Source organism: Leifsonia poae (assembly GCF_050632865.1).
Taxonomy (GTDB): Bacteria; Actinomycetota; Actinomycetes; order Actinomycetales; family Microbacteriaceae; genus Leifsonia; species Leifsonia poae_B.
Genome location: NZ_JBODSA010000002.1, coordinates 335857 through 391009, shown reverse-complemented (window position 1 = coordinate 391009; position 55153 = coordinate 335857). Strand labels below are relative to the sequence as shown.

The 55153-nt window shown below is 70.3% G+C and carries 54 protein-coding genes, 1 tRNA gene, 5 pseudogenes and 1 riboswitch (1 of these 61 cut by a window edge); of the genes and pseudogenes, 29 read left to right on the top strand and 31 right to left on the bottom strand.

Annotated elements, in window-relative coordinates; all coding sequences use genetic code 11:
- The 5 genes in view from ACRAWB_RS09165 to ACRAWB_RS09145 are tightly spaced (at most 35 nt apart) and all read right to left on the bottom strand, a layout consistent with a single transcriptional unit that may run on beyond the window.
- Window positions 1-644 carry the 5' portion of a DeoR/GlpR family DNA-binding transcription regulator gene (locus ACRAWB_RS09165; RefSeq protein ID WP_431353052.1) on the bottom strand. The gene continues 142 nt to the left of window position 1, outside the view, so the window shows 644 of its 786 coding nt (coding positions 1-644); its start codon is at window positions 642-644; the stop codon falls past the left edge of the window.
- Window positions 641-1516, bottom strand: a complete 876-nt coding sequence (locus ACRAWB_RS09160; RefSeq protein ID WP_431353051.1) for a class II fructose-bisphosphate aldolase — start codon at window positions 1514-1516, stop codon at window positions 641-643. Before ACRAWB_RS09160 ends, ACRAWB_RS09165 begins: the two co-directional genes overlap by 4 nt.
- Window positions 1517-1551: 35 nt before the next feature.
- Window positions 1552-2496, bottom strand: a complete 945-nt coding sequence (locus tag ACRAWB_RS09155) for a 1-phosphofructokinase family hexose kinase (RefSeq protein WP_431353171.1) — start codon at window positions 2494-2496, stop codon at window positions 1552-1554.
- Window positions 2459-3448 (bottom strand): ROK family protein, encoded by a 990-nt coding sequence (locus ACRAWB_RS09150; RefSeq protein WP_431353050.1) that lies wholly within the window; start codon window positions 3446-3448, stop codon window positions 2459-2461. Before ACRAWB_RS09150 ends, ACRAWB_RS09155 begins: the two co-directional genes overlap by 38 nt.
- Complete coding sequence (locus tag ACRAWB_RS09145) at window positions 3445-4326, bottom strand: SIS domain-containing protein (protein WP_431353049.1); 882 nt, start codon at window positions 4324-4326, stop codon at window positions 3445-3447. Before ACRAWB_RS09145 ends, ACRAWB_RS09150 begins: the two co-directional genes overlap by 4 nt.
- A gap of 336 nt (window positions 4327-4662) precedes the next feature.
- Between ACRAWB_RS09145 and ACRAWB_RS09140 the strand changes: the two genes are divergently transcribed.
- The 5 genes from ACRAWB_RS09140 (at window position 4663) to ACRAWB_RS09120 (ending at window position 9111) form a co-directional block, all read left to right on the top strand.
- Window positions 4663-5322 carry an extracellular solute-binding protein gene (locus ACRAWB_RS09140; RefSeq protein ID WP_431353048.1) on the top strand — a complete coding sequence of 220 codons (660 nt, stop codon included), beginning with the start codon at window positions 4663-4665 and terminating at the stop codon, window positions 5320-5322.
- Window positions 5235-5903 (top strand): extracellular solute-binding protein, encoded by a 669-nt coding sequence (locus ACRAWB_RS09135; protein WP_431353047.1) that lies wholly within the window; start codon window positions 5235-5237, stop codon window positions 5901-5903. Before ACRAWB_RS09140 ends, ACRAWB_RS09135 begins: the two co-directional genes overlap by 88 nt.
- A gap of 125 nt (window positions 5904-6028) precedes the next feature.
- Window positions 6029-6880 carry a carbohydrate ABC transporter permease gene (locus ACRAWB_RS09130; RefSeq protein ID WP_431353046.1) on the top strand — a complete coding sequence of 284 codons (852 nt, stop codon included), beginning with the start codon at window positions 6029-6031 and terminating at the stop codon, window positions 6878-6880.
- The gene (locus tag ACRAWB_RS09125; protein ID WP_431353045.1) at window positions 6877-7779 is read left to right on the top strand and encodes a carbohydrate ABC transporter permease; all 903 of its coding nucleotides are present in this window, start codon (window positions 6877-6879) and stop codon (window positions 7777-7779) included. The genes ACRAWB_RS09130 and ACRAWB_RS09125 overlap by 4 nt, the downstream gene beginning before the upstream one ends.
- An 87-nt stretch (window positions 7780-7866) precedes the next feature.
- The gene (locus ACRAWB_RS09120) at window positions 7867-9111 is read left to right on the top strand and encodes a hypothetical protein (protein ID WP_431353044.1); all 1245 of its coding nucleotides are present in this window, start codon (window positions 7867-7869) and stop codon (window positions 9109-9111) included.
- A 1-nt stretch (window position 9112) separates the two neighbouring features.
- On the opposite strand, the gene ACRAWB_RS09115 is transcribed toward ACRAWB_RS09120, so the two are convergent.
- Complete coding sequence (locus ACRAWB_RS09115; protein WP_431353043.1) at window positions 9113-10705, bottom strand: family 20 glycosylhydrolase; 1593 nt, start codon at window positions 10703-10705, stop codon at window positions 9113-9115.
- 132 nt (window positions 10706-10837) lie between these two features.
- A riboswitch (ZMP/ZTP riboswitch) is annotated at window positions 10838-10936 on the top strand.
- 33 nt (window positions 10937-10969) lie between these two features.
- Here ACRAWB_RS09115 and glyA point away from each other — a divergent pair.
- The 3 genes and pseudogenes from glyA to ACRAWB_RS09100 form a co-directional block, all read left to right on the top strand.
- Window positions 10970-12295, top strand: a complete 1326-nt coding sequence (gene glyA / locus ACRAWB_RS09110) for a serine hydroxymethyltransferase (protein WP_431353042.1) — start codon at window positions 10970-10972, stop codon at window positions 12293-12295.
- Between the two features lie 97 nt (window positions 12296-12392).
- Window positions 12393-13273, top strand: a pseudogene (locus ACRAWB_RS09105) (bifunctional methylenetetrahydrofolate dehydrogenase/methenyltetrahydrofolate cyclohydrolase).
- Window positions 13270-13743 (top strand): annotated as a pseudogene (locus tag ACRAWB_RS09100) (YbaK/EbsC family protein); the annotation flags it as partial. The pseudogenes ACRAWB_RS09105 and ACRAWB_RS09100, both read left to right, overlap by 4 nt.
- Window positions 13744-13847: 104 nt before the next feature.
- Here ACRAWB_RS09100 and ACRAWB_RS09095 read toward each other — a convergent pair.
- From ACRAWB_RS09095 to galT, 3 genes are read right to left on the bottom strand one after another with little or no spacing between them, the layout of a single operon-like run.
- Entirely contained in the window at window positions 13848-14651 is an 804-nt protein-coding gene (locus ACRAWB_RS09095; protein WP_431353170.1) for an MBL fold metallo-hydrolase, read from the bottom strand.
- A gap of 60 nt (window positions 14652-14711) precedes the next feature.
- Window positions 14712-15872, bottom strand: coding sequence for a galactokinase (gene galK / locus ACRAWB_RS09090; protein ID WP_431353041.1), 1161 nt, complete (start codon window positions 15870-15872; stop codon window positions 14712-14714).
- Complete coding sequence (gene galT / locus ACRAWB_RS09085; RefSeq protein WP_431353040.1) at window positions 15869-17077, bottom strand: galactose-1-phosphate uridylyltransferase; 1209 nt, start codon at window positions 17075-17077, stop codon at window positions 15869-15871. The genes galK and galT overlap by 4 nt, the downstream gene beginning before the upstream one ends.
- Window positions 17078-17158: 81 nt before the next feature.
- Between galT and ACRAWB_RS09080 the strand changes: the two genes are divergently transcribed.
- Window positions 17159-17944 (top strand): DeoR/GlpR family DNA-binding transcription regulator, encoded by a 786-nt coding sequence (locus ACRAWB_RS09080; protein WP_431353039.1) that lies wholly within the window; start codon window positions 17159-17161, stop codon window positions 17942-17944.
- 16 nt (window positions 17945-17960) lie between these two features.
- Window positions 17961-18895: pseudogene (locus ACRAWB_RS09075) on the top strand (aldose 1-epimerase family protein).
- On the opposite strand, the gene ACRAWB_RS09070 reads toward ACRAWB_RS09075, so the two are convergent.
- Window positions 18874-19578 carry an SDR family oxidoreductase gene (locus ACRAWB_RS09070; RefSeq protein WP_431353038.1) on the bottom strand — a complete coding sequence of 235 codons (705 nt, stop codon included), beginning with the start codon at window positions 19576-19578 and terminating at the stop codon, window positions 18874-18876. The pseudogene ACRAWB_RS09075 and the gene ACRAWB_RS09070 sit on opposite strands and share 22 nt — an antisense overlap.
- 102 nt (window positions 19579-19680) lie before the next feature.
- Here ACRAWB_RS09070 and ACRAWB_RS09065 point away from each other — a divergent pair, with 102 nt between their 5' ends.
- Window positions 19681-20250 carry a TetR/AcrR family transcriptional regulator gene (locus ACRAWB_RS09065; protein ID WP_431353037.1) on the top strand — a complete coding sequence of 190 codons (570 nt, stop codon included), beginning with the start codon at window positions 19681-19683 and terminating at the stop codon, window positions 20248-20250.
- Window positions 20251-20256: 6 nt separating this feature from the next.
- On the opposite strand, the gene ACRAWB_RS09060 is transcribed toward ACRAWB_RS09065, so the two are convergent.
- Complete coding sequence (locus ACRAWB_RS09060; protein ID WP_431353036.1) at window positions 20257-21351, bottom strand: calcium:proton antiporter; 1095 nt, start codon at window positions 21349-21351, stop codon at window positions 20257-20259.
- A 109-nt stretch (window positions 21352-21460) separates the two neighbouring features.
- Here ACRAWB_RS09060 and ACRAWB_RS09055 point away from each other — a divergent pair, with 109 nt between their 5' ends.
- On the top strand, window positions 21461-22078 hold the full coding sequence (locus tag ACRAWB_RS09055; protein WP_431353035.1) for a DUF4232 domain-containing protein: 618 nt from the start codon (window positions 21461-21463) through the stop codon (window positions 22076-22078).
- A gap of 9 nt (window positions 22079-22087) precedes the next feature.
- Here the strand turns inward: ACRAWB_RS09055 and ACRAWB_RS09050 are convergent, their stop codons facing one another.
- The gene (locus ACRAWB_RS09050; RefSeq protein WP_431353034.1) at window positions 22088-22675 is read right to left on the bottom strand and encodes a transporter; all 588 of its coding nucleotides are present in this window, start codon (window positions 22673-22675) and stop codon (window positions 22088-22090) included.
- A gap of 87 nt (window positions 22676-22762) precedes the next feature.
- On the opposite strand from ACRAWB_RS09050, the gene ACRAWB_RS09045 reads away from it, so the two are divergent.
- Window positions 22763-24040 carry a chloride channel protein gene (locus ACRAWB_RS09045; RefSeq protein ID WP_431353033.1) on the top strand — a complete coding sequence of 426 codons (1278 nt, stop codon included), beginning with the start codon at window positions 22763-22765 and terminating at the stop codon, window positions 24038-24040.
- Between the two features lie 13 nt (window positions 24041-24053).
- Here the strand turns inward: ACRAWB_RS09045 and ACRAWB_RS09040 are convergent, their stop codons facing one another.
- The 3 genes from ACRAWB_RS09040 to ACRAWB_RS09030 form a co-directional block, all read right to left on the bottom strand.
- The gene (locus tag ACRAWB_RS09040) at window positions 24054-24320 is read right to left on the bottom strand and encodes a Txe/YoeB family addiction module toxin (protein ID WP_431353032.1); all 267 of its coding nucleotides are present in this window, start codon (window positions 24318-24320) and stop codon (window positions 24054-24056) included.
- A complete protein-coding gene (locus ACRAWB_RS09035; RefSeq protein ID WP_363805251.1) occupies window positions 24313-24561 on the bottom strand; it encodes a type II toxin-antitoxin system Phd/YefM family antitoxin in 249 nt (82 codons plus the stop codon). Before ACRAWB_RS09035 ends, ACRAWB_RS09040 begins: the two co-directional genes overlap by 8 nt.
- 60 nt (window positions 24562-24621) lie before the next feature.
- Window positions 24622-24694: transfer RNA gene (locus tag ACRAWB_RS09030), tRNA-Lys, on the bottom strand.
- 55 nt (window positions 24695-24749) lie between these two features.
- On the opposite strand from ACRAWB_RS09030, the gene ACRAWB_RS09025 reads away from it, so the two are divergent.
- The 3 genes from ACRAWB_RS09025 to ACRAWB_RS09015 all read left to right on the top strand — a co-directional run bounded on the left by ACRAWB_RS09025 (window position 24750) and on the right by ACRAWB_RS09015 (window position 26906).
- Window positions 24750-25379 carry a DNA-directed RNA polymerase subunit beta gene (locus ACRAWB_RS09025; protein ID WP_431353031.1) on the top strand — a complete coding sequence of 210 codons (630 nt, stop codon included), beginning with the start codon at window positions 24750-24752 and terminating at the stop codon, window positions 25377-25379.
- Window positions 25380-25584: 205 nt separating this feature from the next.
- Window positions 25585-26145 carry an ECF RNA polymerase sigma factor SigK gene (gene sigK, locus ACRAWB_RS09020; RefSeq protein ID WP_431353030.1) on the top strand — a complete coding sequence of 187 codons (561 nt, stop codon included), beginning with the start codon at window positions 25585-25587 and terminating at the stop codon, window positions 26143-26145.
- Window positions 26142-26906, top strand: a complete 765-nt coding sequence (locus ACRAWB_RS09015) for an anti-sigma factor domain-containing protein (protein ID WP_431353029.1) — start codon at window positions 26142-26144, stop codon at window positions 26904-26906. The genes sigK and ACRAWB_RS09015 overlap by 4 nt, the downstream gene beginning before the upstream one ends.
- Before the next feature lie 78 nt (window positions 26907-26984).
- Here the strand turns inward: ACRAWB_RS09015 and pstB are convergent, their stop codons facing one another.
- From pstB to ACRAWB_RS08970, 9 genes are all read right to left on the bottom strand, one after another.
- Window positions 26985-27764, bottom strand: a complete 780-nt coding sequence (gene pstB, locus ACRAWB_RS09010) for a phosphate ABC transporter ATP-binding protein PstB (protein ID WP_431353028.1) — start codon at window positions 27762-27764, stop codon at window positions 26985-26987.
- A 29-nt stretch (window positions 27765-27793) separates the two neighbouring features.
- On the bottom strand, window positions 27794-28885 hold the full coding sequence (gene pstA / locus ACRAWB_RS09005; RefSeq protein WP_431353027.1) for a phosphate ABC transporter permease PstA: 1092 nt from the start codon (window positions 28883-28885) through the stop codon (window positions 27794-27796).
- Complete coding sequence (pstC, locus tag ACRAWB_RS09000; RefSeq protein ID WP_363805245.1) at window positions 28885-29832, bottom strand: phosphate ABC transporter permease subunit PstC; 948 nt, start codon at window positions 29830-29832, stop codon at window positions 28885-28887. Before pstC ends, pstA begins: the two co-directional genes overlap by 1 nt.
- A gap of 102 nt (window positions 29833-29934) precedes the next feature.
- Entirely contained in the window at window positions 29935-31029 is a 1095-nt protein-coding gene (gene pstS, locus ACRAWB_RS08995; protein WP_431353026.1) for a phosphate ABC transporter substrate-binding protein PstS, read from the bottom strand.
- A 153-nt stretch (window positions 31030-31182) separates the two neighbouring features.
- Window positions 31183-32049 carry a L,D-transpeptidase gene (locus tag ACRAWB_RS08990; RefSeq protein ID WP_431353025.1) on the bottom strand — a complete coding sequence of 289 codons (867 nt, stop codon included), beginning with the start codon at window positions 32047-32049 and terminating at the stop codon, window positions 31183-31185.
- 82 nt (window positions 32050-32131) lie between these two features.
- Window positions 32132-32962, bottom strand: a complete 831-nt coding sequence (locus tag ACRAWB_RS08985) for a hypothetical protein (protein ID WP_431353024.1) — start codon at window positions 32960-32962, stop codon at window positions 32132-32134.
- Between the two features lie 92 nt (window positions 32963-33054).
- On the bottom strand, window positions 33055-33999 hold the full coding sequence (locus ACRAWB_RS08980) for an NUDIX hydrolase (protein ID WP_431353023.1): 945 nt from the start codon (window positions 33997-33999) through the stop codon (window positions 33055-33057).
- Window positions 33996-36206 carry an RNA degradosome polyphosphate kinase gene (locus tag ACRAWB_RS08975; protein WP_431353022.1) on the bottom strand — a complete coding sequence of 737 codons (2211 nt, stop codon included), beginning with the start codon at window positions 36204-36206 and terminating at the stop codon, window positions 33996-33998. Before ACRAWB_RS08975 ends, ACRAWB_RS08980 begins: the two co-directional genes overlap by 4 nt.
- 88 nt (window positions 36207-36294) lie before the next feature.
- On the bottom strand, window positions 36295-37050 hold the full coding sequence (locus ACRAWB_RS08970; RefSeq protein ID WP_431353021.1) for a response regulator transcription factor: 756 nt from the start codon (window positions 37048-37050) through the stop codon (window positions 36295-36297).
- A gap of 97 nt (window positions 37051-37147) precedes the next feature.
- Here ACRAWB_RS08970 and ACRAWB_RS08965 point away from each other — a divergent pair, with 97 nt between their 5' ends.
- The 3 genes from ACRAWB_RS08965 (at window position 37148) to ACRAWB_RS08955 (ending at window position 39348) form a co-directional block, all read left to right on the top strand.
- Complete coding sequence (locus ACRAWB_RS08965; RefSeq protein WP_431353020.1) at window positions 37148-37489, top strand: hypothetical protein; 342 nt, start codon at window positions 37148-37150, stop codon at window positions 37487-37489.
- Between the two features lie 137 nt (window positions 37490-37626).
- Window positions 37627-38223 carry an FABP family protein gene (locus ACRAWB_RS08960; RefSeq protein ID WP_431353019.1) on the top strand — a complete coding sequence of 199 codons (597 nt, stop codon included), beginning with the start codon at window positions 37627-37629 and terminating at the stop codon, window positions 38221-38223.
- Window positions 38224-38232: 9 nt separating this feature from the next.
- Window positions 38233-39348: a YgfZ/GcvT domain-containing protein gene (locus ACRAWB_RS08955; protein ID WP_431353018.1), complete on the top strand. Its 1116-nt coding sequence runs from the start codon at window positions 38233-38235 to the stop codon at window positions 39346-39348.
- A gap of 10 nt (window positions 39349-39358) precedes the next feature.
- Here ACRAWB_RS08955 and ACRAWB_RS08950 read toward each other — a convergent pair whose 3' ends face one another.
- Window positions 39359-40177, bottom strand: a complete 819-nt coding sequence (locus ACRAWB_RS08950) for a class I SAM-dependent methyltransferase (protein WP_431353017.1) — start codon at window positions 40175-40177, stop codon at window positions 39359-39361.
- 54 nt (window positions 40178-40231) lie between these two features.
- Between ACRAWB_RS08950 and ACRAWB_RS08945 the strand changes: the two genes are divergently transcribed.
- Both ACRAWB_RS08945 and ACRAWB_RS08940 read left to right on the top strand, forming a co-directional pair.
- Window positions 40232-40981, top strand: coding sequence for a phosphoglyceromutase (locus ACRAWB_RS08945; RefSeq protein WP_431353016.1), 750 nt, complete (start codon window positions 40232-40234; stop codon window positions 40979-40981).
- Window positions 40982-41040: 59 nt separating this feature from the next.
- Window positions 41041-41469 carry a 2'-5' RNA ligase family protein gene (locus ACRAWB_RS08940; protein ID WP_431353015.1) on the top strand — a complete coding sequence of 143 codons (429 nt, stop codon included), beginning with the start codon at window positions 41041-41043 and terminating at the stop codon, window positions 41467-41469.
- Window positions 41470-41546: 77 nt separating this feature from the next.
- On the opposite strand, the gene phoU is transcribed toward ACRAWB_RS08940, so the two are convergent.
- Window positions 41547-42203 carry a phosphate signaling complex protein PhoU gene (gene phoU / locus ACRAWB_RS08935; RefSeq protein WP_064109662.1) on the bottom strand — a complete coding sequence of 219 codons (657 nt, stop codon included), beginning with the start codon at window positions 42201-42203 and terminating at the stop codon, window positions 41547-41549.
- Between the two features lie 192 nt (window positions 42204-42395).
- Here phoU and ACRAWB_RS08930 point away from each other — a divergent pair, with 192 nt between their 5' ends.
- Both ACRAWB_RS08930 and ACRAWB_RS08925 read left to right on the top strand, forming a co-directional pair.
- The gene (locus tag ACRAWB_RS08930; protein ID WP_431353014.1) at window positions 42396-43547 is read left to right on the top strand and encodes a sensor histidine kinase; all 1152 of its coding nucleotides are present in this window, start codon (window positions 42396-42398) and stop codon (window positions 43545-43547) included.
- A complete protein-coding gene (locus ACRAWB_RS08925; protein ID WP_431353013.1) occupies window positions 43544-44227 on the top strand; it encodes a response regulator in 684 nt (227 codons plus the stop codon). Before ACRAWB_RS08930 ends, ACRAWB_RS08925 begins: the two co-directional genes overlap by 4 nt.
- A gap of 69 nt (window positions 44228-44296) precedes the next feature.
- Here the strand turns inward: ACRAWB_RS08925 and ACRAWB_RS08920 are convergent, their stop codons facing one another.
- Window positions 44297-44800, bottom strand: coding sequence for a hypothetical protein (locus tag ACRAWB_RS08920; protein WP_431353012.1), 504 nt, complete (start codon window positions 44798-44800; stop codon window positions 44297-44299).
- A gap of 140 nt (window positions 44801-44940) precedes the next feature.
- Here ACRAWB_RS08920 and ACRAWB_RS08915 point away from each other — a divergent pair, with 140 nt between their 5' ends.
- From ACRAWB_RS08915 to rlmB, 5 genes and pseudogenes are all read left to right on the top strand, one after another.
- Window positions 44941-45423, top strand: coding sequence for a CarD family transcriptional regulator (locus ACRAWB_RS08915; protein WP_021763858.1), 483 nt, complete (start codon window positions 44941-44943; stop codon window positions 45421-45423).
- Between the two features lie 100 nt (window positions 45424-45523).
- Window positions 45524-46672 carry a 2-C-methyl-D-erythritol 4-phosphate cytidylyltransferase gene (gene ispD, locus ACRAWB_RS08910; protein WP_431353169.1) on the top strand — a complete coding sequence of 383 codons (1149 nt, stop codon included), beginning with the start codon at window positions 45524-45526 and terminating at the stop codon, window positions 46670-46672.
- Between the two features lie 65 nt (window positions 46673-46737).
- Complete coding sequence (locus tag ACRAWB_RS08905) at window positions 46738-47118, top strand: nuclear transport factor 2 family protein (protein WP_431353011.1); 381 nt, start codon at window positions 46738-46740, stop codon at window positions 47116-47118.
- Window positions 47119-47143: 25 nt separating this feature from the next.
- Window positions 47144-48576 (top strand): annotated as a pseudogene (cysS, locus tag ACRAWB_RS08900) (cysteine--tRNA ligase).
- Window positions 48573-49598: a 23S rRNA (guanosine(2251)-2'-O)-methyltransferase RlmB gene (rlmB, locus tag ACRAWB_RS08895; RefSeq protein ID WP_431353010.1), complete on the top strand. Its 1026-nt coding sequence runs from the start codon at window positions 48573-48575 to the stop codon at window positions 49596-49598. The pseudogene cysS and the gene rlmB overlap by 4 nt, the downstream one beginning before the upstream one ends.
- Before the next feature lie 19 nt (window positions 49599-49617).
- Here the strand turns inward: rlmB and ACRAWB_RS08890 are convergent, their stop codons facing one another.
- The 4 genes and pseudogenes from ACRAWB_RS08890 to ACRAWB_RS08875 form a co-directional block, all read right to left on the bottom strand.
- The gene (locus ACRAWB_RS08890; protein WP_431353009.1) at window positions 49618-50016 is read right to left on the bottom strand and encodes a DUF4190 domain-containing protein; all 399 of its coding nucleotides are present in this window, start codon (window positions 50014-50016) and stop codon (window positions 49618-49620) included.
- An 85-nt stretch (window positions 50017-50101) separates the two neighbouring features.
- Entirely contained in the window at window positions 50102-51436 is a 1335-nt protein-coding gene (locus ACRAWB_RS08885) for a hypothetical protein (protein ID WP_431353008.1), read from the bottom strand.
- 34 nt (window positions 51437-51470) lie between these two features.
- Window positions 51471-52771 (bottom strand): annotated as a pseudogene (locus tag ACRAWB_RS08880) (DUF4032 domain-containing protein).
- Between the two features lie 80 nt (window positions 52772-52851).
- Window positions 52852-53946: an ABC transporter ATP-binding protein gene (locus ACRAWB_RS08875; RefSeq protein ID WP_431353007.1), complete on the bottom strand. Its 1095-nt coding sequence runs from the start codon at window positions 53944-53946 to the stop codon at window positions 52852-52854.
- A 266-nt stretch (window positions 53947-54212) separates the two neighbouring features.
- Between ACRAWB_RS08875 and ACRAWB_RS08870 the strand changes: the two genes are divergently transcribed.
- Window positions 54213-55130, top strand: a complete 918-nt coding sequence (locus tag ACRAWB_RS08870) for a DsbA family protein (RefSeq protein WP_431353006.1) — start codon at window positions 54213-54215, stop codon at window positions 55128-55130.
- The last annotated feature ends 23 nt before the right edge of the window (window positions 55131-55153 follow it).

Genomic DNA, 55153 nt, shown 5'->3' with positions numbered 1-55153 from the left:
GCCACCACCACGGCGCGGGTGGCCCGCCGCGCCATCAGGGAGTTGACGCTCGCCTCGCCCTCGTCGTGGACGGTCGCGCCGACCACCGGGTCGATGCCGTTCACGCCGATGAACGCGATGTCCATCGTGATCTTCTCGAGCACCACGTCGCTGTACGGGCCGACGAGCTCGTACGACCGTGCGTGCACGACGCCGCCGGTCACGACGGTCTTGATCTGCGGGCGCATGACGAGCTGCGCGGCGATGTTGATGGCGTTCGTCACCACGGTGAGGCTGGGATGCGGCGACGGCTCCATGAGGTCGGGCCGCGAGCCGAGCACGGTCGCGACGGCGGTGCTCGTCGTCCCGCCGCACAGCCCCACGACGGCCCCGCGCGGCACGAGCGCGCTGGCTGCCTGCGCGATCCGCAGCTTCTCGGGAGCGTGCTGCTCCCGCTTGTAGCGGATCGGCAGGTCGTACGCGACGGACTGCCCGATCGCGCCGCCGCGGGTGCGGGTCAGCAGCTGCTGCGAGGCGAGCGCGTCCAGGTCGCGGCGCGCGGTGGCGGCCGAGACGTCCAGCTTCGCGACGATGTCGTCGACCTCGACCTGACCGGCCTCGGCCAGCAGGTCGAGCACGGCGTTGAGCCGTTCCGCTCTGTTCATCGGTGTCCCGTCTCCACTCGGCCCGCGGCGTCGCGGCTCGCGACGTCGAACACGGTCATCAGGCGCGCCGCCTCCGCCGTCACCGCGGTGCGTCCCTCCCGGATGTACTTCCGCGGATCCACGGCCTCCGGATGCGCATCCAGGTAGCCGCGGATGGCGTCCGTGTAGAACCGGTTCAGGTGGGTGGAGACGTTGACCTTGGTGATCCCGGCGCGGATCGCCTGCTCGATGGTCTCATCCGCGACCCCGCTGGACCCGTGCAGGACCAGCGGAACGGGCACGGCGTGTCGCAAGCGTGCGATCAGGTCCAGGTCGAGCGCGGCGGTGCGCTCGGTCATGGCGTGCGAGCTGCCGACGGCCACGGCGAGGGCGTCGACGCCCGTCTCCGCCACGAAGCGGCGTGCCTCGTCGGGGTCGGTGCGGACCCCGGGGGCGTGTGCGCCATCCTTGCCGCCGATCTCGCCGAGCTCCGCCTCCACGAGCACGTCGTTGGCGTGGGCGTGCTCGACCACTCGGATGGTCGCGGCCACATTGCGGTCGTAGTCGAGGGTGGATCCGTCGAACATGACCGAGCCGAACCCGGCCTCCACCGCGCGCCGGGCCAGCTCCTCGTCCTCGGCATGGTCGAGGTGGACGGCGACGTGCGCGGTCGACTCGGCGGCGAGTGCGAGGGTGGCCGCAGCGATCGGCTCCAGCGCCCCGTGGTACGCGACGGCGTTCTGCGAGAGCTGCAGGATGACGGGCAGGCCGGTCTGCTCGGCGGCGTCCACCAGCGCTTCGGCCGTCTCCAGCTGGATGACGTTGAAGGCGGCGAGGCCGGTGCGGCGGCCGACGGCGGCGTGCAGCAGGTCGGCGGTGGGGACGAGGGGCATGGCGGCTCCGGCGGTGGGGCGGTCGGTGGATGGAGTCAGCCGGTCACGAGGCGCGCCTCGAGCTCCGGATAGGACGGGTGGAGCTCGCCGGCGAGCGGCGCGAGGACGGCGGCGGCCGACCACGCGACGGCGCGGCGGAGCAGGAGGGCGGGGTCGGAGACGCCCGCCGCGAGCAGGCTGGCGACTGCTGCGACGGCGGCGTCCCCAGCCCCGGTCGGGTTGCCCACCAGCGGCTGGGCCGTTCGCAGGTGCAGCGGTTCGGCCGAGTCGGTGACGGCGAGCATCCCCTCGGCCCCCAGCGAGACCAGCACGAGCCCGGCCCCGGCGTCGATCAGGGCGCGGGCGCCGGCGACGGGATCGTCGTTGCCGGTCGTCTCCGCGAGCTCGCGCCGATTGGGCTTCACGACGCTCGCGCCGGCTTCGGCCGCCAGCACGAGCGCGGTCCCGACGGCGTCGATCACGCTCGGGATGCCGCGCTCCGCCGCGATGGCGACCAGGCCGGCGTAGAGGTCGTCCGGCGCGTCCGGAGGGAGGCTGCCCGAGCCGACGACGCAGGTGGCCGGGACCGCCAGCCGTGCGGCCGCATCCCGCAGTGCCGTCCACTCGGCCTCCGTCAGCGACCCACCCGTCTCGTTGATCACGGTGGTCTCGCCCGCCGACTCGTCGACGATCGCGATGCTGCTGCGCGTCGGGGACGCCACCGCGACCAGCTCGTTCGGGAGCCGCGACGCCTCCAGGTCGTCCGCCAGCCGGAGGCCCGACGGCCCGCCGGCGGTGGTCAGCACGACGGCCGCGCCGCCGGTCTGGGCGACGACCCGGGCGACGTTGAGCCCTTTGCCTCCCGCGCGGACGGCCGGGGAGCGGCGCGGTGCGTCTCGCCCGGGTCCAGTGCGGAGACGCGGTAGGTGAGGTCGAGGGCCGGGTTCGGCGTGACGGTGAGGATCACGGCGCGGGCTCCGCGACGGGCCGCGCCCCGACAGCGAGCAGGTCGCGCGCCCGCAGGGCCGCGCCGATGAGTCCGGCGTTCTCGCCGATACTCGCGGGCAGCAGCACCGGGCGGCGGTGGAAGGTGAGGATCGCGTCCAGCTTCTCCGTGAGCGGCACGAACAGCGCGTCACCGGCCTGCGCCAGCCCGCCCCCGATGACGATCGCCTCCGGCGCGAGCAGCGCGACCGTGTGCGACAGGTCGAGCGCGAGCGCATCCAGCGCCGAGTCCCACACCTGGCGCGCGACGGCGTCGCCGGCCTCCGCGCGCTCCAGTACCTCGCGGGCGCCCGGCACCGCTGCGCCGGTGAGGGCGTTGTACCGCCGCGCGATCGCAGCTGCGGAGGCCACGGCCTCCAGGCAGCCCGTCCCGCCGCACGCGCACAGCGGCCCGTCGGCGACCCGGGAGTGGCCCATCTCGCCCGCCATGCCGCCGCCGGTGTGGAGGCGCCCATCGAGGAAGATCGCGCCGGCGATGCCGGTCCCGATCGCCATCACGACGACGTCCCGGTAGGGGGCCGCCGCTCCGAGTCGATGCTCCGCCTCGCCCGCGCCGCGCACGTCGTGGCTGAACGAGACCGGCAGGCCCAGCGCCTCCCCGGCCCGCGCACGGAAGGGGAAGTCCCGCCAGCCCAGGTTCTCGGCGAACACGCCCACCCCGGCGTCGTCGTCCACATGACCCGGCACGAGCAGGCCGGCGGCCTGGGGGACGACGGAGGGATGCTCGGCCGCGAACCGGGCGGCGAGCTCTGCGGCAGCCGCGACGACGGCCTCGCCGGTCGCGGTCCCGGCGTGCGGTGTCGGGATGCGGACGACCGACAGCAGCCTGCCGTCGCCGTCGACGAGCGCGGCCTTCATGTCGGTCCCGCCGACGTCGAACGCCAGCACCGGCGCGCCGCTCCCGAGCGGGGCGGCGGCCGGTGCCTGCGGGTCGAGAGCGGTAGTCACGAGGGGAGGATGACCGATCGGGTGAGGTTGCGCGGGCTGTCGGGGTCGAGGTCGAAGCGGCGGGCGCGGGCCAGGGCGACGCGCTGCGCACGGACGAGGTCGGCCATGCCGTCGATCGGCTGGTCTTCGAAGCGGGCGCCGGTGACGGCGAGGTCGCCGGAGAGTCCGACCGGGGCCTCACCCAGCATCCACGTCACGCGGCCGGGAGCCGCGATCGAGATCGGGCCGTGGCGGTACTCCTTCGCCGGGTACGACTCGGTCCACGACTGGGAGGCCTCGCGCATCTTGAGCGCCGCCTCGTGCGCAAGCCCGACCGTCCATCCGGCGCCAAGGAACGCGTACTGCTCGGCGTCGACCAGCTCGTCGTCCAACTCCTCGTCGATCGCAGCCGCGGCCTGGTCGATCGCGGGCGCGAGGTCGTGGCCGAGGGAGGCGCGGACCAGCGCGAGCGCGGTCGTCGCGAAGCGGGTCTGCACGACGGACTGCTCATCGGCGAAGGGGAGGCGGATGGCCGTGTCGACCAGGTCGACCAGGGGCGTCTCGGGGTCGCCGACGATGCCGACCGTGCGGGCGCGGACGCCGGCGGCGCGCACGGCGTCCAGCAGCTCCAGGACCTCGGTCGTCGTCCCGGAGCGGGTGATCGCGACGATCGCGTCGTAGTCCCGCGTGAGCACCGGCGCCTCGGACGCCGCGAACGCGTCGGTCACTCCGTGACCCGCGGCCTCGCGGAGGGAGGCGTACGCCTGCGCCATGAACCACGACGTCCCGCAGCCGACCACGGCGATGCGCTCGCCGGCCGCCGGCAGCAGCGCCTGCTCCTCGCGGAGCCCGGCGGCGGTCGCCCAGGTCTCGGGCTGCGAGCGCAGCTCGGCCTCCATGTGGGCCCCTCCGGGGATGCGTGCGTCACTGATCGCTCCTGTTCTGTCGATTGGGACTAATGATCGCTGATGATCGATCGCTCTGTCTAGTAATCATGTTCAATCGTTTCTCGGATCGAATGCGGGGATTCCGCGGGTCGGTGTAAACGCCATGTAACGATCTCCCGCTTGGTTCTTGACGCGAGCGTCCGTACGCGCCATGCTTTCGAGCATCCATTGAGTGCAAGTGCTTGTTTCAAGCAAAAACAAATCACTATGCATCACCAGCTACGCATCGTCGCGCAGGCACCATCGCAGTGACGGTTCGTGTAATTCCCTTCGAGAAGTGAGGAAGCAATGAAGAAGTCACTGCGGTGGGGAGCGGCGGTCGCGACAGCGGCGGTCGCCACCATGACGCTCGCCTCCTGCGGCTTCAGCGGCGGGTCCGGAGGCTCGTCCGGCGGCGCGCAGACGCTCGACCTGATGGTGGCGAGCTATTCGGACAACACCAAGGCCGAATGGCAGCAGATCATCAAGGACTTCGAGGCCAAGAACTCCGACATCAAGGTCAACCTCGACGTCGAGTCCTGGACCGACATCAACAACGTCATCAAGACGCGCATCCAGGCCCAGAAGCAGCCCGACATCCTGAACATCGACGCGTTCGCGGGCTTCGCGGCCGACGACCTGCTCTACCCGGCCAAGGACATCGTCTCGTCGTCCACGCTGAACGACTTCCAGGACGCCTTCAAGAAGAACGCGAGCATCGACGGCACCCAGTACGGCCTGCCGTTCATCGCCTCCGCCCGTGCCCTCTTCTACAACAAGGACGACTTCTCCAAGGCCGGCATCTCGGCCCCGCCGAAGACCTGGGCCGAGTTCGAGGAGGACGCGGGCAAGCTCAAGGCCGCCGGCGTCACCCCTACGGCATGCCGCTCGGCAGCGAGGAGGCGCAGGCCGAGACCGCGCTCTGGTTCTACGGAGCCGGCGGCGGCTACGGCGACGCCAAGAAGCTGACCATCGACAGCCCCGAGAACGTCGAGGGCGCCACCGAGATGCAGAAGATCATCAACCAGGGCTACACGGAGCCGAACCCCGGTTCGACCAACCGCACGCCGCTGCTGAACGTCTTCATCCAGGGTCAGCTCGGCATGCAGGTCGGCCTCCCGCCGACAGTCGGCCAGATCAAGGACAAGAACCCGTCGCTGCAGTACGGCATCGCGCCGATCCCGACCAAGGACGGCTCGCCGTTCACGCTCGGCGTCGCGGACCACCTGATGGCGTTCAAGAACAAGACCGACAAGACCGCGTCGATCAAGAAGTTCCTCGACTACTTCTACTCGAAGGACGTCTACTCGACCTGGGTCAAGGCGGAGGGCTTCCTGCCCACCACCAAGTCCGGCGCGGACGTGATGGGCTCGGACGAGACCATCAAGCCGTTCCTCGACCTGCTGCCGAACGCCAAGTTCTACCCGTCCACCAACCCGAACTGGTCGGCCGCGCAGGGCGCGATCCAGGCCCAGATCGGCCAGCTCGGTCAGGGCGCCAAGCCCGAGGACCTGCTGAAGTCGATCCAGGCGAAGGCCGACGGCCAGTAAGCCGGAGACCGGCATCCAGGTATGACCAGCACTGCTGAAGCAACCCGCGCGGGGGCGGCCACCGGCCGTCCCCGCCGCGGGGCGTCCCCAAGCCCCGGACCGGCGCGTCCGACCTGTGGCACGCCGTGCCGTGGACGCTGCCCGCCCTCATCCTGATCTTCGGCGTGGTCCTGTTCCCCGCCGGCTACATGATCTACAACTCCACCCGGAAGATCTCGCTCGCCGGCGTGGACCACGGATCGGTCGGCTTCCAGAACTACGCGACCGTGCTCTCCCGCCCGGAGCTCCCGGGCATCCTGCTCAACACCCTGGTCTGGGTCGTCTCGGTCGTCGTGATCACCGTCGTGATCTCGCTCGCCCTCGCCCAGTTCCTCGACAAGAACTTCCCCGGCCGGCGCTGGGTGCGGATGGCGATCATCGTCCCGTGGGCGGCGAGCGTGGTGATGACCACGACCGTGTTCGTCTACGGCCTCGACCCCTTCTACGGGATCATCAACAAGTTCCTGGTCGACATCCACCTGCTCGCGGAGCCGTTCGGCTTCACGAAGGAGCCGGTGCCCGCGTTCATCTCGTCGATCGGCATCGCGGTGTTCGTCTCGCTGCCGTTCACGACGTACACGATCCTGGCCGGGCTGGCCGGCATCCCCGGCGACATGCTCGAGGCGGCGAAAGTGGACGGCGCCAGCGCGTTCCGCTCCTACTTCAGCGTCACCCTGCCGAACCTGCGCAACGCGATCGCCCTGGCCACGCTGATCAACATCATCAACGTGTTCAACTCGCTGCCCATCCTGAAGCTGATGACCGGGTCCATCCCCGGCTACAAGGCGGACACGACCACCACCTACGTGTTCAAGCTGCTGCAGAACGAGCAGCGGATCGACCTGTCGAGCGCGCTCAGCGTGATCAACTTCCTGATCGTGCTCGTCGTCGTCGGCCTGTACCTGTGGATCGTGAAGCCGATGAAGGAGGTCTCGTGACCGCCCCCGCACCCGTCGCGCTCGCCGGAGCCGGAGCCCCGGCCGCTCGCCGGCGCCGTCCGCGCGGCGCGAGCTCGCCGTGGCGCACCGTCGTCAAGGTGATCGCCGGCATCGTCATCGCCCTGGTCTTCATCGCGCCGTACCTGATCATGCTGGTCGGCTCGTTCAAGAGCAGGAACAACATCCTCGCCGTCCCGCCGACCTACCTGCCCGAGCAATGGCATCCCGAGAACTACATCACGATGTGGTCGACGCCCGAGACGCCGCTGCCGTACAACCTGATCTCGACCATCGTGATCGCCGTGTTCGCGACGGCGCTCGTGCTGCTCGTCTGCGTCCCGGCGGCGTACTACACGGCGCGGTTCCGGTTCCCGGGGCGAGGGATCTTCCTGTTTCTCGTGATCGTGACCCAGATGCTGCAGCCGACGGTGCTCGCCACGGGCCTCTTCAAGGAGATGGTGGCGCTCGGGATCAACGACACCTGGCTCGCGATGATCCTGGTGAACGCCGCGTTCAACCTGGCGTTCGCCATCTGGATCATGCACAGCTTCTTCTCCGGCGTCCCGAAGGAGGTCGACGAGGCCGCCCAGCTCGACGGCGCCGGCAAGTGGACGGTGCTCTTCCGGGTGCAGCTGCCCCTGGTCTGGCCCGGGATCGTGACGGCGATCATCTACACGTTCGTGGCGTCCTGGAACGAGTTCGCGGCGAGCCTGGTGATCCTGTCGACGGACGCGAACCAGCCGCTGTCCGTGGCGCTCACCAAGTTCGTCGGGCAGTACGACGCGGCCTGGCAGTACGTGTTCGCGGTGTCGGTCGTGGCGGTCATCCCCGTGGTGATCCTGTTCATGCTGATCGAGAAGCGGCTCGTGGGCGGGTTGACGGCGGGCAGCGTGAAGTAGGGCCCCAAGTCAACCGGTCCCCGCGCACATCCCGCGCGGGTACCATCCAAGAGGCGAAATCAGCGGGGCGGCCTCACGGATGGGACGATGACAGCGGAAACCACGAGCACCCGGCGACCGGTTCTCACGGCCGCACCGCTCGCCGTACCCCGGCGGCTGCGGTTCGCCGGCCGCGAGGTGCCCTGGTGGGCGGCGGTCCTCGTGATGTACGCCGTCTCACGGCTGCTGACGACGGCGCTCATGCTGGCGCTGTTCATCGCCGCGAACGTGGGGCACTGGGAGTACGCCAGCCCGCGGATGGATCCCACGTTCTTCACGTTCTCCGGCGCCTGGGACGGCGCCTACTACAGCCAGATCGTGGAGCAGGGCTATCCGACGTCGCTGCCGCTCGACGCCGACGGCTCGGTGCAGCAGAACCCCTGGGCGTTCCTGCCGCTGTACCCGATCATCGTGCGGGCGCTGACCTTCGTGACCGGGATGGACTTCTACCCGGCCGGGGTGGCGGTCGCCATGGTGTTCGGCGCGGCGGCGAGCATCGTGCTGTTCCGCCTGGTCGCGGCGCGCGCGGGCGTGTCCAGCGCGTTCTGGGCCACCGCGTTCTTCTGCTTCGGGCCGCTCTCGTTCGTGCTGCAGATCGCGTACGCCGAGAGCCTGTTCTTCTTCCTGATGTTCGGGGCGCTGCTGATGATGATCCAGCGGCGCTACTGGCTCATGCTGCCGTTCGGGGTGGCTGCGGCGTTCACGCGCCCCGGCGCGCTCGCGTTGCCCCTGGCGCTCGCCATCGTGCTGCTGATCCGGATGCTGCAGGTGCGGCGCGGCGGCGAGCCGTTCCGTCCGCGCGAACGGCTGAGCATGATCGTGGCGGGCGCCGCGATGGCTGTCGCGGGGATGGCGTGGCCGATCATCGCCGCGGCGGTGACGGGGACGGGCGACGCCTACGTCGCGACCGAGCTGTCGTGGTGGACCGGCTTCATCGGCAAAGTGGCGTTCATCCCGCTGACGCCGTGGTTCCTGCTCAGCTGGCGGTACCTCAGCATCCTGGGCGCCCTGATCGTGATCGGGATCGTGGCGGGCTTCGTCTGGATCGTGACCCGGCCGTCGGTGCGCGCGCTCGGGACGGACGTGGTCGCGTACGCCGTCAGCTACGGGCTCTACCTGTTCGCGGTGTTCCTGCCGCAGCAGAGCACGTTCCGGCTGCTGCTGCCGCTGTCGCCGCTCGCGGGGGCGCGGGGGCTGACGCGCAACCGCCGGGCGCGGAGGGCGACGCTGATCGCGTGCATCGCGCTCCAGCCGGTGGCGCTGGCGCTGCTGTGGTTCATCGGGTACCCGTGATCTATCGGGCAGCCTCCGTTACCTCGGTCGCAGGCTCCCTCGGCGCTGGGGTCGCGGCACCGCTCCGCGCTGCCCCTGAGCTCCACCGCGCGGGCCACGCCACTTCCGGCACGCGCCGATAGTTCGTCCCCGCCGCATCCCAGTGCTCGGCGAGGGACGCGAGCCGGTCGGAGAAGTCCGCCAGGTCGCGCGCCGCGACCACGGGCTCGGTGTCGGCCGGCGCGGTCGACCAGCCGACCTCGGCCACCGCGGCGAGCCGCGGGAAGACCATCTGCTCCACCTCTTCGATCGTCGCGACCGTCTCGGTCCAGAGCGGCGCCTCCACGCCCAGGATGTGTGCATCCCCGAGGCCGGGGACGATGCGCGCCGGGTCCCAGAAGAAGGAGTCGCGGAGCGTGGTGGGGGAGCCTGTCCAGTCCTGCCCGATCGGGTCGCCCTCGGCGTACACGATGTCGAGGTAGGCGACGTCGGACGGCGACATGATCACCGATCCGCCGTCGCGGACGAAGGAGAGCGCCAGTTCGGCGGCGCGGCCGCGCGGGGCGGTGAAGTCCCAGTACTGCCCGATCGTGCCGGCGGGGAGGCCGCCGGCCTTGCCGACCTCGTGCCAGCCGACGGGCGTCTTGCCGTTCTCCGCGACGACGCGGAACGCATCCTGCACGAACGCGGCGAAGTCGGCGTCGGTCGTGCTCAGGCACTCGTCGCCGCCCAGGTGGAGGTAGGGGCCGGGGGTGAGCGCCGCGACCTCGCGGATCACGTCGCGAACGAACCGCTGCGTGACCGGGTCGCCGGTGCGCAGCGTGCTGAAGCCGACCTCCGAACCGGTGTAGAGCGCCGGCGCGACCCCGCCGGGGTTGAGCTCGGGATAGGACGCGAGCGCCGCGTTCGTGTGACCGGGCATGTCGATCTCGGGGACGACGGTGATGTGCCGCTCGGCCGCGTACGACACGAGGTCGCGGAACTGGGCCTGCGTGTAGAAGCCGCCACGGCTGCCGTCGCTGCCGGTCGAGCCGCCGATGCGGGTCAGCTCGGGCCACGACTCGATCTGGATGCGCCAGCCCTGGTCGTCGGTCAGGTGCAGGTGCAGATGGTTCAGCTTGAGCAGGACGATCGCGTCGATGAAGCGCTTCACCTCGGCCGGCGTGAAGAAGTGGCGCGCCACATCCAGCATCGCGCCGCGGTACGCGTACCGGGGGTTGTCGTGGATGCGGACGGCATCGATGGACAATGGCTCCCCGTCGCAGGCGGCGGGCAGCAGCTGGCGCAGAGTCTGCACGCCCCAGAAGGCGCCTGCGGTCGTCGCAGCCCCGATCCGGACGGCCTCGGCCGAGACCTCGAGCGTGTAGCCCTCGGCGCTGTCCGACCCGTCCTCATGTGGTCCCTCGCCGGGTGCGATGACGATCGCGATGTCGCCGTAGGCGGGCGGTTCCGCCACGATCGCGGGCTCGCGGCCGCAGTCCGACGCCAGTTCTGCGGACAGCAGACGGGCCACTCCGTCGGCGCCGATTCCCGCGACGCTGATGCGCGCGGCGTCGGTCAGCACGAACGGTGAGGCCGCGGAATTCTCGGTGCGGACGGGGCGGGGCACGACCACGGTGGGCTCCTGGAGGCTCGGGGGAGTGCGGACCGGCCGGCACCGCCACCCCCGCTGGTCGACCAGAAGCGAGTATTGCAGGGCTCCTAACTAATGGGCAAGGGTTCCGGCGGGTGCCTGCTTTGCTATGCTGTCCCACGTCGCAACTGGCGCTCAGATGGTCACCATCGGGGAGCGACACGCAACCTCCTTGAACACGGGTGGATTCGGCCGCGCGCCTGGGTCGATACGCAGATGATCCATCCCTGTACGAAGGAGCCGGTTTTGACCGACACGTTGCCCTCCACGTTCACAGCGCCTCTCTCCGAGGTCGACCCCGAGATCGCCGAAGTGCTCCAGCTGGAGCTCGGCCGCCAGCGCGACTACCTCGAGATGATCGCGTCCGAGAACTTCGTGCCGCGCGCCGTGCTCGAAGCGGTCGGATCGGTGCTCACCAACAAGTACGCGGAGGGCTACCCGGGCCGCCGCTACTACGGCGGCTGCGAGTACGTCGACATCGCCGAGCAGCTGGCGATCGACCGCGCGAAGGCCCTCTTCGGCGCCGAGTACGCCAACGTCCAGCCGCACTCGGGCGCTTCGGCCAACGCCGCCGTGCTGTCCGCCATCGCGACGCCGGGCGACACCATCCTGGGTCTGGAGCTGTCGCACGGCGGCCACCTGACGCACGGGATGAAGCTCAACTTCTCGGGCAAGCTCTACAACGCCGTCTCGTACGGCGTCGACCCCGAGTCGTTCCTCGTCGACATGAACGTCGTGCGCGACAAGGCGCTCGAGCACAAGCCGCAGGTCATCATCGCCGGCTGGTCGGCCTACCCGCGCCAGCTCGACTTCGCCGCGTTCCGCGAGATCGCGGACGAGGTGGGCGCCAAGCTGTGGGTCGACATGGCGCACTTCGCCGGCCTCGTCGCCGCTGGGCTCCACCCGTCGCCCGTGCCGCACGCCGACGTCGTCTCGTCCACGGTGCACAAGACCATCGGCGGCCCGCGCTCCGGCTTCATCGTCAGCCGCGACACCGAGCTCGCCAAGAAGCTCAACTCCAACGTCTTCCCGGGCCAGCAAGGCGGCCCGCTGATGCACGTGATCGCCGCCAAGGCGACCGCGTTCAAGCTCGCCGCGACGGAGGAGTTCAAGGACCGCCAGGAGCGCACCATCCGCGGCGCGCAGATCCTGGCCGAGCGCCTGACCGCCGACGACTCCCGCGCCGCCGGCGTGGACGTGCTCACCGGCGGTACCGACGTTCACCTGGTGCTCGCCGACCTCCGCACCTCGGAGCTGGACGGCCAGCAGGCCGAGGACGTGCTGCACGAGGTCGGCATCACGGTCAACCGCAACGCGGTGCCGTTCGACCCGCGCCCGCCGATGGTGACCTCGGGTCTCCGCATCGGCACGCCCGCGCTCGCGACCCGCGGCTTCGGCGACACCGAGTTCACCGAGGTGGCCGACATCATCGCGCTCGCGCTGCGTCCTGTCGCCGACACGAAGGCGCTGCGCGCCCGCGTCGACGCGCTCACCTCGGCCTTCCCGCTCTACCCCGGCCTGACCGCGTCCGGCCAGGAGGGCTTCCCCGTCGAGCTCCCGTCCTCCATCTGATTCCCACCCCTCCGTCGAGTACACGAAGAGTGCACGCCGCCACGGCGTGTCCCGTGCATTCTTCGTGTACTCGATGGCGGAAACGCAAGGAGTGAGTGTGACTGCGCAGATACTGGACGGCAAGGCGACCGCGAGCGAGATCAAGGCGGAGCTGCGGGCCCGGGTGGGAGCGCTGCGCGAGAAGGGGTCGTGCCGGGGCTCGGCACCATCCTCGTCGGCGACGACCCCGGCTCGCAGTGGTACGTCGCGGGCAAGCACCGCGACTGCGCGGAGGTGGGCATCGCCTCCATCCGGCGCGATCTGCCCGCGGACATCTCGCAGGCGGAGCTGGAGGCCGTGGTCGAAGACCTCAACGCCGACCCCGACTGCACCGGCTTCATCGTCCAGCTGCCGCTGCCCGCGCACCTCGACACCCACGCGATCCTCGAGCTGGTCGACCCGGCGAAGGATGCGGACGGCCTGCACCCCACGAACCTCGGCCGCCTCGTCCTCAACGCCAACGACCCGATCACCTCCCCGCTGCCGTGCACGCCGCGCGGCGTGATCGAGCTGATGGTGCGCCACGGCGTCGACCTGCGCGGCGCGGATGTGGTGGTCGTCGGGCGCGGCGTCACCGTCGGCCGCTCCATCGGCGCGCTGCTCACCCGGCGCGAGTTCAACGCGACGGTCACCCTGACGCACACAGGGACGCGGTCCCTCACCGAGCACCTGCGCCGGGCCGACGTGATCATCTCCGCGGCGGGCGTCGCTGGACTGATCACCGCCGACGACGTGAAGCCCGGCGCGGTCGTGCTCGACGTGGGCGTGAGCCGGGTCGAGGACCCGGTGACCGGCAAGAGCGTGGTCGCCGGAGACGTCGCGCCCGAGGTGGCCGAGGTCGCCTCCTGGATCTCGCCCAACCCCGGCGGGGTGGGGCCGATGACGCGCGCTCTGCTGCTGCAGAACATCGTCGAGGCGGCGGAGAGGGAGCTCGCATGACCGAGGAATCAGCCGAGCGGACGCATCCGGCCGTCGAGCGCGTCGAGGCGGCCCTGCTCGCGGCCGGGGTGGAGCCGCGCGTGCGCTGGTTCCACACGGCGACGCCGACCGCCGTCGCGGCGGCCGCGGAACTCGGCGTCGAGGTCGGCGCAATCGCCAACTCCCTCGTCTTCACGCTCGACGGGGAGCCGCTGCTCGTCATGACCTCGGGCGCGCACCGCGTCGACACCGCCTTCCTGGGCGAGCGGCTGGGCGGCCGCATCCGCCGCGCCGATCCGGACACGGTCAAGGCGGCGACCGGCCAGACCATCGGCGGGGTCGCTCCCGTCGGCCATCCCGCGCCGCTCCTCACGGTCGTCGATGAAGCGCTGGCCGGTTACCCCCAGGTCTGGGCGGCGGCCGGCCACGCCCACACCGTCTTCCCGACCACCTTCGACGAGCTGGTCCGCCTCACCCACGGCACCCCGTCCCCGTCACCCCCTGACCCCTCCCTCGAGTACACGAAGAGTGCACGCCCGCACGGCGTGTCGCGTGCACTCTGTGCGGACTCGATGGCGGGTGCAGCGGGGCGGGGTCAGCGGTCGATGACGACGATGAAGCGGCGGCGGACGACGCGCTCCCCGGTGGCGCCGGTCAGCTCGTCGAGAGCGGTCAGCACGCGATCCAGGATGCGCGGACGCAGCGGCAACTCGGCTTCGTCGGGCTGATCCACTGTCCCGGGCGGGTAGGCGACGCCCGGCGTCGCGGACATTTCGACGTGCGCGCCGCGAAGCTCGTTCACCGGCGCGGTGGGATCGTCGCGGAAGCGGATCAGCCGCTCGATCGTCGCCCGATACTGCGGCAGATCGCGCACGTAGAGGTGCGCGGGCAGCACCGTGTCGCCCGTGAACAGGATGCCCGTCTGACGGTCGAAGAAGACCACCGCCGAGGGTTCGTGGCCCGGGCCGCCGATGACGTCGATCACGCGCCGTCCCAGATCGAACGGCACCGTCTCGTCCGGCCACGACCGGAAGCCGAAGAAGCCGATCACCTCCGCCGGGCTCGTGCCGACGACCGTCGTTCCCGGCCGGTCCCGCAGCAGCGCGTCCCCGGCGATGTGGTCGCCGTGCGCGTGCGAGTGCGCCACGACCAGCGGATACGGGCGCGTGAAGACCGCGGGGTTGCGGCGCAGCCAGTCGGCGGTCAGCCGCTCCACGGTCGACCGCAGCGGGAACACGCGCTCGTCGGACGTGGCGCCCGTGTCGATGAGCAGCGACCGATCCCGCCCGAACAGCAGGTAGAGGAACGGCGCCTCCCAGTGGGATGCCTTCGGCTGTCGCACCTGCGCCGTGTCCGGGTCGAGCCAGGTCACCTGCGGCTCGGTCGAGTGCGTCTCCATCACCTACCCCATCCAACCCCTGCCGGGTAAAGCGCAGGTGAACAGCGGCGCGCCGCGAAGTCAGTCCTCGCGGCGGGCGCCCTCCGACGCGCGCACGGTGAAAAGGTCCGGCTGTCCGAAGCCGTGCTCCGCGAATGCGCCGTCGAGCGCGACCAGCACGCGGCTCACGGCGTCCGACGGCACGAGCGCGATCGCCGAGCCGCCGAAGCCGCCGCCCGTCATGCGAGCGCCGATGGCGCCGTTCGCCTGGGCCGTCTCGACGGCGAGGTCGAGCTCCGGCACCGAGATCTCGAAGTCGTCACGCATGGACACGTGGGAGGCGTCGAGCAGCGGGCCGATCGCGGCCGGGCCCTCCTCGCGCAGGGTCTCCACGGTGTCGAGCACGCGCTGGTCCTCGGTCACGATGTGGCGGACGCGGCGGAACGTCACGTCGTCGAGCAGTTCGCGCGCCCGGTCGAGGTCGGCGACCGACACGTCCCGCAGCGCCTCGACGCCCAGGATGCGCGCACCCTCCTCGCAGGAGCGGCGGCGGTCGGCGTACCCGCCGGTCGCGTGGGCATGGGTCACGCCGGTGTCGATGATGAGGAGTTCGAGCCCCGCGTCCTCGAGCCCGAGCGGCACGATCTGCGACTCGAGGGACCGGCAGTCGAGGAAGACGGCGGCGTCGCGCTCGCCGAGCAGGGACGCCGACTGGTCCATGATTCCGGTCGGCGCGCCGACGGCGACGTTCTCGGCCCGCTGCCCGACGCGCGCGAGGGTGCGGCGGTCGAGTCCTAGCCGCCAGATCTCGTTGAGGGCGACGGAGACGGCGCTCTCGATCGCGGCCGAGGACGACAGTCCGGCGCCGACCGGCACGTTCGAGTCGATGAGGATGTCGACGCCCGGCACCGCGGCCAGGTCGGCACCGAACTCGCCCAGCGACCAGGCGACCCCCAGCGGGTACGCGGCCCAGCCGCTCAGCGCCTCCGGCGTCAGCTCGTCGAGGGATACCTCCACCAGCTCGTCCGCGAAGGTGCTGCCGACCCGCAGGACCCGGTCGTCGCGCACGCCGACAGCGGCGACCGTGCGGCGGTTGATCGCGAACGGCAGCACGAAGCCGAGGTTGTAGTCGGTGTGCTCGCCGATCAGGTTGACCCGGCCGGGCGCCGACCAGACGCCGTCGGGTTCGCGGCCGAACACCTGGGCGAAGTCGTCGCGGACGCCGGTGCGCAGGTCGGTCATCGGTCAGCCTCTCGATCGGAGTCGGTGGTGTCGGGGGTGGTGGCGGCCACGGTCACGAGCTCGGTCACCTCGACCGGCAGCGGGCCGACAGGGTTGGCCGCATCCGCCCGCGCGATGGCCTCGCGGACCGCCGCGGCGGCCTGCTCCGGCGGGACGTCGCCGATCCAGGCGCCCATCGCCGCCTCGGAGCCGGCCAGGAACTTCAGCTTATCCGCCCCGCGCCGCGGCGACGTCAACTGCAGCATGAGCCTGATCTCGTCGCGCCGGACGCCCACGGGTGCCTGGTGCCAAGCGGCGATGTACGGGGTGGGGGAGTCGTAGAGCGCGTCGACGCCGCGCAGCACCCGTAGGTAGAGCGTGGCAAGCTCGTCGCGCTCGGCCGCGTTCGTCTCGGCCAGGTCGGCGACGTGGCGGTGCGGCAGCACGTGGATCTCGATCGGCCAACGCGCGGCGAAGGGCACGAACGCCGTCCAGTGCTCGCCCGCCAGCACCACGCGCTCGGACGCCCGCTCGCGCTCGAGGATGTCCGCGAACAGCGTCGGCCCGTACGCGTCGAGCGACCGGATCAGCGCCGTCGTGCGCGGGGTGATGTACGGGTACGCGTAGATCTGCCCGTGCGGGTGATGCAGCGTGACGCCGATCGCCTCGCCGCGGTTCTCGAAGGGGAACACCTGCTGCACGCCGGGCAGCGCCGAGAGCGCGGCGGTGCGGTCCGCCCACGCCTCGATCACCGTGCGCGCGCGCGACGGCGTCAGGCTGCCGAACGCGCCGGTCGTCGCCGGGCTGAAGCAGACGACCTCGCAGCGGCCGACGGAGGTGCGGGTGCGCCCGAGGCCGACCTGGGCCAGGTCGTCGACGCCCTGCGGTGCGTTCTCGTCCTCCGGAAGCGGGCCGAACGACGGCGACTTGTTCTCGAACACCGCGACATCGTAGAGATCGGGGATCTCGGAGGGATTCGTCGGGCTCGCCGGCGCCAGCGGATCGAGTTCCGCGGGCGGGAGCATCACGCGGTTCTGGCGTGCGGCGGCGATGGACACCCACTCGCCGGTGAGCGGGTCCTGCCGCATGGTCGCCGTCGCGGGACGCGGTGCCGGCTCCCGGAGGTCGGGCTTGCGCTCGGGGCGAAGGGTCGTGTCGGCGTCGTCGTAGTAGATGAGCTCCCGGCCGTCGGAGAGACGGGTGGGGCGCTTCGTGATCGCGGCCATGCCATCCTTTCGATTTCGAAAGCAAGGATACGTGGACGCTTTCGTATTGACAAGATATCGCAAGCGTTCCAGCATGGACGCATGAGCGAACCGCTGCCCGCCGCGCTCCGCCGCGAACGGATGCTCGAGTTGATCGGGCGCGCCGGTTTCGCCCGTGTCTCCGACCTCAGCGAGGCGTTCCAGGTCTCCGACGTCACCGTGCGGAGCGATCTGGATGCGCTCGACCGCGAGCAGAGCATCCGCCGGGTCCACGGCGGCGCCGTCCTCCGCGCCGCGGGCGCCAGGGAGCCGAGCTTCGAGGAGGCGCTGGAGTCGTCCGCCGACGAGAAGCGGCGGATCGGCCACGCGGCGGCCGCGATGGTCGTCCCCGGCAGCAGTGTGCTGCTCGACGTCGGCACGACGACCGCCGCGATCGCCCGCGCGCTGGTCGAGCGCGACGACCTCGACGACGTCACGGTGATCACGAACGGCCTGACCATCGCGCTGGAGCTCGAGCGCGCCATCCCGCGCTTCGAGGTCGTCGTGACGGGCGGCACCTTGCGGCCGCTGCAGCACTCGCTGGTCGAACCCCTCGCCGCCGTGCTGCTGGAGCGGGTGCACGCCGACGTGGCGTTCATCGGCTGCACGGGCGTGCATCCCACCGGCGGCATCACCAATGTCAACCTGCCGGAGGCCGACCTCAAGCGGGTGATGGTCGGCTCGGCCGAGCGGGCCGTGGTTGTCGCCGACGGCAGCAAGCTCGGCCGCACCCACCTGGGCCGCATCGCGGGGCTCGCCGACGTCTCGCAGCTCATCACCGGCTCGTCGGCCGACGACGCAGAGGTGCGGGCGCTGCGGGAAGCGGGGCTCCCTGTGGTCGTGGCCTGAGGCCTACCCTGGTCCCATGCGACCCGCGACCGGTGAACAGTACGAACTCGACTTCGGCGACCTGAGCGCCACCATCGTCCAGGTGGGCGCGGGCATCCGGTCGCTCCGTTTCGCGGAATCCGACCTGACCGAACCGTATCCCGCCGAGGACCAGACCCCCTCGGCGTGCGGCATCGTCCTGGTGCCCTGGCCGAACCGCGTGAAGGACGGGCGCTGGGAGTACGAGGGCAGGACGCTGCAGCTCGACCTCACCGAGCCGGCCAAGGGCAACGCCAGCCACGGCCTGCTGCGGCGCCGCCCCTACGAGCTGGTGGATCGGACCGACTCGACGGTCACTCAAGCCGCCGCGATCTACCCCGAGCCCGGCTACCCGTTCGCGCTGGAGACCGCCGTCACCCACGAGCTGCACACCGAGGGGATGTCCGTCACGCACGCGATCACCAACGTCGGCGAGACGGCCGCGCCCGTGGCGGTCGGCGCGCACCCCTACCTCCGCATCGCCGACGTCCCGCCGGAGGAGCTGACGGTGCGCGTCGCCGCGCGCACCCGCTTCGAGACGGACGATCGCAGCAACGTGACGGGGAGGCTCCGGTCGAGGGCACGCCGTACGACCTGTCCGCGGGCCGCCGCGTCAGCGACCTCGACCTCGACACCGGCTACGCCGACCTGCCCGACGGCCCGGTGGAGCACTCGCTCGCCGCCGACGACGGCCGCCGGGTGGTGCTCTGGGGCGACGAGGCGTTCCGCTACGTGCAGGTGTTCACCCACCGGTCGTTCGCGACGAAGCCCGGCGGCGTCGCTCTCGCGATCGAGCCGATGACCGCCCCGGCGAACGCCCTCAACTCCGGTCGTGGCCTCCGCTGGCTGGAGCCGGGAGAGACCTGGGCCGTGAGCTGGGGCATTCGTCCGGAGGGCTTCGGCGGCGAGGCCTACCTGGCCAGCTGGGGGTAGAGCACGCGGACGTCCTCGTGGAGGCGCGACTTCACGCCCCGCGCGACGTCGCCCACGATCGCCTCCGCCTCGTCCGCGGCGACGGCGTCCAGCGCCTCGTCCACGACCTGGCGCGGCGGCACCTTGATGCCCTCCGCGCCCGCGGCCATCTCCGTGTCGACGTACCCGACGTGGACGCCAACCACCTGGATGCCCGCCGGCGCGAGCTCGACACGGGCCGAGTTGCTGGCGGACCAGAGCGCGGCCTTGGTCGCGCTGTACGAACCGGTGGCGTACCAGCTGAGCGCAGAGTGCATGTTCACGATGGCGCCGCCCCCGTTCGCCTCGATGACCGGCGCGAAGGCGCGGGTGACGAGCACCGGACCCCAGTAATTGGTGTCGAGCTCGCGGCGGATCTCGTCGAGGTCGCCGGTCACGAGCGACTGGTTGGATGCGATGCCCGCGTTGTTGACGAGCACGGTCACATCGCCCGCGACCTCGGCCGCGCGGCGGATGCTCTCCGGGTCGGTGACGTCGAGGGGCAGCGGGACGACGCGCGGGTCGTCGATGCCGACGCTCTCCGGCCGACGGGCCGCGGCGTAGACCTTGGTGGCGCCCCGCTCGAGGAGCGCGGCGACGTACGCGGCGCCGAGGCCGCGGTTGGCGCCGGTGACGAGGGCGACGCGTCCGGTGATGTCGGTCATGGGGGAGTCCTTCCGGGAAAAGTAAACCGATCTGTGTATCGGCGTGCTGCCAATGTACACAGATCGGTTTACTTTTCGCAACCGCGCCCGTAGAATCCATTCGTGACCACGACGACCCCCGCCAAGCCGAAGCCCCGCGACCGCGTCCTCGCCGCCGCCGCCCGGCTGTTCGTGCGCGAAGGCGTGAACGCGGTCGGCATCGACCGGATCGCGCAGGAGGCCGAGGTCTCCAAGCGCTCGATCTACCAGCACTTCGACGGCAAGGATGCGGTCGTCGCCACGATGCTCGAGGAATACGGCCCGCAGGTCGTCGCCGGCTACTTCGCGCCCGACAGCGAGGGCACCCCGCGCGAGCGGGCCCTCCATGTCTTCGAGGCGCTGCACGAGGCGGCGCGGGTGAGCGATTTCTACGGCTGCCCGTTCGTCAACGTGGCCACCGAGCTGCGCGACCGCGAGCATCCCGCCGCCGTGGTCGCCCGGCACTTCAAGGGGGAGCTGACCGCGTACTTCGAGCGGCAGGCCGCCGCTGCCGGCGCACGCGACCCGCATCTGCTCGCCGTGCAGCTGACCCTGCTGTTCGACGGCGCATCCGCCAGCGCGGCCATGCGCGGCGGCACTCCCGACGCCGCGCTCCAGGCGGCCGCGCAGCTGTTCGACGCCGCGACCGCTTGAGGCCGGCTATGGCGCGATCGACAGGAAGATGAAGGCCGCGAACAGCACCAGGTGGATGCCGCCCTGCAGCCGTACCGCCCGCCCCTGCACGATCGTGAGGATGCTGACCAGGACCGTGAGGACCAGCAGCACGATCTGACTGGCGCCGAGCCCCAGGTGCAGCGCGCCGGGCAGCCAGATCGACGCCACCGCGATCGCCGGGATGGTGAGCCCGATGCTGGCCATGGCCGAGCCGAGCGCCAGGTTGAGGCTGGTCTGAGTGCGGTTGCGGTTCGCCGCCTTCGCGGCCGCGATGCCCTCCGGCAGCAGCACGAGCAGTGCGATGACGACGCCGACGAACGACTGCGGAAGCCCGATCCCGGTGACCGCCCGCTCGATCGGCGTCGACTCCAGCTTGGCCAGTCCGACCACCGCGACGAGCGAAACGAGCAGGAGACCGAGGCTGATCCACGCCGTCCGGTTGGAGGGGGCGGCGGCGTGGTCGTCCTCGGTCAGCGGCTGTCCCTTGCGTCCGACCGGGAGGAAGAAGTCCCGGTGCGCGACGGTCTGCGTGAAGACGAACATCCCGTACAGCGCCAGTGACGCTATCGCCGCGAAGACCAGCTGCGGTGTCGAGAAGACCGGGCCGGGCGCCGAGGTGAAGCTCGGCAGCACCATGGTCAGCGTCGCGAGCGCTGTCACGGTGGCGAGCGCGGCGCCGCTGCCCTGCGCGTTGAACGCGGTCGACTGCCGGCGGGAGGCGGCGAGCAGCAGCGAGAGCCCGACGATCCCGTTCATCGTGATCATCACGGCGGAGAAGACGGTGTCGCGGGCGAGCTCGGGCGAGTCCTTGCCGGTCGTCATCAGGGTGACGATGAGCGCCACCTCGATGATCGTCACCGCGACCGCGAGCACGAGCGATCCGAACGGCTCCCCGACGCGGTGCGCCACCACCTCCGCGTGCTGCACCGCGGCGAGGACCGTGCCCGCCAGCACCACCGCGATGACGGCGACGGCGACCGAGTTCAGCTCGACCGTCCAGAACGCCACCAGGACCACGACGCCGATGACAGGCACCCCGATCGTCCACCACCGTGCGAGCCAGGAGCCGAGCGCCGTCATGCGTTCCATCCTGCCAGGCGGCCCTGGACGCGGGGAGTGGCGGAGCGGTTGCGGGCCGGCCCCGGCGGGTCCCGTGCCCTCGCCGCCCTTCTCATGGTGGGATGAACCCATGACCGCGAACTGGACCCTCCGCATCGCCGGCACCGCGGGTGTCGCGCTCGCCGTCGCGCTCGCCGTCGCGGGATGCGCGACCCCGAGCTCCGCGCCGACCACGGGCTCGGCATCCGCCTCCGCCTCCGGCACCCCGTCATCCTCGCCGCGGCCGACCGGGACCGCCACCGCGACCGCCACGCCGATCGAGGGCCAGTGCGAGACCTCGAACCTCACCGGGACCATCGGCAAGGGAGGCGGCGGTGCGGCGGGCAGCGTCGAGGTCACCCTCGTCCTGACGAACAACGGCTCCGCGAAGTGCTCGCTGCAGGGCTGGCCGGGCGTGTCGTTCGTCGGCGACGGCAACGGCACCCAGCTCGGCAAGCCGGCGGACTTCGACCGCAGCACCCCGCATCCCACCGTCGTGCTGCAGCCGGGCGGGACCGCGCAGGCACCGCTCCGGATCACCCAGGCGCTCAACTACCCGGAGGCCGACTGCGGACCCAAGCCGGCCGACGGCTTCCGCGTCTACCCGCCCGGGTCGACCGAGTCGCTGTTCGTCAAGGACTCCGACTTCACGGCCTGCACCTCCGACTCCATCGGGCTGCTGCAGGTCGGCGCGCTCGTCGGGAGCTGACGCCCTCGGTCAGGAGCAGACGCGCGCGATCGCGCCCTGCCACGACTCGCTGACCCCGCTGAGGGCGTCCTCGACGGTGCCTCGGGCCGCGCCGGCGTATGCCCCCGCGGGAGCAGCGGCGTAGGCCTGGATGCTGTCGGACAACCGGTCGAGCGCGCCACGAACCGGACTCAGCGCCGACTCCACCGCGGGCGTCGCGATGTCCTGGGTGCGCGCGTCGAAGGCGGTGACCGCCGAGCGGATGGCGCGGGCCGACTCCACATCCGGGGCGGCCATCGGCAGACGCTCCTGCAGGGTCGCCTCGAGGGCGTGCCGTGCGCTCCGGATGGTGGTGCAGTCCCTCCCGCGCTCGGCCGACGCCTCGGAGAACAACGGGAACTCCGTCCGCAGCGACGCCGACAGCAGCAGCCCGGCCACCACGCAGCCGGCGACGAGGGCGGCGGCGGCAGGCCACACGGTGGCGAGCAGTGATCGACGAGTGGACATCCCACCCGTATGGACGCGGGCGGTCTCCGTTCGTGACGCGGTCGCGCGCGACGCCGGCGTCGACGTCGCGTCCTGCTCGAGCTCCAGCGGCTCGGGGGAGGTGGCGGCCACGCCTTCACCGTAGTGGGGGTGGGTGAACAGTTCGTTGCACGATTGCGAGGTCCTTCCTTGTGGGGCCTCTGCCGATACCCTGAGCACGTGCGCACCGCCCCTCGCCCCGCCGGCCCGGCCACGCCCGGCTGGCTGGTCCGTCTGGTCGTGGTGACGGCGCTGGTCGGCGTCGGCGCGGGGATCGGCGGAGGCCTGGTCTACCTAGGACTCCACGCCCTGCAGCATCTGGCGTTCGGCTACTCGGAGGGCGACTTCTACGAGGGCCTGCTGGACGCCCCTCCCGTCAACCGCGTCGTCGCGCTCGCCGTGGCGGGGGTCGTCGGCGCCGTCGGGTGGTTCCTGCTGCGCCGCTGGGGCCGGCGGGTGCCGCAGCACGCGGTCGTGTCGGTCGAGCAGTCCGTGAACGGGCGCAGGATGCCGCCCTTCGTCACGATCGCCAACGCGGCGCTGCAGGTGATCATCGTCGGCCTCGGCGCCTCGATCGGCCGCGAGGTTGCTCCGCGGGAGCTCGGCGCGCTGTGGGCCGGCTGGCTGGCGGAGCGTGCCGGTGTCTCGGCGCGGGAGCGGCGCATCCTCGTCGCCTGCGGTGCGGGAGCCGGCCTCGCCGCGGTCTACAACGTCCCGTTCGGCGGCGCGGTGTTCGCCGTCGAGATCCTGCTGGCCGAGGTCAGCTTCGCGACCGTACTGCCCGCCTTCGCGACCTCGGCGGTCGCCGCGCTGGTGGCCCGGATCGTCGTCCCGGCCAACCCGCTGTACGCGGTCCCGGCGCTCCACGTCACGCCGTCGGTCGTTGTCTGGTCGGTGCTCGCCGGCCCGCTGATCGGCCTCGCCGCGGTCGGCTTCGTCCGCTCCGCCCGCTTCGCGCAGGACCACCGCCCACGCTCCTGGGGCATCCTCGTCGCCATGCCGCTGACGTTCGTCGCGGTCGGCGTCGTCGCGCTGTGGCTGCCCGCCATCCTCGGCAACGGCCGGGCGCTCGGGCAGCTGGCGTTCGCCGCGTCCCTCCCGGTGCTCCTGATCCTGCTGATGAGCGTCGTCAAGGCGGCGGCGACCGTCGGCACGATCGGCGCGGGCGCGGCCGGCGGCACGCTGACCCCGTCGCTGGCGATCGGCGCGGGCCTGGGGCTCGCGGGAGGCGCGGCCTGGAACCTCCTGTGGCCGGGCGCCGAGCTGCCGGCGTTCGCCGTGATCGGCGCGGCGGCGTTCCTCGCCGTGACCATGCGCGCGCCGATCACGGCGCTGCTGCTGACGCTGGAGTTCACGAACCAGGGGCCGGACCTGCTGGCGCCGGTGATGCTGTGCATAGCGGGCGCGGTCGCGGTCGGCTACGTGCTGGAGCGGTCGCGGGTCACGGGCGTCGCCTGACCGGCTCGTGGTCCTAGTAGTGGTAGCGCGCCTGCAGGACGATCACGTACGAGTCGTCCACGAGGTACACGAGCCGATTCGCTTCATCGATGCGACGTGACCACGCTCCGGCAAGCGCATGCTTCAGCGGCTCGGGCTTGCCCACGCCCTCGAACGGGTCGTCCCGAAGAATGTCCTCGATCAGCAGATTGATCCGCTTCAGCGTTCGCCGGTCCTGGCCCTGCCAGTAGACGTAGTCCTCCCAGGCGCCGGCAGTCCAGGCCAGCCTCCGGTCACTCACCGGTGAGGCCGTGCTCGGTCACATCACCGGCGCGGGCGCTTTCGATGGCATCGACCAGGCGGCGTGCGTTCTTGGGGGAGCGCAGAAGGTATGTGGTCTCGACGAGCGAGTCGTACTCGTCTTTCGACATGAGAACCGCCGACCCTCGCTTCGAGGTGATCTCGATCTCGGTCTGGTCGAGGTTGACCTGCTCGATCAGTCCGAACAGATCGCTGCGCGCCTCGCTGGCGGTGATAGCCATGTGATCCTCCAAAGTGGTACAAGATATCGTACCACTCTGGAAACGACGCGAAGGGGAGGGTGGGCCCGGTGGGGCTCGAACCCACGACCCGCGGATTAAAAGTCCGATGCTCTGCCAACTGAGCTACAGGCCCTCGTCTCCAATCTAGCGTGGATTCGCCCGGCCGTCCGACGGGGGAGAATGGGTGGATGTCCGATCGCTTCCACAAGCCGGCGCTGTTCACCAGTGGCATGTTCGAGGCTTTCATGGGCGGGGAGGACCCCGCCCAGATCAGCCGCGTCGCCCACGAGACCGCACGGGCGCTGCTCGCGCGCGTGCGCGAGAATCCCGATCCGGAGGTCGTCGCCCGGCTCGTCGCCTTCACGGACGAGCACGGGATCGACGCCCTCGCCGAGCTGTGGTCGCGGTCCAACCCCAAGAGCCTGCCGGGGGCGCTGTGGCGGATCTACCTGCTGCGGCTGCTGATCCGGCAGGACGCAGAGGGCACCGCGTACCTGTACCAGCGCGGCACCGAAGTCCTCACCTCCATCGACCCGGTCATCGCCGGAGCGCCGACGCCGGCGGGACCGGCCGAGATCACCGAGCTGGCCGATCGCATCCTGCGGGGGCTGTTCGAGGGGGACTTCGCCGTCGCCCTCGACCGCGCCGCCGCGTTCTGCCGGGTCGCCGCCGCCGGGGCCGCGTCGGTCGCGGACGATCGCGACGTCCTCGATCCGGAGCGGGCGAGCGAGCTCACCACCCGCGCGCTGCGGTTCACGCGCACTGCGGAGGAGCTGGGCGCCTGCGCGCGGCTGTGGCGGTCAGACTCCCTGGACTGAGCACCGGCTCCCGCGAGGTCAACCCCCGAGCGCGCATCGGCGTTCTCCCGCTGCGAACGCCACGCCCGGCGGTGGGCGCCGACCCTCCTGTACTATGGATGTCGCCGGGCCGCAGTAACCCCGGGCTCCAAAACTAGCCGCTTCGAGCGGCCTCGCGCCGAGAGGCGTTCTGCGGCCCGGCACTTCTCATGAGAGCGGAGACGACGTGGACGACGCCCCTGCCGGCGATCTCGACGATCTCCTGCTGCGTACGGCCACCGGCGACCAGGAGGCGTTCTCTCGCTTCTATGACGCGACCGCCCCACGGGTCCTCGGCCTCATCCGCCGCCTGCTGATCGACGCGGCGCAGTCCGAGGAGGTCGCGCAGGAGGTCTTCCTCGAGGCGTGGCAATCCGCTCCGCGGTTCGATCCGAATAAGGGTCGAGCGCAGACGTGGATCATGACCATGGCCCACCGGCGCGCCGTCGACCGGATCCGGGCGTCGCAGGCGTCCCGGGACCGCGACACGGCCGTCGGCATCCGCGATCTCCCCACCGCGTACGACCAGGTGGCCGAGACCGTGGAGGTTCGCGTGGAGCACGAGAGGGTGGAGGTGGCCATGCGAGCGCTGAGCGAGCCGCAACGCCGGGCCGTCGCCCTCGCCTACTACGGCGGCCTCAGCCAATCCGAGGTCGCCGCCGAGCTCGGCATCCCCTTGGGCACAGCCAAGACTCGGCTGCGCGATGCGATGATACGGCTGCGACAAGAACTGGGGGTGACGACATGAACGACGAGCACGACCGCGAGGACGCGCGCCTGGGCTATCGCCTCGGGGCCGCGGACGAACAGGAGGCCGCCGTGTTCGAGGATGTCGCCGCCCAGCTGGCCCTCACCGTGGAGCCCGTGCAACCGCGTCCGGAGCTGAAGGCCGCGCTGTTCGCGAAGCTCGCCCAGACCCCGCAGCAGGCGCCGACTCCGCAACTGCCTGCTCAGGATGCGCCTGCGCTGGACGCGCCGGTTCAGGATGCGCCGCCCACGCCGGCCCCAGCGGCTCCCGGCCCCGCCGAGCGCGCCGCCCAGCGCCGCTGGTTCCAGCGTCCCAGCCTCATCCTCGGGGCAGCTGCCGCGGCCGTCCTGCTCTTCATCGGGGGCGCCTTCGTCGGCTCGGCCCTGTCGGGGACGAACTCCTACACCTCCCAGCAGGCGTCGGCTCTCGCCCAGATCAACGCCGCCTCCGATGTGCAGCACGCCACCGCGGACGTCGCAGGCGGCGGAACCGCCACCCTGGTCTGGTCAGGCGAGCTCGGCAAGTCCGCGCTCGTCGCCAACGACCTCCCCGCCCTCCCCGGCGACAAGACCTATGAGCTCTGGTACATCCGCGACGGCCAGGCCACCCCCGCCGGCACCATGGAATCCGAGGGCACCGGCTCCACCTGGCGCGTGCTGAGCGGCAAGATGTCCGCGGGCGACACGGTCGGCGTCACCGTCGAGCCGCGCGGAGGCTCCAAGAAGCCCACCACCGACCCCATCGTGGCCATCTCCTCCTGACCCGGCCCCCGAGTACAGGAAAAACGTCGCCCCGCGAATGCGGAGGCGACGTTTTTGCTGTGCTCGGCGGCTAGCGGATCATCCGAAGCGGCCGGAGACGTAGTCCTCGGTGGCCTGCACGGACGGGTTCGAGAAGATCTGGTTCGTGTCGTTGTACTCGATGAGCTTGCCCGGCTTGCCGGTGCCCGCGATGTTGAAGAACGCGGTGCGGTCGGAGACCCGGCTCGCCTGCTGCATGTTGTGGGTCACGATCACGATCGTGTAGTCGTTCTTCAGCTCCTCGATCAGGTCCTCGATCGCGAGAGTCGAGATCGGGTCGAGGGCCGAGCACGGCTCGTCCATCAGCAGCACGTCGGGGGAGACCGCGATCGCGCGGGCGATGCACAGACGCTGCTGCTGGCCGCCGGAGAGGCCGGAGCCCGGGAGGTTCAGGCGGTCCTTGACCTCGTTCCACAGGTTGGCGCCCTGGAGCGACTTCTCGACCAGGTCGTCGGACTCGCTCTTGGACATCCGGCGGTTGTTGAGCTTCACTCCGGCGAGGACGTTGTCCCGGATGCTCATGGTCGGGAACGGGTTGGGACGCTGGAACACCATCCCGACCTGGCGGCGGACGAGCACCGGGTCGACGCCCGCGCCGTACAGGTTGTTGCCGTCGATCAGCACCTCGCCCTCGACGTACGCGCCGGGGATGACCTCGTGCATGCGGTTGAGCGTGCGGAGGAAGGTCGACTTGCCGCAGCCGGACGGGCCGATGAAAGCGGTGACGGTGCGGGGCTCGATGGTGAGCGACACGCCTTCGACGGCGCGGAAGTTGCCGTAGTAGACGTTGAGGTCGTTGACTTCGATGCGCTTGGACATTTCTTCCTTAGCTTCGGGTGGTTGACGGCTCAGCGGCCGTACTTGGGGGCGAAGGCCTTGGCGATGATGCGACCGATGAGGTTGAGCAGCATCACGATGATGATGAGGGCGAGCGCGCCGGTCCAGGCGCGGTCGATGGAGGCCTGCGCGTGCAGACCGGCCGCCTGCGTGTACTGCGTGTACACGAACACCGGGAGGCTCATCATCCGGTCGTTGAACAGGTCGTAGTTCATGCTCGTGGTGAAGCCGGCGACGATGAGCAGCGGAGCCGTCTCGCCGATGACGCGGGCGATCGCGAGCATGACGCCGGTGACGAGCCCGGCGACGGACGTCGGCAGCACGACCTTCAGAACGGTCAGCCACTTCGGCACGCCGAGGGCGAGCGACGCCTCGCGCAGCTCGTTCGGCACGATCCGCAGGATCTCCTCGCTCGACCGCACCACCACCGGGATCATCAGCACCGACAGGGCGATCGAGCCCATGAAGCCGTTGCGGATGCCGGGGCCGAAGAACAGCGCGAAGAGCGCGTACGCGAACAGACCGGCCACGATCGAGGGGATGCCGGTCATGACGTCGACGAAGAACGTGATGCCGCGGGCGAGCATCCCGCGGCCGTACTCCACCAGGTAGATCGAGGTGAGCAGGCCGATCGGGACCGAGATGAGCGCGGCCATGAGGGTGATCTCGAGCGTTCCGACGATGGCGTGCAGCGCGCCGCCGCCCTCGCCGATGACGTTGCGCATCGACTGCGTGAAGAACGCGACGTCGAAGCGGGCGAGGCCCTGGGCCACGACGGTCCAGGCCAGGGAGATCAGGGGGAGCAGCGCGATGATGAAGGCGGTCGCGACGAGCGAGGTGACCAGCCGGTCCATCGCCTTGCGCGGTCCCTCGACCAGCAGCGAGGTCGTGTAGATCGCGACGTCGAAGAGCACGGTGCCGAAGAAGATCGCCCCGACGATGTTGAAGTCCTTCGTCGCGCCGCTGGCGGCCAGGATGGCGAAGATCGCGCCGAAGACCAGCCACGAGACGACGAGCATCGTCCACGGGGTCCAGCGGGGCAGCTTGCCCGCGGTGTACGAGTTGGCGAGCGGACGGGGGGCGGTGGCGGTGGTGGTGGCCATCAGTTCGCTCCAGAGAAGGCCTTGCGGCGGCTGACGATGTAGCGGGCGAGCATGTTGATGAGCAGGGTCACCACGAACAGCACCAGACCGGATGCGATGAGCGCGTTCACGCCGATGCCGGTCGCTTCGGGGAACTGCAGGGCGATGTTCGCCGCGATCGTGTTCGGGCTCTGCGCCTGCAGCACCGCGAACTTCACGATCAGGGCGGGCGAGAGCACCATCGCGATCGCCAGCGTCTCGCCGAGGGCGCGGCCGAGGCCGAGCATCATCGCGGACACGATGCCGCTGCGGGCGAAGGGCAGCACGGCCATCTTCACCATCTCCCAGCGGGTCGCGCCGAGCGCGAGCGCGGCCTCCTCGTGGAGGCGCGGGGTCTGCAGGAAGATCTCGCGGCAGATCGCGGTCATGATCGGGATGACCATGACGGCGAGCACGAGGGCGGCGGTGAGGATGGTGCGGCCGGTGCCGGAGACGGGCGGCGCGAAGAAGGGGATCCAGCCGAGGTTGTCCCCGAGCCAGACGTAGAACGGCTGGACGAACGACGACAGCGTCGCGATGCCCCAGAGGCCGAAGACCACGGACGGAACCGCGGCGAGCAGGTCGATGATGTAACCGAGCACCGACGCGACCCGGCGGGGCGCGTAGTGCGAGATGAAGAGGGCGATGCCGAGGGAGAGCGGCGTCGCGATCAGCAGGGCGATGACGGCGGCCCAGATGGTGCCGAAGACGAGCGGCCAGACCCACGACCAGAAGTTGGTGGCGTTGTTGGGCAGCTCGCCGGCGCCGGCGAAGAGGGCCGGGATGCTCTGCACGACGAGGAAGATGGCGACCGCGGCGAGCGTCGCGAGGATCAGGGATCCCGCGACGATGGTGCTGGTCGAGAAGACACGATCCCCGAGGCGGATCTTCGCCTTGGGTCTGATCGCTCCTACGGTTCCGGCGGTCATTCCTTGCTTTCTCTCATCGGGTGCGCCGCCTGTCCGGCGGCTGAGGGTGGGAGCGCCGCTCGGCCCGGGCTGACGAGCAGCCCAGGCCGAGCGGGTGGTGCCTTACTTGATGCTGGCAGCGGCCTTCGAGACCTTGTCGGCCAGGTCGCTCGCGAGCGGGGCGGAGCCGGCCTGCTCGGCGGCGGCCTTCTGCGCGTCGCCCGAGATGACGTAGTCCACGTAGCCCTTCACCAGGTCGGCCTTGGTGGAGTCCTTGTACTCCTGGCAGGCGATGATGTAGGAGACGAGGACCAGCGGCCAGGCGCCCTTGCTGGTGTCCTTGCGGTCGATCTGGATGGCCAGGTCGTTGGCCTCACGGCCGTCGGCGATCGGCGAGGCGGCGACCACGGCGGCAGCACCGTCGGCGCTGATCTTCTCGTAGTTGTCGCCGACCTTGAGCTGGGCGATGCTGAGGCCCGCGGAGCCCGACTCGTCGATGTAGGTGATCGAGTTCTTCGCGTTCTTGGTGGCGTCCGCGACACCCGAGGTGCCCTTCGCGGCGTCGCCGACCTGGAACGGGAAGGTCTGGGAGGCCGGAGCGGTCCAGACGTCGGCAGCGTTGGCCGCCAGGTACTCGGTGAAGTTCTGCGTGGTGCCCGAGTCGTCGGAGCGGTGCACGACCGTGATCGGGGCCGACGGGAGGGTGGCGTCCTTGTTCTGGTCCTTGATCTTCGCGTCGTCCCAGGTGGTGATCTTGCCCGAGAAGATGCCGGCGATGGTCGCGGCGTCGAGCTTGAGGTCCTTCACGCCGTCGACGTTGTACGCGATGGCGATCGGGGAGATGTAGACGGGGAGGTCGATGCCCTTGCTGTTCGCGGCGCAGCCGGCGAAGGTCGAGGACAGCTCCTCGGGCTTGAGCGCGGCGTCCGAGCCGGCGAAGTCCGCGGCACCGGAGATGAAGCTCTTGCGGCCGGCGCCCGAACCCTGCGGGTCGTAGTTGATGGTGGCCTTGGGGTTGGCCTGCTGGAAGCCGGCGGCCCAGACGGTCTGCGCGGCGCCCTGAGCGGACGAACCGATGCCGTTCAGCGTGCCGGAGTAGTTGGTGGCCTTGGCCGTCGTGGTCGACGGGGTGCTGCCCTCGTTCGACGCACACGCGGTGAGGGAGATGGCGGCGGCGGCGAGCAGTGCCACGGGAGCGCCGATGCGCTTGAGATTCACAGTTGTCCCTTTCGGGGTCAGTAACAACAGGACTGGGGTCGGTGCGACCCGCCAGACAAGCTATTCGCGGTGTCTGTCCAGCGTCCCCCGCAGCGGTAAACGGAAGGTTAACGCGGGGTGTTGTCTTGTGCTCGCGGCCCTGTGAATCCGCGGTCAGTCGGTGATCGTGACCCCCGTGCCGAGTGGGAGTGCATCGACCGCCGCGATGGCGTCGGCGGAGAGCCGGATGCAGCCGTGCGACACGGCGCCGCGTGCGGTGGACTGGAAGTGGATGCCGATCAGGCCGCCGTCCGTACCACCGTACGGCTCATCCGCGGCGGTGGCGTGCAGGGAGGTCAGCTGGATGCGGTGCTCGTCCTGACCCTGCGCCGGGTCGAGGTAGCGGGCCTGAAGATAGCCGGTTCCCGTCGGGGTCGGGGTATCGGCTGTCCCGACGCCGACGGGGAAGGTCTTCGTGGCCGTGCCGTGCTCGTCCACGATGCTCAGGGTCTGCTTCGACGTGGAGATGCGGATGCTGCGGGTCAGTTCGGCGACGGGCAGGAGCGACGCGGTGGGCACCCAGGCCGCGGTCTGGGCGGGAGCCGGCTTCGCGGTGGTCGCGGCGGAGGGGAGCTGCTGCCGTGACGGGGTGAGCACGAGCGACCATTTACCCTTCGTCTGGATCGGGACGACGACAGTCGAACCGCCGAGGAAGTCGCGGGCGGGGATGTGAGCCACCGGGGTCGCGAAGTCCGCTCCATAGACGGCGGTGTCGAAGGCGACGCGCGCGGTCGTCCGCACCTCGGGAGTCGTGGGGGCGGCGAGCAGGCCCGGGATCACGGCGTCGTAGGTGGCGGCGGGGAGAGTGGCGACCTGCGAGGCGGAGATGGCCGGCGGCAGTGCGGGGCCGTTGTCCGCGTGCGCGCTCGAGGTCTGCGACGGGGTCGACGTCGCCATCGGAGTGGGGGCTGCGCAGGCGGTCAGTGCCGCGGCAAGGGTTGCGGCGACGAGAAGGAAGGGGAGGGGGCGGCGGTGGTTCATGGGCTCGCAGGAGGTCGTGGCGGGTGGAGAGGGGAGGGCGGCGCGGACGCAGGCGTCCGCGCCGCCCGGATCGTGAGCGGGATCAGCCGCTGACGACGGGGAGGTTCTTCGCGCCCTGGGTCGCGGCCGGGGCCGGGGCCGGCACCTCGTTGCCGCCGACGGCCGGCGCGACATCGTCGCCCTCGTCGCCGTTGTCGGTGGTGTCGCCGTCGTCGCCGTTGTCGGTGGTGTCGCCGGTCACCTGGACGGTGACGCTCTGGGCGACGCCGGAGGTGGCACCCGTGACGGTGATCACGAACGGACCGGGGACGGCGGTGCCGATCAGCCAGAGCTTGAAGCTGACCGCGCCTTCGGCCGACGCCGTGTAGGTGCCGCCCTTCAGCGTCCTGCCCTGGTAGTCGACCGAAACGGTCACCCTCTCGCCCGGCGTGTAGCCGGCGGCGGCGACCGAGACGCCCTTGTTGCTGTCCGCGAGGTCAGCGGTGCTGATCGTGGGCGAGTCGGTGGCGATGCCCTTCGGCAGCAGCACGGTGAGCGCGACGGTGTTGGAGTCATCGCCCTGGTCGCTCGTCGCGGACACGCTGTACATCGTGCCCAGCGTGGTGAGCACCAGAGGGTTGTCGGGCTCGTAGATCTCGTGGAACGCGCCCGTGGCGTCGGCCGTCACCGTGTGGGTGTCGATGGTCGCCGGCGTGGAGTCGTCCACCGTAATCGTGACGACCGAATCGGCGGTGAAGCCGGAACCGGTGACGTCGAGGCCGTCCCCCCAGGAGCCGGAGGTGTAGGTCGTGTTGGCCAGCGTGATGGTGCCGGTCGTCGCCGCGTTGGCGGGGACGGCCGTCAGCACGCCGGCCGCGACGACCGCGGCCGCTGCGGCGAGGACGCCAAAGCGGAGTCGTGTGGAGTTGGTCATTACTCTCCTCGGTATTTCAGATACGTGCCGAACGGCACGACCCCGAGGCTAGCAAGAAGAATGTTACGTATGCATCGCAGGCATAATTGAGGTCAGGCGCGCGACTCCACCGGGGCGTACGTCTCGATCGAGACGATGCCGGAGGCGGGGTTCGTCGCCGAAAGGTGCACCACCGAGAAGCCGCCCGTGTCGAGGTCGGCCGCGTCGTTGAGGTAGCCGCCCGGCATCGTGCCGGTCGCGAGAGCGATCTCGCGCATGATCTCGGGGAGGACGGGGCCGTGGCTGCAGAGGACCGCGGTCTTGCGCGACCGGATGCGCTTGCCGATGACGCGGCGCACCTCCGGCTGCCCCTCCTCGTAGGCGTCCTGGCTGATGCCGTGATCGCGGACCGGCTTGATCCCGGTGGCTGCAGCGAGTGGCGCGACTGTGGTCACGCAGCGGACAGCGTCGGAGGTCACGATGCGCTTCGGCTTCCAGGCCTGGAGGGTCGCGACGTCGCCGGCGGCCTGCTTCACACCGCGCTCCGTGAGCGGGCGTGCGGCGTCGGAGCCGTCCCAGTGCTCGCGCGGTGCCGCCTTGCCGTGGCGCAGCGCGATGAGGGCGAAGGTGGAGGTGATGCCCTGGTGGACGAGCGCGTCGAACGCCTCCAGGATCTCGACGTCGCGCTCGTAGGTCAGGTATCCGCGCGCCTTCTTGATGGTCACCCACTCGATGGCGGCGATCTCGCCGTTCGGGACGAAGCTCGACCGCGCGATCGCCTTGTCGCTCACCTCGGCCGCCCAGTAGTGGACGATCTTCTCGCGACCGCTGCTGAGCGGATAGGTGGAGACGCCGAGGGGGACGCCGAGCCCGATCCGCAGGCCGGTCTCCTCGTGGATCTCGCGCACGGCGGTCTGGGGCAGCGTCTCGCCGGGGTCGACCTTGCCCTTGGGGATGGTGACGTCGCCGTACTTCGTGCGATGCACGACGAGCACCACGATGCGGTCGTCCACGACCCGCCAGCAGAGGGCGCCCGCGGCGTAGATGGCCGGGCTCACCGCCTGGTTCCCGTACGGGTGCTGCGGGGCCGGTGGCTGTACTGCTGGATCAGCTTGTTCTGCAGGTCGACCAGCGGCTTGCCCTTCTCGTCGAGGTGGTGGCGCGTCCACACGCCGTCCTGATCGAGCCGCCACGTCGCCGTGCGCTCGTCGAACGCGAGATCGAACAGGGCCTCCAGCTCGCGGACGTGCTCCGGATCGGACAGGCGGACCAGCGCCTCCACGCGGCGGTCGAGGTTGCGGTGCATCATGTCGGCGCTGCCGATGTAGACCTGCGGGTCGCCGCCGTTCACGAACGAGAAGACGCGCGAGTGCTCCAGGTAGCGGCCGAGCACCGAGCGCACCCGGATGTTCTCGGACAGCCCCTCGCGCCCCGGGACCACGCCGCAGATGCCGCGGACCCAGAGCTCGATCGGCACCCCGGCCTGGCTCGCCCGATAGAGCGCGTCGATGATCGCCTCGTCCACGATGGAGTTGAGCTTGATCCGGATGCCCGACGGCCGGCCGGCCTCCGCATTGGCGCGCTCGGTGTCGATCCGCTTCAGCAGCCCCTTGCGGAGGTGGAGCGGGGCGACGAGCAGCCGCTTGAACTTCTTCTCGATCGCGTAGCCGGAGAGCTCGTTGAACAGGCGCGTGAGGTCTTTGCCGACCTGGTCGTCGTCGGTGAACAGCCCGAGGTCTTCGTAGATGCGCGAGGTCTTCGGGTTGTAGTTTCCCGTGCCGATGTGGCTGTAGCTCTTGAGCACGCCCTTCTCCTCGCGGATGACGAGGGCGAGCTTGCAGTGTGTCTTGAGCCCCACCAGGCCGTAGACGACGTGCACACCGGCCTTCTCGAGCTTGCGGGCCCAGGAGATGTTGTTCTGCTCGTCGAACCGCGCCTTGATCTCGACCAGCGCGAGCACCTGCTTGCCCGCCTCCGCGGCGTCGATCAGTGCCTCGACGATCGGGCTGTCTCCCGAGGTGCGGTACAGCGTCTGCTTGATGGCGAGGACGTGCGGGTCGGCCGCCGCCTGCTCCAGGAAGGCCTGCACACTGGTCGCGAACGACTCGTACGGGTGGTGGACGAGCACATCCTGCCGCGCGATCGCCGCGAAGATGTCGGGCTTGGCGTTCGGCTCGCTCGGCATCAGCTGCGCGGGCGTCACCGGCACATGGTTGGGGTAGTGCAGATCGGGGCGGTCGATCTTGGCGAGGTCGAACAGCCCACCGAGGTCGAGCGGCGCGGGGAGGCGGTAGACCTCCTGCTCGGTCACGTCGAGCTCGCGCACGAGCAGGCCGAGCGTCACCGGGTCCATGTCGTCCGTGACCTCGAGGCGGATCGGCGGCCCGAAGCGGCGGCGCAGCAGCTCGCGCTCGAGCGCCTGGATCAGGTTCTCGGTCTCGTCCTCGTCGATCTCGACGTCTTCGTTGCGGGTGACCCGGAAGACGTGGTGGTCCAGGATCTCCATACCGGGGAAGAGGTCGCCCAGGTGGTTGGCGATGAGGTCTTCCAGCATGATGAACCGCACCTGCCCCAGTCCCTCGCGCTGGTCGATGCGGACGAACCGCGGCAGCATCTGCGGCACCTTGAGGCGGGCGAACTGCTCCTTGCCGGTGCGGGAGTTGCGCACGCGGACGGAGAGGTTGAGCGACAGCCCCGAGATGTAGGGGAAGGGGTGCGCCGGGTCGACCGCCAGCGGCATCAGTACCGGGAAGATCTGCTGCGAGAACACCTCGCGCATCTGCGCCTTGTCGGCCTCGTCGAGGTCGCCCCACGTCGCCATGGTGATCCCGGCCTCGGCCAGGGCCGGCTGCACGAGGTCGTGATAGGCACGAGCGTGCCGCAGCTGCAGTTCGTGCGCCTTATCGGAGATGTCGGCCAGCACGTCCTGCGGCGCGCGCCCCACGTTCGTCGGCACCGCCAGCCCGGTCGCGATGCGCCGCTTGAGGCCGGCGACTCGGACCATGAAGAACTCGTCGAGGTTGCTCGCGAAGATGGCCAGGAAGTTGGCCCGCTCGAGCACCGGGAGCAACGGGTCCTCCGCCAGCTCCAGCACCCGCTGATTGAACGCGAGCCAGCTCAGCTCGCGGTCGAGGTAGCGGTCGTCCGGCAGGTTGGGGTCGGGCTCGTAGATGAAAGGAGCGAAGTCGTCGTCGAAGTCGCTGCCCAGGCTCCCGCCCAGCCCTGTGTCGAAAAGGCCGTTCTCCAGAGTGGTCCGCTCGTCCATGCCCCCATCATGTCACCGCGGACGGGCACCAGGGGCGGCCTGGCGTAAACGGTGGATAAACGGCGTAAAGCCGAGCCTGTGGACGAGTTCAGGGACGGACGGACGTCGGGAGGCGGTCGTTGTCCTCTTCATAGACGTTGAAGCGGTACCCGACGTTGCGCACGGTGCCGATGAGCGATTCCAGATCGCCGAGCTTCGCCCGCAGGCGCCGCACATGGACGTCGACCGTGCGGGTGCCGCCGAAGTAGTCGTAGCCCCACACCTCGCTGAGCAGCTGCTCGCGCGTGAACACCCGCGAAGGATGCGTGGCGAAGAAGCGGAGGAGTTCGAACTCCTTGAAGGTGAGATCGAGCTGGCGGCCGTGCGCTTTCGCCGAGTAGCTGGCCTCGTCGATCGTGACGCCGGACGCCTGGATCTTGGTCTGCGAGTGCTCCTGCGTCTGCCGGCCGATCGCGAGCCGGATGCGCGCGTCGACCTCGGCGGGGCCCGCGGAGTCGAGCACGACGTCGCTGACGCCCCAGTCGGCGCTCACCGCGGTGAGGCCGCCCTCGGTCAGCACGAGCACGAGGGGCACCGTCACGCCCGTGGTGGTGAGGATCTTGCACAGGGACTTCGCGCTCGCCAGGTCGCGCCGCGCGTCCACGAAGATCAGGTCGCAGCTCGGCGCGTTGACCAGGGAGGCCGGCTCGGCCGGGATCTGACGCACCCGGTGGCTGAGCAGGGCCAGGGCGGGAAGGACCTCGGACCCCGGTCCCGCGGAGTCGGCGGCGGAGGAGCTGATCGCACCGGCGGAGCCGGGCGCCGACGGACTGGGCGCAGACGTGAGGATCAGAAGTTGCGCCACCCATACCTCCTCATCCGTCTGTGCCGCAATGCTACCGGAAATGCCGCGTCCCCTTTCCGGCCAGGCGCGCGAGCCCGCTGCGGGGCACAATGGGAGGGTGACCGACGAGATCCCCGACGCCTCCGCGCCGCACGTGCTCGGCCCCGCCGCAGCCGCGGGCCCGGTGCAGCCGCCGCTCCCGCGCTGGGCCTCGGTGCTCAGCATCGGCTCGGTGTGGGTGCTCGCGCTCGTTCTCGGCATCCTGATCGGCGTGCTGGCGCGGCCCGCGGCGTACGCGTCCTGGCTGTCGCTGGCGCTCGCCGTGTGCGCCCTGCTGTCGTTCGTCGCCCAGCTGGCGACGCAGCAGAAGGACGGCTTCATCACCCGGCTCGCGGCGACGGTCGCCGGCAGCTTCGTCGTGTTGGGCCTGGTCGGCGGAATCCTCGCGATCCTCGCTTAGACTGGACGCATGCTGGTCGCTCTCGAACTCTTCTTCGTCGGCCTTCTGGGCCTGGCAACGCTCGCGATCCTCGGCGTCTCGGGGCTGGTGGTCTACAACCTGTTCCGCGGTCAGCGCTGAGCGCGCAGGCGCGTCTCATGATCGAGATCCCCACCGACCTCCCGGCCGAGCTCGTCCCGCTCTCGTGGCTCATCGGCGTCTGGGAGGGCACCGGCGTTCTCGATTACGCCGTCGAGGAGGAGCACACGCAGCTGGAGTTCGGCCAGCGCATCAGCTTCAGCCACGACGGCCTGGGTTACCTCAACTACTCGTCCACGTCGTGGGTGCTCGACGAGGAGCGCACCCCGCTCGCGGCCGAGACCGGCTACTGGCGTCTGCACCGCAAGCTCGTGGAGGGTGACGCCGGACCCGCGATGCTCCCCGGCACGGGCACGCGCCCCTTCAACACGGCGCAGTCGGTGGAGGCGCTGCGCACCTCGAACGGCGCCTTCGAGATCGACGTGTCGATCATCCACCCGGACGGCGTGAGCGAGCTCTACATCGGCCAGGTCGCCGGTCCGCGCATCGACCTGGCGACCGACGCGGTTCTGCGCACGGCCGGCGCCAAGGAGTACACCGCGGCGACGCGCCTCTACGGGCTGGTGGAGAACCACCTGCTGTGGGCGTGGGACATCGCCGCACTCGGCCAGGAGCTGCGCACGCACGCCAGCGCCCGGCTCGCCAAGGTCGACTGAGGCCGCGTCATGGATGCGCGTTCGCCCTTCCTCGACCTGCCCGGAGCCGTCGACCTCACCGACAGCGGGGTGCCGTCGCACTACGGCAACCCGCTGCCCGAGCAGCGCGCGCTGGCCGACGGCGACGCGATCGTCGACCTCTCCGACCGGGCGGTGCTCACCATCCAGGGGCCGGACCGGCTCAGCTGGCTCAACTCCCTGACCAGCCAGGCGGTGTCGGCGCTCAAGCCGGGGGAGTCGTCCGAGACGCTGCTGCTGGATGTGACGGGCCGCGTGGAGCACGCCGTCCGTCTGGTCGACGACGGCGACACCCTGTGGATGCTCGTCGACCGCCCGGAGGCGGAGGGCCTGCTCGCCTGGCTGAACTCGATGCGGTTCATGCTGCGCGTGGAGCTGGCCGACCGCACGGCCGACTTCGCGACCATCGGCACGCTGGGCGACCCGCCGCTGCCGATCGCGGCGCCCAACGGAGTCCCCCTCATCTGGCACGATCCGTGGCACGCGGTCACGCCGGGCGGGCATCAGTACGCCCGCGGCGAGCATCCCGGCGCCGACTGGTCGTGGAGCGAGCGCCTGGTCCCGCGCGACGCCCTGCCGTCGCTGGTGGCGCGTGTCCGCAGCGGCGAGCTGACGGTCGCCGGCACCCTCGCGGCGGACGCTCTGCGCATCGCCGCCTGGCGGCCCCGGTTCTCCACCGAGGTCGACGAGCGCACCATCCCGCACGAACTCGACTGGCTGCGCACCGCCGTGCATCTGAGCAAGGGCTGCTACCGCGGTCAGGAGACAGTGGCGAAGGTGCACAACCTCGGTCATCCGCCGCGCCGGCTCGTCATGCTGCACCTCGACGGCTCGGAGGGCGTGCATCCCGAACGCGGGGCCGTCGTGTCGCTCGACGGCCAGGAGGTCGGTGCGGTGACCTCGGTCGCGCTGCACTACGAGCTCGGGCCGATCGCGCTCGCGGTCGTGAAGCGCTCGACGGACGCCGTAGCGACGCTGACGGTGGAGGCCGATGGCACCGCGGTGGCTGCCTCGCAGGAGGTCGTCGTGCCGCCCGAGGCGGGGGCCGAGGCCCACGTCCCGCGCCTGCCGCGCCTCGGCGCGGTGACGCGCACGCCCCGGGCCTAGTCCGCATCCGTCAGGCGGGCGCTACGGCCTCCCACGCCACGGTCAGCTCGCCCAGCCGCCAGCGCGTCCGGCCGCCGATGATGGGCCAACCCGCGTCGCGCATCCCCTGCGCCACCGCGATCCATCGCTGGCTCGGCCCGTAGGCGGCGAGCGGCGAGTGGATGCGCCACTCGCGGTCGAGGTCGGCGAGGAACCGGTGCACGCGCTCGCCGGGAACATTGCGGTGGATCAGCGCCTTCGGCAGCCGTTCGGCGACCACGGACGGCGCCTCCAGGTCGCGGAGCCGGAGGGAGATCGACAGCGACCTCGGACCGTCCGGATCGAGCGCCACCCAGCTCGAGATGCGGCCGATCTCGTCGCACGTGCCCTCGACGAGGACGCCGCCGGGCTGCAGCCGGGCGCACATCCGCTCCCACGCCGCAGCGACCTCCACCTCGCGGTACTGCCGCAGCACGTTGAACGCGCGGACCACCGCCGCGCGCCGGCCGTCCGGCAGCGGGATCTCGAACCCGCCTAAGGCGAACCGGATGCGCGCCTCCGGGTCGAACCCGGTGCGCCCGGCGCGGACCGCCTCCAGTTGCTCGTCCGCCGTGCGCACGCGGCCCGGCTCGATCTCGAGCCCGACCACCTCGACATCCCGGCGGACGCGGGCCAGGCGTTGGTGGAGCTCCAGCGACGTGACCCCGCTCGCGCCGTAGCCGAGGTCGACCACCAGCGGGTCGCGGGTGCGGCGCAGCTCCGGCAGCGCCGCGATCCACCGGTCGACGCGGCGCAGCCGGTTGGTGTTCGTCGTGCCACGGGTCACCGTGCCGACCGCGCCGGAAGCCATGGCTCCAGTCTGCCAGCGGCGGCGACGGACCCGTGCGCGCGATAGATTGGGGGCATGGCCGCTCCCTACACTTTGATCCTCCTGCGCCACGGCAGCAGCGAGTGGAACGAGAAGAACCTGTTCACCGGCTGGGTCGACGTGCGTCTCAGCGAGACCGGCGTCGCCGAGGCCAAGCGGGCGGGCGAACTGCTCCGCGACTCCGGCCTCGAGCCCGACGTGCTGCACACCTCGGTGCTGACGCGCGCCATCCAGACCGCGAACTACGCGCTCGACGTCGCCGACCGCCTGTGGATCCCGGTGCAGCGCTCGTGGCGTCTCAACGAGCGCCACTACGGCGCCCTGCAGGGTCTCGACAAGGCCGAGACGCTGGAGAAGTACGGCCCGGAGCAGTTCCAGCTGTGGCGCCGCTCGTTCGACGTGCCGCCGCCGCCGCTCGCCGACGACAGCGAGTTCTCGCAGGTGGGCGACCCGCGCTACGCCGGCCTCGGCGACGAGCTGCCGCGCACGGAGTGCCTGAAGGACGTCATCGCCCGGATGCTGCCCTACTGGGAGTCCGACATCACGCGCGACCTCGCCGAGGGCAAGACGGTGCTCGTGACCGCGCACGGCAACTCGCTGCGCGCCCTCGTGAAGCACCTCGACGGCATCTCGGACGATGACATCGCCGGCCTCAACATCCCCACCGGCATCCCGCTCGTCTACAAGCTCGACGAGGACTTCGCGCCCGTAGAGCCGTCGTACTACCTCGACCCGGAGGCGGCCGCCGCAGGCGCCGCCGCGGTCGCCGCGCAGGGCAAGAAGTAGCCACGACCAGCACGTTCGTCGTCGTCGCGTTCCTCCGGGGACGCGGCGACGACGTGTCTGTGCCATCGAGCAGCGGGGATGAGTTCCCGGCGGGCGACTGGCCGCTTCATGTCACCATCGTGCCGCCGTTCGAGACCGAACTGACGGCGGAGCAGGTGGCCGCGCTGATTCCGCGCGTCCCGCCCATCCCCGTGACCGGTGGAGCCCACGAGCGCTTCGGCGCACGCCGCACCGTCCCGGTCACCGTACTGCACGATTCGGCCCCGCTGACCGCGCTGCACATCTCCCTGGTGGATGCGCTCGAGGCCGCCGGTGTCGCCCTGCGCGACCAGCACCACCTCCGCGACGGCTACCGTCCGCACGCCACCGACCAGCGCACCGCGCGCCTCCACCCCGGCGAGCACGCCCTCCTGACCGAACTCTCGATCGTCGCCCGCGCCCCCGGCTCCCGCCGCCGCGTCGCCGCCCGAGTCCCCCTCCGCCCCTAGCCCCACCGTCGAGTACGCAAAGAGTGCACGCGACCCGCCGGGGACGCGTGCACTCTTTGCGTACTCGATGGAGGGGATCAGCCCGCGAGTTCGGGGGCCCAGTCGCCCGTGGCGAGGTACTGGACCTTCTTGGCGATCGAGACGGCGTGGTCGGCGAAGCGCTCGTGGTAGCGGGACGCGAGGGTCGCATCCACCGTGTCCACGGCCTGGCCCTTCCACGTCTCGCCGAGCACCTTGTCGAAGACGCTGATGTGCAGCTCGTCGATGTCGTCGTCGTCGTTGCGGATCTCGTCGGCGAGGCGGATGTCCTGCGTGCGCAGCAGCTCGGCCAGCTTCTCCGCGATCTGCACATCGAGGCGGCCCATCTCGGCGAACGTCGAGCGCAGGCTCTTCGGGACGACCTTGTCCGGGAAGCGATAGCGCGCCAGCTGCGCGATGTGCTCGGCCATGTCGCCCATCCGCTCGAGCGAGGCGCTGATCCGCAGCGCGCTCACGACGATGCGGAGGTCGCGCGCGACCGGCTGCTGCCGGGCGAGGATCTGGATGGACAGCTCGTCGAGCAGCACGGTGAGCTCGTCGATGCGGTGGTCGTTCGCGATCACGTCCTCGGCGAGGCTCACGTCGGACTCGTTGAACGCCTGCGTCGCGTGCTTGATCGAGCGGACGACCAGCTCGGCGATCTCGACGAGGCGGTCCTGAACCTCCGCCAGCTCCTGCTGGAAGACTTCGCGCATGGGATGTGGTCCTTCCTGGCGTGCGCGGGCACGCGGGATGTCGGGGCCTTCTGACCCCGAATAGATGTTCGCGACGGCAGGTTAACAAACGGTGCCGTCCGGCTGAACACTGTCTAACGTACCCGCGAAAACACGCGGGTGGGCTGATGGATGCGTCCATGCGCGTGTATCGGGATCACTACGCTTGGCAGCATGGACTCCACCTGGTTGGTGCTGCTGTCGCTGGGCCTGGGGCTCGCCGTCGGCGCCGGTTTCGTGTGGATCCTGCACATCGCCGAGCGCCGGGGCAGTCATGCAGCGCAGGTGGCCAGCCCCGCCGTCCCGGACGGCGTCGACCAGGTGCTCGACGCGATGGAGTCGGCCGGGGTCGTGCTCGACCCGTCCAACAACGTCATCAAGGCGTCGCCCGGTGCGCACGCGATCGGCCTGGTCTGGAACGGCGCGCTGGTCCACCAGCATCTGATCGACCTGGTCGACCGGGTCCGCCGGACGGGCGAGTCGGTCACCGAGGAGTGCGAGCTGTCGCGCGGGCCGTTCGGCGACGCGAACATCCACCTCAGCGTCCGCGTCGCGCGCCTCGGCTCCCGCTACATCCTGCTGCTCGCGGAGGACCGCACCGAGTCGTTCCGGCTCGAGGCGGTCCGCCGCGACTTCGTCGCCAACATCAGCCACGAGCTCAAGACCCCGATCGGCGCGGTCGGCCTGCTCGCCGAGGCCCTGGACGACGCGTCCGACGACCCGGACCAGGTGCGGCGCTTCGCCCTGCGCCTGTCGGAGGAGGCGCAGCGCCTCGCCCGCATCACGCAGGACATCATCGAGCTGAGCCGGCTCCAGGCGACGGATGCGCTGGGGGACGCCGCGGAGCTGTCCGCGCACAAGGTGGTCAAGGCCGCGATCGACCAGAACCGCGTGGCCGCCGAGACGCGCAACATCGAGCTGGCGATGCGCGGCGACAAGCAGGCGTTCGTCATCGGCAACGAGAAGCTGCTGGTCACCGCCGTGGACAACCTCATCTCGAACGCGATCCAGTACTCGCCCGACGACTCCCGCATCGGCATCGGCGTCCGCAACGCCGGCGGCGTGGTCGAGATCGCCGTGACCGACCAGGGCGAGGGCATCCCCGAGGAAGACCTCGACCGCGTGTTCGAGCGCTTCTTCCGCGTCGACCAGGCCCGCTCCCGCAACACCGGCGGCACCGGCCTCGGCCTCTCGATCGTCAAGCACGCCGTGCAGAACCACGGCGGCGAGGTGCGCGTCTGGTCGCAGCCGGGACGCGGCTCCACGTTCACGATCCGGCTGCCGGAAGCCTCCACGACCCGACCCCCGATAGGAGACACCCAGTGACATCCATCCTGCTCGTCGAGGATGAAGCGGCGCTCAGCGAACCACTCGCGTATCTGCTCAAGCGTGAGGGGTACGAGGTGGAGGTCGCCGAGGACGGTCCGGCCGCGCTGGCCGCGTTCGACCGCAGCGGCGCCGACCTGATCCTGCTCGACCTGATGCTCCCGGGCATCCCGGGCACCGAGGTGTGCCGCGAGATCCGGAACCGGTCGAACGTCCCGATCATCATGCTCACCGCGAAGGACTCCGAGGTGGACATCGTGGTCGGGCTCGAGCTCGGCGCCGACGACTACGTCACCAAGCCGTACTCGTCCCGCGAACTGCTCGCCCGCATCCGGGCCGTGCTGCGCCGCCGGGTCGAGGAGGAGGAGCAGCAGGACGACGGCGTGCTCGAGGCCGGGACGGTGCGCATGGATGTGGACCGCCACACGGTCTCGGTCAACGGCACGGAGATCTCCATGCCGTTGAAGGAATTCGAGCTGCTGGAGCTGCTGCTGCGCAATGCCGGTCGCGTGCTCACCCGCGGTCAGCTGATCGACCGGGTGTGGGGGAGCGACTACTTCGGCGACACCAAGACGCTCGACGTGCACATCAAGCGAATCCGGTCGCGCATCGAGGAGAGCCCGTCGGAGCCGCGGATGCTCGTCACGGTGCGCGGGCTGGGGTACCGCTTCAACGCCTGAGCCGCGGACGCGGAGACGACGAAGCCGCCCGGTGCGATGCGCCGGGCGGCTTCTGCGTTCGTGGGGTGCCTACTGCGCGGCAGGCAGGATGGTCGGCGGCACCAGGCTGGAGTACTCCGGCAGCTGGCCGTCGAGCACCGGCACCTTGAGGTTGACGCCGGTCTCGTCGCCGTACTGGAAGTAGACCGAGTAGAGCTGACCAGGCTTCGCGGTGAACTCGGGGATCAGCACGTTGCTCGGGCTCGCGGTCTCGGGGTTCTGGCCGAGCTGCTTCACCTGGCCGGCCTGCACGGTCACGTGCGCGGCCGAGCCGCGGTCGCCGGCGGTGATCGCGACGCGGTGGCTCTTGTCGCCCGTGTTGACGAGGGTCACCACGAGGTTGCCGACCGTGCCGTCCTTCGCATCGGCGACGATGATCGCGTTGCGGACGTCGACCGTGCCGACCGAGCCGCTGACGCCGTCGCTCGCGTCGTAGTGCTTCGTGGTGGCCTGCGGAGCGACCAGACCGCAGCCTGCGGTCCCGAACGCGACGGCCAGGGCGAGGGCGACCGACGTCGCGACTCGAGCTTTCACAGATGACCCTCCAGGTGCGTTTTCCGATGCAACTCTATCCCATGTAGAACAGCGCTCCGGAGGCTGTGGAAGGCGTGAGGGCGAACCTTAGCATGTGCCTCATGTGGTATCCTATTCATTGCTGAAGGGACAACAAATCTATGCTTTTCGAGGTTGGCGAGACCGTCGTCTATCCGCACCACGGTGCCGCAACGATCACCGAAGTCAAGAAGAGAATCATCAAGGGTGAAGAGAAGCTGTACCTCAAGCTCAACGTGACTCAGGGCGACCTCACCATCGAGGTTCCGGCCGAGAACGTCGACCTCGTCGGTGTACGCGACGTCATCGGCAAGGAAGGCCTCGACCGCGTGTTCGAGGTGCTGCGAGCCCCCTTCACCGAGGAGCCGACCAACTGGTCCCGCCGCTACAAGGCCAATCTCGAGAAGCTGGCCTCGGGCGACGTCATCAAGGTCTCCGAGGTCGTCCGCGACCTCTGGCGCCGCGACCAGGACCGCGGCCTCTCCGCCGGCGAGAAGCGCATGCTCGCCAAGGCCCGGCAGATCCTGATCTCCGAGCTGGCGCTGGCCGAGAAGACCGACGACGAGAAGGCCTCCAGCCTGCTCGACGAGGTGCTGGCCTCCTAGGGATTCTCTCCCCGCTTTCACGAAGCCCCGCTGCCCGATGCAGCGGGGCTTCGTCGTGCTCGGGGGCGGCGCCTCCCGGTACGGTGGTCGGGTGGAGAGCATGCGGGAGCCGCGGGTCGCGGTCGTCGTCGTCGCGGCGGGATCGGGGACGCGCTTGGGCGCGGGCCGGCCGAAGGCGTTCGTGACACTGCAGGGGCGGACGCTGCTGGAGCACTCCCTCCATGCCGTGCGGGGCATGCGCTACGCGGCCGAGGCGATCGTCGTGGCACCGGCCGACCTCGCGGAGGACGCCGCCTTTCTCGCCGAGCAGGCGCTCGGGGCACCCACCACCGTCGTCGCCGGCGGTGACACCCGCCAGCGGTCCGTCGCAGAGGGGCTTGCGGTCGTCGACCCCTCCGTCGATGTCGTCCTCGTGCACGACGCCGCGCGGGCGCTCGCGCCGGCCGCCCTCTTCGACGCGGTGGTGGAGGCCGTGCTCGAACGCGGGTACGGCGTCATCCCGGGTCTGCCCGTCAGCGACACCGTCAAGCGCGTCGGCGACGGCGGCCAGGTGCACGAGACCGTCGACCGCTCCGCGCTGTCGGCCGTGCAGACGCCGCAGGGTTTCCCGCGCGAGCAGCTGCTCACCGCGTACGCCCTCGCCGAGTCCGACGAGACCGACGACGCGGGCCTGGTCGCGGCCGCCGGCTTCCGGGTGGATGTGGTGCCCGGCGACGCGCACGCCTTCAAGGTGACGACGCCCTGGGACCTGCGGAGGGCGGAGGAGCTGCTGTCCGGCGTCGCGGTCCCGCGGATCGGCACCGGCAGCGACACCCACGCCTTCGACCCGGACGCCGAGCTCTGGCTGGCCGGGCTGCACTGGCCGGGCGAGCCCGGCCTCGCCGGGCACAGCGACGGCGACGCGGTCGCGCACGCGATCGTCGACGCGCTGCTCTCCGCCGCGGGCCTCGGCGACATCGGCGGCGTGTTCGGGACGGGCGACCCGCGCCTCGAGGGCGCCCACGGCGACGTCTTCCTCCGGGAGGCCCGACGCCGGGTCGAGGAGGCCGGGTTCCGCATCGGCAACGTCGCGGTGCAGGTCATCGGCAACCGCCCCAAGCTCTCCCCGCGACGCGAGGAGGCGGAGGAGCTGCTGTCGACCATCCTCGGCGCCCCGGTGTCGCTCGGCGCGACGACCACCGACGGCCTCGGCTTCGCCGGCCGCGGCGAGGGCGTGACGGCCCAGGCGACGGCGCTGCTGCTGTCCTGAACCGGTCCGCCGGGTCTACGGTGGCCGGTGGAGCGCCGCCGGTCGCGGCGCGGGAAGGACCGGAGATGGCATCCACCGACACGGAGACGATCGCGCGGCGCTACATCCAGGCGGTGGGCGCGCATGACGAGGAGCCGCTGGCCGACCTGCTCGACGTCGCCCTCGTGGCCGAATTCGCGGGGACGACGAGCGACAAGGACGGCTGGCTGAAGGCCATCCATCGGCTGCTGCCCGCCCTCGTGCGCAACGAGATCCGCGAGGTGTTCGCCGACGGCGACCGCGCCTGCGTCGTCTACGACTTCGTCACCGACACGTCGGCGGGAGCCGTGCGCTGCGTCGAGCTGCTGACCGTCCGGGACGGCCGCATCGCCCACATCGAACTGCTGCTCGACCGCGCCGCCTTCGCCCCGGTCAACGAGGAGCTGGCGCAACGCGCAGCCTCCTGACGGCCGCTCCCTCTAGGCTTGGTGCGTGACTCTGCGACTCTTCGACACGAAGGCGGCCGCCCTCCGCGATTTCGTCCCGCTGCGCGAGGGCGAGGTCGGCATCTACCTGTGCGGCCCGACCGTCCAGTCGTCGCCGCACATCGGCCACCTCCGCTCGGCCCTGGTGTATGACCAGCTGCGTCGGTGGATGACGTACCGCGGACTCGACGTCACGCTGGTCCGCAACGTCACCGACATCGACGACAAGATCCTCGTCAACGCCGCCGCCTCTCAGGCCGAGGGCGGCAGCGAGGAATGGTGGGCGCTGGCGTACCGGTTCGAGCTGGAGTTCACCGACGCCTACCGCGCGCTCGGCGTGCTGCCGCCGACCTACGAGCCGCGCGCGACCGCGAGCATCCCGCAGATGCAGGAGATCATCCAGCGTCTGATCGACGCCGGCCACGCCTACGCGGCGACCGACGGCTCGGGCGACGTCTACTTCGACGTGAAGAGCTGGCCGTCGTACGGCGAACTGACCCGCCAGAGCATCGACAACATGGAGGCGGCCGCCGACGCCGACCCCGCGCCAAGCGCGACCCGCGCGACTTCGCCCTGTGGAAGGGCCGCAAGGACGACGAGCCGGAGTCCGCCGCGTTCCCGTCGCCCTGGGGCGACGGTCGGCCCGGCTGGCACATCGAGTGCTCCGCGATGTCGCGGCGCTACCTCGGTCCGCAGTTCGACATCCACGGCGGCGGGCTCGACCTGCGCTTCCCGCACCACGAGAACGAGATCGCGCAGTCGACGGCCGCGGGTTTCCCGTTCGCGAACTTCTGGGTGCACAACGGGCTCGTGCACGTGAACGGCCAGAAGATGAGCAAGTCGCTCGGCAACTCGATCTACGCCGCCGACCTGCTCGGCGCCGCCCGGCCGCTGGTCGTCCGGTACTACCTCGGCTCGGCGCACTACCGGTCCACGATCGACTACCACGACGGCTCGCTGAGCGAGGCGGAGGCCGCGCTCGACCGCATCGCCGGGTTCTTCGAACGCGTGGAGCGGAGGCTCGCCGGAACCCGCTTCGCCGGCCACGGCGTCGAGATCGTCCCCGACGCGTTCGCGGAGGCCATGGACGACGACCTCGCGGTGCCGCAGGCCCTCGCCGTGCTGCACGACACCGTGCGTTCAGGGAACGCGGCGCTGGATGCGGAAGACTTGGAAGCGGCCGCCGCCGCCCGCGGGCACGTGCTCGCCATGACGGAGGTGCTGGGCATCAACCCGCTGTCGCCGCAATGGCGCTCCGGCGGATCGTCGGCGGCCGAGTCGGCGCTCGACGAGCTGATCGGGCGACTGCTGGCCGACCGTCAGGAGGCCCGAGCGGCGCGCGACTTCGCCGCGGCCGACCGCATCCGCGACGAGCTGAGCGCGGCAGGAATCACCATCGAAGACACCCCGACGGGGTCGCATTGGAGCATCGGATCATGAAGAACTCGGGTGGCAAGCCCCGCGCCGGGGCCGTTCGCAAGAGCAAGAAGGGCGCCCAGGTCGGCACCGGGGGCCACGGGCGCAAGGCGCTCGAGGGCCGCGGCCCGACGCCCAAGGCGGAGGACCGCGAGTACCACGCCGCGCACAAGGCCAAGGTGCTGCGCGAGCGCGCCGCCGAGAAGGCCGCACGCGGCGGCCGGGACGCCGCGGCACCGCGCGGAGCGTCCGGAGCCTCGCGCCGGGCGAAGACCGGCGACGAGTCGGAGATCGTGACCGGCCGCAACTCGGTGCTCGAGGCCCTGCGCGCCGACATCCCCGCCTCGACCCTGTACGTCGCCGCCCGGGTGGAGTTCGACGACCGGATGAAGGAGATCCTGTCGATCGCGACCAGCCGCGCCATCCCGATCCTCGAGGTCATGCGGCCGGAGCTCGACCGCCTCGCCGGCCGCGACGCCGTCCACCAGGGCGTCGCGCTCAAGGTGCCGCCGTACGAGTACCGGCACCCGGGCGAGCTGCTGGATTACACGATCCGCAAGGGCGACACCCCGCTGTTCGTCGCGCTCGACGGCATCACCGATCCGCGCAACCTCGGCGCCATCATCCGCTCGACCGCCGCATTCGGCGGCCAGGGCGTGATCGTGCCGCAGCGCCGCTCGGTCGGCATGACGGCCGCCGCATGGAAGACGTCGGCCGGCGCCGCCGCCCGCACGCCCGTCGCGATGGCGGCGAACCTCACCCAGACGCTGAAGGACTTCAAGAAGGCCGGCGTCTTCGTGCTCGGACTCGACGGGGGCGGCGACACGTCCCTCCCGGGCCTGTCGTTCGCCGACCGCCCGGTGGTCATCGTCGTCGGCAGCGAGGGCAAGGGCCTCTCGCGACTGGTGACCGAGACCTGCGACGCGATCGTGTCCATCCCGATCAGCGCCTCCACGGAGTCTCTGAACGCGGGCATCGCGGCGAGCGTGACACTCTACGAGATCTCGAAGCTGCGTGCGGAGGCGAAGGCCGCCAAGCGCTCCTGAGGCTCAGCTGGCCTGACGCTCAGCTGGACAGGGAGCCGGTCGCGTAGCCGTTCGTCACGACGGCGATGAACATCACCAGCCAGATCGCGAAGAACAGCACGAAGAACCCGATCCCGGCGTAGCCGAGCACCAGGCCGGCGATCGCGAAACCGCGGCCGCCCTCGCCGGTGCGCTTGATCTGCGCGAGGGCGATGTGGCCGCAGATGACCGCCGCGAGGCTCATCACGAACGCGGCGACGAACGAGAGGATCGCGAGCACGTTCGTGCGCGGCGCGGGCGGCCCATAGGCGTACGGGTTCGGCGCGTACGGGTTCGGGGCGTACGGATACGGCTGTCCGTAGCCGGTCTGCCCGGACGGCCGCGGCGCGACGGGCTGCCCGCTGTAGGGTCGCCCGGTGGACGGGTCGGTGTTCGACATCAGGCTCCTCGATCGCGTGACTCTCCGAGCGTAGCGGCCCGGGCGGCGGACGCGCGGCCATCCGAGCTGGGGCGAGAGGCCCGACCTACTTGGTTGCGCAACTCCCGGGTTTTCGCGAAAACCCGTCCCACTGACCCGGTGTAACAAGAGTCCGACTTGCATCGGTCAGGTAGGCCGCGGGGCTCTCAGAGATCACAAATACGGTCATCTCGTTCTTGCCCTGCGCCAAGCACGTCGGCCCGATCCACGGGGTGGGGGCGAGAGCGATGAAAAGCACCGCGCCCACCACCAAAAGTGGCAACACAGAATCCAACCATTTCCGAAGTCGGAACATGCGTTCGTCTCGTCGCGCCCATCGCCTGAAGTCGGCCGCGCTGGTGGAGGTAGCTCGTCTTATCGCCCGAAGTTCCCGCCGCAATAGGCTCGCGGCGAGCCGAGCCTCGAAGAACGCCTGTTCGACCTTGGGTTTTCGGAGCGCGCGCTCTCGCGATTTCCAGATTGCCCTTTGCGCTCTCGTTGCGTTCGCGTTCACATGGTGAGCGAGATCGTGAAGCGTCGCATAGTGGCCCATTTCAAGAGAAGCGACGCTGAGAGCGTTCCGCGCAAACTGCGCTTCCCGAGAGAGAACTAGCCAGCGCCGCAATTGCCAGTCGATGGTCCACCCGTAGCAGGCGGTCCACAACTGGGCCGCGAACAAGCCGCTGAGGGCAATATTCCAGGGAAATGGGGCAGTAGTTACCGCCCCACATACGCCCATCCCCAATACCGCTAGCATGCCGACGCCTCGCCAATGCACGGTATCGATGCTTAGAGAGAGCCAGGGCATAGAGATCTGCATGAACATCAGCGTCGTCAGCGCTATCAACGTAAATCCGAGCGCGGGTTGATTCACGAGCGTCCCAAGAACGACCCGTGGCAGGTCCGTTGGGAGAATGAAATTGGTGAGCTGCTGAGCGGTCTCGAACATCCTCCCGCCGTCATTCACTCGGGTGTTCTGACGAGAAGGCTCCCAAAAAGAGGGCGGGATCGAGATTGCAATCACTCGAATCGACACAAAGACAGCGAACAACAGCGTCCAGCCGAACACGCGCGAAACCAACTTGCCCTTGGGTCGGATCGATGCTGCCTTCGGCTTTGGTGCCGCCTCTGTTACAAAGTCGATCACGAGGCGTGTGGGCTTATCTCGTGGATAGCGCCCCTCACTGTGCGAGACGCGCCCACTTCGTTCGCTTTCCAGAAGCCAGTCGACGTGATTTGCGCCCTGCTCTTCAAACCAGCTGAGGACGAGTGAATCTCCCTTAGGTCCACTTAACTTGAGCCGGAGCTCTGGGTCACCGATTCCCTCGAGGGAGTACTCGAGTCCGTGCTCGACGTGTGCCGTATAGACGAGCCTTTCGATCAAATTGGAAAAGGCAGTCACGGGGACACCTTTGCGTGGCAATGGTAAAGCCGACTCAGACCTTCGACCTCCAGTCGTCCTCGTCCTCGTCCTCATCGGCGTCGGCACCGCTCAGCACCGGGATGCTGATCGTCTCGGTCGGTGGGGCGATCACCGTCGCCTCGTCGCGGCGGTGGCGCAGGATGTCGTTGATGTACGAGGTCAGGGCCTCGGCGAGGGGCACATCCCGCCCTTCCTTCTGCGACATGAACCAGCGGTGCTCCAGCAGCTGGTGGAATACCTCCGCCGGCTCGAGCTTGCCCTTGAGGTCGGCCGGGATCGAGCGGATGACCGGCTCGAACACGCGCATCAGCCACTCGTGTGCCATCGCCTCTTCGTCCAGCCCCTCCTTGCCGAGCGTGGCCGCGTAGGAGTCTAGGTCGTTGAGGAGGCGGCGTGCCTGGTTCTCGCCGGTGTCGAGGCCCGTGAGGCGCAGCAGGCGGCGCTGGTGGTGTCCGGCATCCACGACCTTCGGCTGGATGCGCACCTTGGTGCCCTCCTCCGACGTCTTGATCGCCAGCTCCTCGATGTCGAAGCCCAGTTCGTTGAGTCGTTCGACGCGCTCGCTGATGCGCCAGCGCTCGGACGACGAGAACGACTCGCTGCCGGTCAGCTCCTTCCAGAGCGAGCGGTAGGCGGCGACGATGCCGTCCGAGACGCGGATCGGGTCCAGCTCCTCATCGGCGCGGCCGCCGGCCTCCAGGTCCATCAGCTCGCCGGCGATGTTGACCCGGGCGATCTCGAGGTCGTTCTCGCGCTGACCGTTCGAGAGGCCCCCTCGTAGAGCTGGCCGGTCTCCGCGTCCACCAGGTAGGCGGCGAACGCACCCGCGTCGCGGCGGAACAGCGTGTTGGACAGCGACACGTCGCCCCAGAAGAAGCCGACGATGTGGAGGCGGACCAGCAGCACCGCGAGCGCGTCCACCAGGCGGGTGGCCGTGTCCGGCCGAAGCGTCTGCGAGAACAGCGCGCGGTAGGGGAGTGAGAACTTGAGGTGCCGGGTGACCAGCGCGGCGTTCAGCGGGGTGCCGTCGTCGTCGGTGCGGTTCTTGATCACCGCCACCGGGTCGACGCAGGGCACATCGAGCCGCTGCAGCGTGCGCAGCATGTCGTACTCGCGCTGCGCCATCTCGGCCGTCGTCTCCTTGATGGCGATGACGTAGCCGGACATGTTCGCGAAGCGAACGAGGTGCCGGCTGATGCCCTTGGGCAGCAGCGCGATGTGCTGATTCGACCAGTCCTCGAGCGGGACGCTCCAGGGCAGATCGAGGAGCGCCGGGTCGACGGTCGCTGCGGTGATGTTGACGGATCCGGCCACGGTGGTTCCTCCGGTCGGTTTAAGCACTCTGCCGCAGCCCGAACCGGACTGCGGCAGAGTGAGGATTCGCTCCTGGAACTTTAGTCGACGACCGCGCCGCCCAGGCGCTCGCCCGTCTCCGAGTTGAAGACATGGACGTGGCCCGGCTTCGGCGTGATGTAGACGGTGTCGCCCGCGTTCGGGTGAACGCGGCCGTCCACGCGGCCGACGATGTCGGTGCGCTTGCCCTCGACCTCGGAGTGGCCGTACAGGTAGCCGTCGGCGCCCAGCTCCTCGACGAGGTCGACGGTCACCTTCAGGCCGCTGCCCTCGGTGCTGGAGACGACGACGTCCTCCGGGCGGACACCGATGGTGACCGTCTGGCCGGCGCCGGCGAGGGTGTCGCGCTCGACCGGGACCACCGCGTTGCCGAACTTGATGCCGCCGTCCGTGACGTCGGCGGTGAACAGGTTCATGGCCGGGCTGCCGATGAAGCCGGCGACGAACACGTTGTTCGGCTGCGCGTACAGGTCGCGCGGGGTGCCGACCTGCTGCAGCACGCCGTCCTTGAGGACCGCGATGCGGTCGCCCATGGTCAGCGCCTCCGTCTGGTCGTGCGTGACGTAGACGGTGGTGACGCCGAGGCGGCGGGTCAGCGAGGCGATCTGGGTACGGGTCTGGACGCGGAGCTTGGCGTCGAGGTTCGACAGCGGCTCGTCCATGAGGAACACCTGGGGGGAGCGGACGATCGCGCGGCCCATGGCGACGCGCTGACGCTGACCGCCGGAGAGCGCCTTCGGCTTGCGGCCGAGGTACGGCTCGAGGTCGAGCAGCTTGGCGGCCTCGAGGACGCGCTGCGCGCGCTCCTCCTTGCCGACGCCCGCGATCTTCAGGGCGAAGCCCATGTTCTCGGCGACGGTCATGTGAGGGTACAGCGCGTAGTTCTGGAACACCATCGCGATGTCGCGGTCCTTCGGCGGCACGTCGGTGACGTTGCGCTCACCGATGAAGATGTTGCCGTCGTTGACCTCTTCGAGGCCCGCGAGCATGCGGAGGGAGGTGGACTTTCCACAGCCCGAGGGGCCGACGAGGACGAGGAATTCGCCGTCTGCGATCTCGAGGTCGAGGGCGTCCACTGCGGGGCGGTTGGAACCCGGGTAGAGCCGGGTCGCCTTGTCATAGGTGACTGTCGCCATTTTCTTTCTGTCTCCTTCACCGGCAGGTACGTGCCGGACGATCCGTTGTGAATGGATGAACGCGTGGCGTGACGTCCGATGGCGTCGATGCCACGTGGCCATAATATGACATCGGAAGGGGTGCTTCGGACCGCGGGCGTCCAGGGACCGTCTGGTCGATTCCCAGACAGCCGGAATACGCTGTCCCGGTTGTGTGCGCCGGAGTGCGCCACCCGCCGCGTCCCCCCGCGCGGCCGTCCGACCCCCGAGAGCAGCATCCGGAAGATATGAGTCCTGAGACGAACCCCGACGACAGCCGTTCCGGCGACGTCCGCGCCGCCGCGCGCGAGAAGGCGCGACAGCTGCGCACCTCCCACCAGCGTAAGGAGCGCCGCCGTCGCCTGCTGATCGGCGGAGGCATCACCGTCGGCGTCATCGCCGTGCTCGCCATCGTCGCCGTCGTGCTCGTGTCCGCCATCCGCCCGCCCGTGCCCGGCCCCAAGAACATGGCCAGCGACGGCGTGGTCGTGGGCTCCGGGCTCAAGGTCAAGACCACGACCGCCCTGGCGCCCGACGCCCAGCCGGTCGCGAACACCCCCGACCCGAAGGCCAGCACGGTCGACATCCGCATCTACGCGGACTACCTGTGCAAGCTGTGCGGCGACTTCCAGCGCACCAACCTGGAGCAGCTGGAGCCGCTGGTGAAGGACGGCGCGGTCACGGTCGAGATGCACCCGGTCGCGATCTACACCAGCCACTCGGCGGGCACGAAGTACTCGCTGCGCGCCGCCAACGCCGCGGCCTGCGTGGCCAACTACTCCCCGAACGCGTTCTGGAAGTTCAACGCTTCCCTGTTCGAGAAGCAGCCCGCCGAGGGCGGCCCCGGCCTCACCGACGACACGCTGAAGCAGCGCGCCGCCGCGTCCGGCGCAGGCAAGACGAGCGAGATCGACTCCTGCATCGACGACGGCCGGTTCAAGAGCTGGGTGACCACGGCGAGCGACCGCGCTCTCAGCGGCCCCATCCCGAACTCCGACGTGTCCAAGATGACCAACGCGCTGCTGGTGCTCGTCAACGGCAAGCCCTACACGGGCTCCCTGACGAACGCGGACGACTTCAAGGCGTTCGTGCTCCAGGCGCAGGGCGACCAGTATACGTCGACCGCGACCCCCACCCCGACGCCGACGGCCACGCCCACCAAGTAGGGCGACCTTCGACCCCGTAGGAT

Excerpts from the sequence above, each read along its gene's own strand:
- ACRAWB_RS09160 (WP_431353051.1), bottom strand. The coding sequence starts at position 1,516 with ATGCCCCTCGTCCCCACCGCCGACCTGCTGCACGCCGCCGTCGGCCGC.
- ACRAWB_RS09145 (WP_431353049.1), bottom strand. The coding sequence starts at position 4,326 with ATGGAGGCCGAGCTGCGCTCGCAGCCCGAGACCTGGGCGACCGCCGCC.
- ACRAWB_RS09140 (WP_431353048.1), top strand. The coding sequence starts at position 4,663 with ATGAAGAAGTCACTGCGGTGGGGAGCGGCGGTCGCGACAGCGGCGGTC.
- ACRAWB_RS09135 (WP_431353047.1), top strand. The coding sequence starts at position 5,235 with ATGCCGCTCGGCAGCGAGGAGGCGCAGGCCGAGACCGCGCTCTGGTTC.
- ACRAWB_RS09120 (WP_431353044.1), top strand. The coding sequence starts at position 7,867 with ATGACAGCGGAAACCACGAGCACCCGGCGACCGGTTCTCACGGCCGCA.
- ACRAWB_RS09095 (WP_431353170.1), bottom strand. The coding sequence starts at position 14,651 with ATGGAGACGCACTCGACCGAGCCGCAGGTGACCTGGCTCGACCCGGAC.
- galK (WP_431353041.1), bottom strand. The coding sequence starts at position 15,872 with ATGACCGACCTGCGCACCGGCGTCCGCGACGACTTCGCCCAGGTGTTC.
- galT (WP_431353040.1), bottom strand. The coding sequence starts at position 17,077 with ATGGCCGCGATCACGAAGCGCCCCACCCGTCTCTCCGACGGCCGGGAG.
- ACRAWB_RS09080 (WP_431353039.1), top strand. The coding sequence starts at position 17,159 with ATGAGCGAACCGCTGCCCGCCGCGCTCCGCCGCGAACGGATGCTCGAG.
- ACRAWB_RS09070 (WP_431353038.1), bottom strand. The coding sequence starts at position 19,578 with ATGACCGACATCACCGGACGCGTCGCCCTCGTCACCGGCGCCAACCGC.
- ACRAWB_RS09060 (WP_431353036.1), bottom strand. The coding sequence starts at position 21,351 with ATGACGGCGCTCGGCTCCTGGCTCGCACGGTGGTGGACGATCGGGGTG.
- ACRAWB_RS09055 (WP_431353035.1), top strand. The coding sequence starts at position 21,461 with ATGACCGCGAACTGGACCCTCCGCATCGCCGGCACCGCGGGTGTCGCG.
- ACRAWB_RS09035 (WP_363805251.1), bottom strand. The coding sequence starts at position 24,561 with ATGGCTATCACCGCCAGCGAGGCGCGCAGCGATCTGTTCGGACTGATC.
- ACRAWB_RS09025 (WP_431353031.1), top strand. The coding sequence starts at position 24,750 with ATGTCCGATCGCTTCCACAAGCCGGCGCTGTTCACCAGTGGCATGTTC.
- ACRAWB_RS09015 (WP_431353029.1), top strand. The coding sequence starts at position 26,142 with ATGAACGACGAGCACGACCGCGAGGACGCGCGCCTGGGCTATCGCCTC.
- pstB (WP_431353028.1), bottom strand. The coding sequence starts at position 27,764 with ATGTCCAAGCGCATCGAAGTCAACGACCTCAACGTCTACTACGGCAAC.
- pstA (WP_431353027.1), bottom strand. The coding sequence starts at position 28,885 with ATGGCCACCACCACCGCCACCGCCCCCCGTCCGCTCGCCAACTCGTAC.
- pstC (WP_363805245.1), bottom strand. The coding sequence starts at position 29,832 with ATGACCGCCGGAACCGTAGGAGCGATCAGACCCAAGGCGAAGATCCGC.
- ACRAWB_RS08990 (WP_431353025.1), bottom strand. The coding sequence starts at position 32,049 with ATGAACCACCGCCGCCCCCTCCCCTTCCTTCTCGTCGCCGCAACCCTT.
- ACRAWB_RS08985 (WP_431353024.1), bottom strand. The coding sequence starts at position 32,962 with ATGACCAACTCCACACGACTCCGCTTTGGCGTCCTCGCCGCAGCGGCC.
- ACRAWB_RS08975 (WP_431353022.1), bottom strand. The coding sequence starts at position 36,206 with ATGGACGAGCGGACCACTCTGGAGAACGGCCTTTTCGACACAGGGCTG.
- ACRAWB_RS08960 (WP_431353019.1), top strand. The coding sequence starts at position 37,627 with ATGATCGAGATCCCCACCGACCTCCCGGCCGAGCTCGTCCCGCTCTCG.
- ACRAWB_RS08955 (WP_431353018.1), top strand. The coding sequence starts at position 38,233 with ATGGATGCGCGTTCGCCCTTCCTCGACCTGCCCGGAGCCGTCGACCTC.
- ACRAWB_RS08950 (WP_431353017.1), bottom strand. The coding sequence starts at position 40,177 with ATGGCTTCCGGCGCGGTCGGCACGGTGACCCGTGGCACGACGAACACC.
- ACRAWB_RS08945 (WP_431353016.1), top strand. The coding sequence starts at position 40,232 with ATGGCCGCTCCCTACACTTTGATCCTCCTGCGCCACGGCAGCAGCGAG.
- phoU (WP_064109662.1), bottom strand. The coding sequence starts at position 42,203 with ATGCGCGAAGTCTTCCAGCAGGAGCTGGCGGAGGTTCAGGACCGCCTC.
- ACRAWB_RS08930 (WP_431353014.1), top strand. The coding sequence starts at position 42,396 with ATGGACTCCACCTGGTTGGTGCTGCTGTCGCTGGGCCTGGGGCTCGCC.
- ACRAWB_RS08915 (WP_021763858.1), top strand. The coding sequence starts at position 44,941 with ATGCTTTTCGAGGTTGGCGAGACCGTCGTCTATCCGCACCACGGTGCC.
- ispD (WP_431353169.1), top strand. The coding sequence starts at position 45,524 with ATGCGGGAGCCGCGGGTCGCGGTCGTCGTCGTCGCGGCGGGATCGGGG.
- ACRAWB_RS08905 (WP_431353011.1), top strand. The coding sequence starts at position 46,738 with ATGGCATCCACCGACACGGAGACGATCGCGCGGCGCTACATCCAGGCG.
- rlmB (WP_431353010.1), top strand. The coding sequence starts at position 48,573 with ATGAAGAACTCGGGTGGCAAGCCCCGCGCCGGGGCCGTTCGCAAGAGC.
- ACRAWB_RS08890 (WP_431353009.1), bottom strand. The coding sequence starts at position 50,016 with ATGTCGAACACCGACCCGTCCACCGGGCGACCCTACAGCGGGCAGCCC.
- ACRAWB_RS08875 (WP_431353007.1), bottom strand. The coding sequence starts at position 53,946 with ATGGCGACAGTCACCTATGACAAGGCGACCCGGCTCTACCCGGGTTCC.
- ACRAWB_RS08870 (WP_431353006.1), top strand. The coding sequence starts at position 54,213 with ATGAGTCCTGAGACGAACCCCGACGACAGCCGTTCCGGCGACGTCCGC.